A 41,859-nucleotide genomic window follows, 5' to 3' on the forward strand; every position below is an offset into this window, starting at 1 on the left:
GCCCTGCAGGGTGGAGGCGAGCCAGCCGGCATAGCTGTCGGGGCCGACGCTCGGGTCCTTGAGGAGATCGGCAAGGAGCGCGAAAGCCCCGGAGCCCGACAGCGGCCGCAGAATGGCCATGGGCAGCACTTCGGCGGGAAGGCCCAGCGGCTCGGTGATCGGGGCGAGCAGGGCGACGAAGAAAGGCAGGGCGCCGCTTGCGCGCAGCAGCGCCGTGGCCGCGAGGATGGCGACTAGATAAGGAATGATGCGCAGCGCCACCTGGAAGCCGTCCTTGGCCCCGTCGACGAAACTCTCATAGACCGCCACGCCGCGCGTGAGGCCATACACGATGAATGCCACGATGAGCGAAGGGACGATCCAGGCCGAGACGATCTGGCCGTAGCGTACGCTGGCGACGATGAGAGCGACGAAGGAGAGCGCCGCCGCCCAGCCTGCCCAGCGCGGCAAGGGGGCGAGCGCTGCCTCTTCGTCCGCTTGCGCCTGCGCAGGCTGGGACATTGGCGCCGGGGCAATGCGTGGCGCGGGAAAGAAGCGGGCGAAGAGCGGTGTGAGGAACACCGCCGCCAGCGTGGCGCAGGTGGTGGCAAAGAGGGTGGTGGGCAGGATGGCGGCTGGGTCGCTGCTACCGGCGGCCGCGCGCAGGGCGATCACGCCGGTGGGAAGCAGCGCCAGGCCGGAGGTGTTGATCGCGAGGAAGCGCACCATGGCGTCGGTGGCCGTTCCGGGATGGGGATTGAGCCGGTCGAGCTCCTGCATGGCGCGGATGCCGAAAGGCGTGGCCGCGTTGCCCAGCCCCAGCAGGTTCGCCGAGAAGTTCATGATCATGGCGCCCATGGCCGGGTGCTGCGGCGGCACTTCGGGGAAGAGCCGGCGCATGAGCGGGGCGATGAGGCGGGCGATGCCGGTGAGCAATCCGCCTTGTTCGGCAATCTTCATCAAGCCAAGGAAGAAGGCCATCACGCCCACCAGCCCCAGGGCGAGCTCGACGGCGGCGCGTGAAGCGTCGATGACGGCCTTGCTCATGGCCATCATCACGCCCGGCGTGCCCGTGAGCTCGCGGCCGGCGCCAGTCGCAAAGGCGATCAGCAGGAAAGCGGCGAAGATGCGGTTCATGCCGAAGAAAGGATCAGGAAGAGGAATCCAGGGTGACGGCAACCTGGCGCCGTTCGGTGCCGCGCAGCACGTCGAGCGTTACGGTGTCGCCGGGCCGGTAGCGCTCGAGCGCGTCGAGGAGCGTGTCGAGATCGGGCGTAGGCGTGCCGTCGATGGCCACGATCAGATCGCCCACCACGACGCTGCCCTCGGTGACCGGAACGAAGGGTTTGAGCCCTGCGCGCGCCGCCGGCCCATCGGGGTCGACGCGCAGGATGGCCACTCCAGGCGGAAGGCCCAGGGCCTTGTTGAAGGCGGGGGAGGCCGCGGCGATGCCGAGCACGGGACGGCGGATGCGTCCCTCGCGGATGAGCCGCGGCACGATGCGGTTGACCTCGTCGACGGGGATGGCGAAGCCGATGCCGGCAGAAGCGCCGCTGGGGCTGTAGATGGCGGTATTGACGCCGATGAGCCGACCGGCGCTATCGAGAAGCGGCCCGCCGGAGTTGCCAGGATTGATGGCCGCATCGGTCTGGATCACGCCGCGGATGGTGCGGCCGGTGACGGATTCGATCTCCCGATTGAGGGCGCTCACCACGCCGGTGGTAAGGCTCTGGTCCAGCCCGAAGGGGTTGCCGATCGCCAGCACTTTCTGCCCCACTTTGAGCCCCTTGCTCTCGCCGATGGGGATGGGGCGCAGGCGTTCGGGCGGGGCGTCGATGCGCAGCACCGCGAGGTCGCGGTCGGGATAGACACCGACGAGCTTGGCGCGCCAGGTGCTCTGGTCGGCCAGGGTGACGCGGGCCGCGTCCGCTCCCTGGATGACGTGGAAATTGGTGACGACATGCCCGGCTTCGTCCCAGACGAAGCCGCTGCCGGTCCCCTGGGGGATTTCGAGCACGTTGAGGGTGAAGAGGTTGAGCGCTTGGCGGGCGGTGGTGATATGGACCACCGAGGGCGAGGTGAGGGCGAAGATCTCGACGGTATTGCGCTCGTCGGCGGTGAGCTCGCCGCGCGGGGCGATGGCGCGCGGCTGGGCCGGGGTCGTTCCGGCGGTCTTCGCGAGCAGCGTGCCCAGCGAGGCGGCGAGCACGATGAAAAGGATGAAAAGGAGCGAGAGCAGCGTGAAGCGATGGGCGGAGCGCATGCGGCGGATTCCTGACGGTGCGAAGCGCTCATTGTACGGGAAAGGGCGAAGGCAGGGGGGATGGGGCGGGCAAAAACGGCGGCCACGCAGGCCGCCGTCGGACAGGGATGAAGAGAAGGTCAACCTTGAACGGCGATGCGCCGGGTTTTTGCGGTCTCGGCCTTGGGCAGCGTGATTTTGAGCACGCCGTCGCGATATTCCGCCTTGGCCTCTTCGGCCTTGACCGGCACGGGGAGCGCGATGGCGCGCTGGAAGCGGCCGTAGGCGCATTGCATGAGACGGTATTGCCCCTGTTTTTCCTCGCGCTCGAGGCGTTTCTCACCGCGAATCACGAGCTGGCCGTCGAGCACCTCGACTTCGAGATCCTCTCGGTCGAGCCCGGGGATCTCGACGCGGACTTCGAGCGCCTCGTCGGTCTCGTAGATGTCGGCGCCGAGCACCGCCCAGCGAACTCCACCGGCCGGTGCCGGTACGTTACCCGATGGGCTTTTTTCGTCGTTGCGCTCGCGGGGCTGGAAGCGGGTGAGCGCGCCGGCGGCCCGTTCCCATAGCTGACGCCAGCCCTCCATCAGATGCTCCCAGCTTTGGCCGAGGCCGGATTTCCATTGCTCCAGTACCGAACTCATACTTCGTCCTCCTCTTCGTCAGACGAAGGCCGCCCCGGGGTGGGCGGCCAAAAAGGCCATTTCCGTTCCGGAAATGAAGGAATCAGCCAGCCTGCACCGTGATGCGCTTGGGTTGAGCCTGCTGATGTTTCGGAATGCGCAGCTCGAGCACGCCCTGGTTGAGCTTGGCCTGGATGCCGGCGGTGTCGAGGTCGCGCGACAGGGTGAAGCTGCGGGCATAGCGCGGGGCGCGGATCTCGGCGTAGATCGGCTCCATGCCTTCGCTCACGGGAAGCGACACGTTGCCTTCGATGGTAAGGGTGTCGCCCTCCACCTTGATCTCCAGCGAATCGCGGCTCACACCGGGCAGGTCGGCCCACAGGGTGATGCTGGTCTGATCCTCGATGATGTCGACGCGCGGCACCGCGGTCGGGACGCGCTGGGCTTCCTGGGCGGTGACGTTGGTGCCGGGGCGGGTGGTGACGTTGGTTTCAGCCATGGTCGTTCCTCCTTTCGCGATCATTTGATTTCGATGCGGCGCGGTTGCAGATGGGCTTTGCGCGCGATGCGCAGCCGCAGCACGCCGTCGCGGTAGGTCGCCTCGACCTTGTCGGGGTCGAGATCCTCGGACAGGCTGATGGTGCGGCGGAACTTGCCGGCGAAGCGCTCGTTGGCATAGACCGTGACCTGGTCGTTCTCCGGAATCGGCGAGGAGCGCTCGCCGGCGATCGTCAGCACGCCTTGCTCGAGCGTGACTTCGAGCTTGGCCGGGTCCACACCGGGCACGAAGGCATACACTTCCACCGCTTCGGGTGTGCGGCCGATGTTGATGGCCGGATAGACGGTGTCGAGCGCTACTTCACGAATGGCCGCAGGCCAGCCGCTCCACAGGCGGTCGAGTTCGCGCTGCAGCCGGTCGAACTCCTCGAACAGGTTGGTGGGAAAGAGTGTCGTGACCATCGTGCTGCCTCCTTGAATGTTGGCCGGGCGGAGTCGCCCGGTACCGGGACCAACGATGAACGCGTGCGTTGCGTTTATCGATATAGGGTGTCCCGCCGAGAATTTCAAGGGTTGCATCACGTGTGCGGTACTGGTACTTCATCGCGCCTGCTGCCGCAGGGCGGGTCGGCCCCGAGCCTGGTTGCATCACGTGTGCGGTACTGGTACTTCATCGCGCTGCGCTTGTAATTTCCCTCGCCGCCAGCAATAATGGAGAGGCCCGGGCAGCGAGAAACCGTCGCCGCCCGGAGCGCACTCATCGGCTGTTCGGAGGCGGTACGGAATGAAGTTTCGCGACTACTACGAGATTCTCGGCGTGCCGCGCACGGCCACGGCGGAGGAAATCAAGAAGGCGTGGCGCAAGCTCGCGCGCAAGTACCATCCGGACGTGAGCAAGGAGCCCGACGCGGCCGAGCGCATGAAGGAGGTCAACGAGGCCTACGAGGTGCTCTCCGATCCGGAGAAACGCGCCGCGTACGATCGCCTTGGGGAGCACTGGCGCCAGGGCGAGGACTTCTCGCCGCCGCCGGGCTGGGATGCCGGCTTCGAATTCCGCGGCGCACCGGGCGGCGGTCCTTTCGAGGGGATGGATTTCTCCGATTTCTTCGAGTCGCTCTTCGGGCGCATGCACCGCGGCGCGGCCGGTGCGCGCCAGCGCCGCAGCGGGGGTTTTGCCCTGCGCGGGGAAGACCATCACGCCAAGATCCTCATCGATCTCGAAGACAGCCTGCATGGCGCCACGCGTTCGATCACCCTGCGCGTGCCCGAGCTCGACGCTTCCGGCCACGTGGTGCTGCGCGAGCGCACCCTCAACGTGCGCATCCCCAAGGGCATCCGGCCGGGACAGAAGATCCGGCTCGCCGGTCAGGGAGGGCCGGGGGTGAACGGCGGCCCGCCGGGCGATCTCTACCTGGAAGTGGAATTTCGCCCCCATCCGCTCTATCGCGTCGAGGACAAGGATCTCTACTTGACGGTGCCGGTGGCGCCGTGGGAGGCAGTCCTCGGCGCCAAGATCCAGATCCCGACGCCATACGGACCGGTGACGCTCACCATTGCGCCGGATTCGCAACACGGTCGCAAGCTGCGCCTGCGCGGCAAGGGACTGCCCAGCGATCCCCCGGGTGATCTCTACGCGGTGCTCGAGGTGGTCTTGCCCCCGTCGAGCGATCCGAAAGTGCGGGAACATTTCGCGGCGATGGCGCGCGAAGTGCTGTTCGATCCCCGCGCGCGCTGGGGCCGGTGAGGAGGGGCAGCGATGAAGACGGCGATCGTGGTGCATTGCGAATGGCTGGGCGGCGAGCGTTGGCTCACGCTCGATGAGTTGGCGCAGGCGGCAGGCGCCTCGCCTTCCTTCGTGCGCGCCCTGTGGCAGGAGGGCTTGATCGAGGCCGGGCAGGTCGAGGCCGGGGCGCCGCGCTTCGAAGGGGTGGCCCTGGAGCGGGTGCGCCGTATGCGCCGCCTGATGCGCGATTTCGAAGCGAGTTTCACCGCGGCGGCGATGATGATGGAGCTCATCGACGAGATCGAGCGGCTGCGGCGGCTACTCGAACGCGCCGGTATTCCCTGGCGCGACGAACCCTGAAGGGGAAGGGCATGAACGAAGAGCAATTGCGCAAGTGGAACGTCGGCTACTGGCTCATTGCCATCGCCCTGCTGCTTTTTTTGCAGAGCCAGTGGCAGGCGGCCAATACCGTAGAGACGGTGTCCTACCCGGAATTCGAGCAGGCGCTCGCCGAGGGGCGCGTGGCCGAGGTGATCATCGGCGACCGGGTGATCACCGGCCGCCTCAAGACGCCGGACGGCAGGAAGGTCGCCATCGCCACGGCGCGGGTCGAGCCGGATCTGGCCGCGCGGCTCGACCGCTACAACGTTCCCTATACCCGCGTCATCGAAAACACGTTCTTCCGCGATCTCCTCTCGTGGGTGGTCCCGGTGCTCGTCTTTTTCGCGCTGTGGTACTACGTGTTCCGGCGCGTGATCGAGAAGCAGGGCATGGGCGGGTTCATGTCGATCGGCAAGAGCCGCGCCAAGGTCTATGTCGAGCAGGATACCGGGGTCACGTTCGACGACGTGGCCGGCGTCGATGAGGCCAAAGCCGAACTCAAGGAGGTGGTGGAATTCCTGAAAGATCCGGCGCGCTACGGCCGGCTCGGGGCCCGCATGCCCAAGGGCGTGCTGCTCGTAGGACCTCCGGGCACCGGCAAGACGATGCTCGCCAAGGCGGTGGCAGGGGAGGCGAAAGTGCCGTTCTTCTCCATCACCGGTTCGGAATTCGTGGAGATGTTCGTCGGCGTGGGCGCGGCGCGGGTGCGCGACTTGTTCGAGCAGGCACGGAAGCACGCCCCGTGCATCATCTTCATCGACGAGATCGACGCGCTGGGGCGCGCCCGCGGGGCCTATCCGGGCTTCGGTGGGCACGACGAGAAAGAGCAGACGCTCAACCAGCTGCTCGCCGAGATGGACGGGTTCGATTCCTCGACCGGCATCGTGGTGCTGGCGGCCACCAACCGCCCAGAGATCCTCGATCCGGCGCTGCTGAGGCCCGGGCGCTTCGACCGGCAGATCCTGGTCGATCGGCCCGACAAGAACGGGCGGTTGCAGATCCTGAAGGTGCACGTCAAGAAGATTCGCCTGGCGCCGGAAGTCGACCTCGAGCAGATCGCAGCCATGACCACCGGTTTCAGCGGGGCGGATCTGGCCAACCTCGTCAATGAAGCGGCCATCGTCGCCACCCGCCGCGGAGCCGACGCCGTGGCCCAGTCCGATTTCACCGCCGCCTTCGAGCGCATCGTCGCCGGCCTGGAGAAGAAGACCCGGGTGCTGAGCGAGCGCGAGCGCCGGGTGGTGGCCTATCACGAGATCGGGCACGCGCTGGTGGCGCGCGCGCTGCCGGGAGCCGATCCGGTGCACAAGATCTCCATCGTGCCGCGGGGCATCGGTGCGCTCGGCTACACCCTGCAGCGTCCCTCCGAGGATCGCTACCTCATGACCCGCGAGGAGCTGCGCCACAAGATCATGGTGCTGCTCGGCGGGCGCGCCGCCGAGGTGCTCGTCTTCAATCGCCTTTCCACCGGCGCGGCCGACGATCTGATGCGGGCGACCCAGATCGCGCGCGACATGGTGACGCGCTACGGCATGGATGACGAGCTGGGCTTCGTGGTATTCGAGCAGAGCCGTCCGCGCTTCCTCGACGCGCAGGTTCCCATGCCGGGCGAGACCTTGGGGGTGTCGGAATCGCTGCACGAGCGCATCGATGCGGCGGTGCAGCGCATCGTCATGGAAGCCTTCGAATGCACCCTCGCCGTGCTCCGCGAGAACCGCGACCAGCTCGAGGCGGCGGCCCGGGAGTTGCTCGCCAAGGAAACCCTGGAGGAAGAGGACGTGGCGCGTCTGCTCTCCGGCTTGCGCCGACCGCCCTGCGTCGGGGAGATCGACGTCGGCGACGCCGCTGCGGCGGCAGGAGAATCCTCGACTTCGGCGGCCGCCTTGGCAGGCGGTCGACAGGGCGAAGAGGGCACGGTCGGAACCTCCCCGACGGGAGCTCCGCGAGATGGCTGAGGCCTTGTGGTACGACGCGCTCGGGGTGCCGCATCGCCGCGTCACGGGCACGCCGCGCATCGTCTCGCTGGTGCCTTCGCTCACCGAGACGCTCTTCGCTTTCAGTTTGGGCGAGGCGGTGGTGGGGCGCACCGGTTTTTGCGTCCATCCCGCCGAGGTGAAGGGGGTGCCGAAGGTGGGAGGGACCAAGGACGTGCGGCTCGAGCGCCTCTTCGCCCTCGAGCCGACGCACGTCATCGCCAACGTCGACGAGAACCGGCGCGAACAGGTCGAGGCGATCGCCGCGGCCGGCATCGAGGTGATCGTCACCCACCCCTGCCGCCTGGAAGACAACGTCGCGCTCTTTCGCCTGCTCGGCGGGGTGTTCGACCGCGAGGAGGCGGCGGACTACGCCGTGCAGGCCTTCGAATCGGTGCTGGAACTCGCGCGCACGATCGCCGCCTCCCTGCCGCCGGAGCGCGTGCTCTATCCGATCTGGCGCGGGCCGTGGATGACGGTGGCCCGCAGTACCTGGATCTCCGCCATGCTGGAAGCCGTCGGCTGGCAGACCTGGCCCGCGATCGAGGAACCCCGTTATCCCGTGATCGACGAAGAATCCGTCCACCGGGCGGGCATTGCACGGGTGCTGCTGCCTTCCGAACCCTATCGCTTCGGCGAGGAGCACGCCGAGGAGGCACGTCGCCTGCTCGGTGCGGACGTGCCGGTGACGCTCGTCGACGGCGAAATGGTGTCGTGGTACGGCACCCGCGCCATCTCGGGTCTGTGCTACCTCGCCGCCCTGCGTCGGGATCTGGCCGAAGCGCTTTCTGCCTGATGCCTTTGCCGGAAAGGGTATCCCGGGGGCGAGACCCTGTCGGGCTCAGAAGCGATGGTTCAGGCCGAGGTAGAAGAGGCTGGTATCGTCCACCTCGCCGTCGGCTTTGTGGCCATTGTCGTCCTGGCCGAGGGCGGTGGCCTGATCCCAGCGCAGATCGTCGTGGTCGACCTAGGTGTAGGCGGCGTAGACGGTGGTTCGCTTGGAGAGCGGATGCAGATACGCCGCGCCCAGCGACTTGGGCTTGACGCTGCCGCCCTCGCCCATGATGGCGTTGCCTCCGTCGAGCTTGGCCTGGCCATAGGCGAGGTTGAACGTGTCTTCGCCCACGACGGGGATGATGAGGCCGATCTGCCAGAGATCGACGTCGAACCCGCTGGCACCGAGCACGTCACGACCCTGCTGCCAGGAGCCGGCCAGGGTGGCAAAGCCGAAGTCGTAGGCTGCGCCCAGCATCCAGTCTTTCTGCGTCTCGTCTTCGCCGGAAGAGGCCTCGAGCCAGCCGCCGTCGTAGTGCGCCTTGTATTTGACGGCCTGGTAGATGGCCCCGATTTTCAAGGGGCCGTTCTCGTAGCGCAGGCCGAGGCCGTATTTGTCGTCGTCGGTGCGCGAGGCGCCGTGCGCCTGGTCCGTCTCGAGGTTGCCGGCCGAGTAGATGGCGCTCACGCCGACGGTCGCGAATTCGCCGGTGTAACCGACGGAGTTGTTCCAGCGCGCCGGGGCGTTGGGGGTGATCGTGAGGTTGGCCAGCTGCGAGAGCCAGTTCTGCGGGCTCGGGGTCATGCCTTGCAGGGCGTCGTAGGGGTCGGTGAAATACCCGGGGCATATTGGCGCCCCAGGGCGAGCTGGCCGAAGGCGCCTTTGAGGCCGACGTAGGCTTGCTGGGTGAAGGTTTCGCTGCCGGAGTTGGACGAGGAATCTTCCTCGCTCATGCAGCAGGATTTGCCGCTGTCGATGCTGAAGCCTTCCTCGAGGACGAAGACGGCTTTCAGGCCGGCTCCGAGTTCCTCTTCGCCGCGAAGACCGAAGAAGCTGTTGCCGATACCCCCGTCGTCGATGCCGGAGGTGCTGTCACCCATCACCTTGCCGTATTTGAAGAAGGCGTCGGCCGAGCCGTAGAGTTGCACGCCCGATTGGGCAAGCGCCGGCAGGCAGAAGAGACTGGTGAGCGAGAAGGCGAGCGTTTTTTTGTACATCGTTTTTTCTCAGGGCTGAAGGATGGAAAACCGGGTCGTGTGTCGCTCACGACCCGGACAGGGGTCAATCGCGGAAAGGAGCGAGCTCGCCGGGGCGGCGCAACATCTTGTTGACTTCGTCGAAGTGCATTTCTTCCTCGACGATCATCTCCCGGGCGAATTCTTCGAGCAGAACGGATTTCCCTTGGGTGATTTTCAACAGATCATGATAACCCTGGAGCGCCAGGCGTTCATGCTCGAGGCTTTCCCGCAGGATTTCCTCGATGTCATGACGTTGTGTTTCTAGGAGGGTGCCGATCTTGAGCGAGGGGTGCCCGCCAAGCAGCGTGATCAGCTCTCCGACCCGTTGCGCGTGATCGAGCCCGTCTTTGGCGTTGTCTTTGAGCCAAGAGACGATAGGGATGCGATTATACCCGTAGACCATGAGCGAATAATGCGTGTAGCGCACGACGCCGGCGAGCTCGACCTCGAGCACACGGTTGAGGGCTTCGATGGCGGCCCGGCGGTCAGCTTCGGATAGGGTATCTATCATGATTTCGTCCTTGATGGATGGATGAGAAATGTCGATTCAATGAGGATTCGCGTCTTCCGTGGCGTTTTTTGCGGCTTCGTTCTCCTCGAGTCGGGGGAAGAGGGTGCGGGCAAGCGCAGAGACGCTGGGGTTGTCGACGAAGACGCAGCGTTTCCCTGTGCGTTTGCAGTGGTCCTTGACCCGCCAGTAGGCTTTGTGGCTGATGCATCCCGTCTGGCAAATGACGAGATCGGCTGCGGCGAGGTTGGCATCGAGCTGTCCGAGGTTGTCTTCCAGACCGCCATCGTGATGAACGAAGCGCCCGCCTATGCGTTCGATGATGCTGCGATAATCGGTGACGTTTCCGCTGCGTCCGCCTACGCAGAGGATGGTCTTGTCCTGTAGCTGCGGCTCGGCGGCGACGTGGGGCGAGGGTTGCCCGGCAGACGGACACGCTTCTGCACAGGTCGGCGCTTTGCTCCTGTGCTGCCGTGATGCGGCGAGTTCGGCCTGGGCCCGGCTGAGTTCTTGGCGCAGTGCGGCCAGTTGCTGCTCGAGCGCCTTGGTATGGGCTTTTTCCGCGTTGAGCTTGCGCTTGAGTTGCAGCCGGGGTTCGAGCTCGGGCAGCGTTTCGCGCACTTCCGCCAAGTCGCTGCGCAGGCACGCGATGGTGGTGTCGCGGCACAGCAGGGCGGCGCGCGCTTGCATCAGCTCTTGTCGGAGTCGTTCGAGTTCCTGGGTCTTCTCCGTCACGAGACGGGTACACCGTTCTTGCACTTTGCCGAGTTCGCGCAGCAGGGCGGCATTTTCCTGCATGAGCGCTTCGAAGCGGCTTCGCTCGACGCGGGTGGTGGCGCCGGCCTGGTGTTGCAGCATGTGCATCTCGCGACACAAGGCGAGTTCGAGCACGGGGGTGCAGCGCGGATGGGTGAGGGTGGCCCAGAAGGGACCGGCCACGTCTCCCTCGTCGACTGCTTCCTGCCACAGGGATTCGAGTGCTTCGCTCGTCTTGGCTGCCTTGTAGCGGCGGATCACGGTGGCGTAACGCCGATCGAGTTCTTGTTGCAGCAGCTCGGAGAGCCGGTTGCGACGGGTGCAGGCATTGACGGCGCCGACGTGCAGATCGTAATCCCCCAGCGGGGCTGTCTGGCTGAGCGCCTTGCCGACCAGTTTGCGCAGAAGCGGCAGCGGCAGGCAGACGCCGATCACGGGGCAGTGGCTTTCCCGCGACAATTCCCATAGCCGGCGCCGACGGGACCCGAGGCGGGAGAAGAGCGAGGGAGGTGGGGGCTCGAGGGTGAGCGCAGGCGTAGTCGTGGCGAAGGCGGTCTCGCACATGGCTTCATTCTCCTTGCGGCTGAAAACGGATATCGGATGCTGTTAAACGAATAGATAGTGCTATTGTAAACGATAACCATTTTCATTTGCAAGAACTATCGGGACTCCGCAGCCAAGAATTTGCTCCAGAGGAGCCGCGATTCAGCGCCCAAAAATCTGGGTGCTCCGCTTCTTACGGGGATTTGAGGGAAGAACTTCGGGGTTCAGGAGATACTACCAGAGGGTTCGATCCACTCGTAGATCTGCAGGCGTTTCGGGTCGCAGGCGCAGCAGCTCTTGCCGCAGGAGGAGCCGGCGGGAAGGCGCCGCACGCGGCCCTTGCGCTCGAGCGTGGCGAGCATGGCTTCGAGCGCCTCGGGGGCGGCCTGCAGTGCCGTGGCCAGATCGTCGAGGCTGGCGCGCCGCTGCTGGCGCAGGGTGTCGCTGAGGCGGGAGAGGATCATGCGGAACCCCCTTGGCGGACTGTCTTGGTGCCTCCGGCTGCCGCCGGGGAGAGGAATGCGCCGCCGCTGCGGCGCATGAGGAGATAGGCGAGGGCGAAGAACGCGGCGATGCCTGCGATCCACGCGGTCGAGGCGAGCGGCGCGCGGCTGAAGGTGGCCGCCTGATAGAAAAGCGTCGCTGTGGCCCAGGCGATGCCCGTCGTCCAGGCGACGACGAAGAGCGTCCAGCGCCGGCCGGATTCCTGGTAAACCGCAGCAGTGGCGGCGGCGCAGGGGGTGTAGAGCAGGATGAAGAGCAGGTAGGCAAGCGCTCCGACCGCGCCGTCGAAGCGCGCGGCCATGGCGCCGAAGGCGGCCTGCGAGACTTCCTCGTTTCCTTCTTCGGCCTGCCGCAGCCCCAACGGATCGGCCCAGGCGCCGAGCGCATCGGCGAGATTCTGCGGAATGGTGGCGAACGCCGCCGCGACCGCTTCGCCTAGAGAAAACGCGGCTTCCTCTTCTTGCGCCGCGCCGGCGTCTTCGGCGGCGAGCGCCGTATAGGTGGCGTTCAAGGTACCGATCACGGCTTCCTTGGCGAGCACGCCGGTGAAGATGCCCACCGTGGCGGGCCAGTTCTCTTCGGTGAGTCCCATGGGGGCGAAGACGGGGGAGAGGGTGCGGCCGACGGCGGCGAGCACGGACTTGTCGCTGTGCTCGTTGCCGTAGCTGCCGTCGGTGCCGATCGCGTTGAGGAAGTTGATGACCACGACCATGGGGACGATGAGCCGGCCGGCGCGCACGATGAAGGTCTTGAGGCGCTCCCAGGTGTGCAGCAGCACGCCGCGCGCGGTGGGCAGGTGGTAGGGCGGCAGCTCCATGATGAAAGGCGTGGCCTCGCCCTTGAGCAGGGTGTTTTTGAGGATGAGCCCGGTGAGCACCGCCACGGCGATGCCGATGAGGTAGAGGGCGAAGATGACGTTCTCGCCGCCCGTGGGGAAGAAGGCGGCGGCGAAGAGTGCATAGACGGGCAGGCGCGCGCCGCAGGACATGAAGGGGGCCATGGCGATCGTCATGAGGCGGTCGCGGCGGTGCTCCAGGGTGCGCGTGGCCATGATGGCCGGGACGTTGCAGCCGAAGCCGACGATGAGCGGCACGAAGCTCTTGCCCGGCAGCCCTACCCAGCGCATGAATCGGTCCATGACGAAGGCGGCGCGCGCCATGTAGCCCGAATCTTCGAGCATTGAGAGGAAAAGGTAGAGGAAGCCGATCACCGGGATGAAGGTGGCCACCGTCTGGATGCCACCGCCCACGCCGTGGGCGAGCAGCCCGGTGAGCCAGTCGGGCGAGCCGATGGCGTTGAGCGCCTCGGCGAAGCCATCGACGAAGATCGCCCCGGCGAGCTGGTCGAAGAAATCGATGAAGGCCCCGCCCACCCGGATCGTGAAGAGGAACATCAGGTACATCGCCACAAGGAAGATGGGGATTCCCAGGGCGCGGTTGAGCACGACGCGGTCGATCCGCTCGGTGAGGTCGGCCGGGGCTTGGCCGGCAACGTGCACGGCGTGATGCACGATGTCGTTGGCGAGGCTATAGCGGGCGTCTGCCACGAGGATGTCGAGTTCGCCGCCGAAACGCTCGGCAAGGGCTTGGGCGCGCCGGGCGAGGGGTTCGTCTACGCTCGCGCGCGCGAGCGCGTCGCCCTCGAGCAGCCGCACGGCGAGCCAGCGCGGGGACCAGCCTTTCTGCGCGGCGATCGGTTCGAGCTCGGGCACGAGTTCGGCGAGCGCCGTTTCCACTTCCTCCCCATAGGGAACGGCGCGCGGCTGGGGGGCGGTGACGATGGCTTGCCGGATCGCCGCCTTGAGCTCGGCGATGCCCCGGTTCTCGCTGGCGACGATCGGGACTACGGGGCAGCCGAGCCGCTCACTAAGCGCCGCCACGTCGATCTTCATGCCTTTCTTCTCGGCGACGTCGACCATGTTGAGCGCGACGAGCAGCGGCACCTGCATCTCCGCCAGCTGCAGCGTGAGGTAGAGATTGCGCTCGAGGTTGGCGGCGTCGACGACGTTGACCACGAGGTCGGCCTCGCCCGAGAGGACGTAATCGCGGGCGATGCGCTCGTCGAGCGAGATGTCTTCGCCCACGACGTCGAGCGAATAGGTGCCGGGCAGGTCGACCACCTCGACTTCATCGCCTTCGAAACGGTACTCGCCGGTCTTTTTCTCGACGGTGACGCCGGGCCAGTTGCCCACGCGCTGCTTGGCGCCGGTGAGCGCGTTGAAGAGCGTGGTCTTGCCGCAGTTGGGGTTGCCGACGAGGGCGATGGTGTAGGCGTTTTTCATTGGATTTTTTCCACCTCCACGGCGGCGGCTTCGCCCTTGCGCAGCGACAGGGAAAAGCCGCGGGTGCGGATCTCGAGCGGATCGCCCATGGGGGCAATGCGGGTGACGACGAGCTCGGCCCCGGGCGTGAGGCCCATCGCGAGCAGCTTGCGGCGGTAGGATTCGCCGCCGGGCGCATAGCCGGTGACGCGGGCGCGCTCGCCCACGGCGAGGTCACGCAGCAGCATGGGCATCGCGTTCCGCCACGAGGGATTCATGCACCAGGATCTTGTGCGCCATGCCGCCGCCGAGTGCGAAGCGCGTCTCGCCGCGCTTGACGACGAATTTTCCGCCCTCGCGTTGCTGCAAGGTGATCTCGCAGCCGACGTTCAAGCCGAGTTCGGTGAGACGGCGCGTGAATTCGGCGCCGCCGTGGAGCGCGGCGATGCGCAGGCGGCAACCGAGCGGGGCCACGGGAAGGGGAAAGGCTTTGGCGGCGGACTCAGGAACCATGGCAAGACTCCGGGTAGCGATGGGCAAATTCGATCGGTTGGATAGGCCTGATTGATTATAGTTCTCATTTACTGGCGTAGCAAGGGCTTTTTTTAAAATTTTGCACCGGATTTTTCTTTTTGCTGCAGTGGACTTGGCGGCTCGTTCCGGGTTCAGAGCATACCGAGTTGCGCGAGCGAGACGACGTTACCTGCCGTGACGATGAAATGGTCGAGCAGGCGTACGTCGATGAGCGCCAGCGCCTCGCGCAGCGTGCGGGTAAGTGCGGCATCGGCGCGGCTCGGCTCGGCGGCGCCGCTGGGGTGGTTGTGCGCGACGATGACGGCGCTTGCGTTGGCGTGGAGCGCCAGCTTGACGAGTTCGCGCGGGTGGACGGCCGTCTGGTCGACGGTGCCGCGAAAGAGTTCGTGGGCGGCGAGCAGGCGGTGGCGGTTGTCGAGCAGCAGGGCGTAAAAGACTTCGTGCTCCAGCCCGGCGAGCCGCAGGCGCAGCCAATCCTTGACGCTCTCGGGATCGGAGAGAAGGTCGGCTTCGCGGGCGGTTTCGGCCAGCGCCCGGCGGGCGAGCTCGAAGGCGGCCTGGAGCTGCGCGTATTTGGCCAGGCCCACGCCATGCACGGCGGCGAAGGCTTTGGGCTGGGCGGAGACGAGCGCGCGCACGCCACCGAAGTGTGTGAGTAGGTCGCGCGCGAGATCGACGGCGCTCTTGCCTCGCACGCCGACCCGGAGGAAAATCGCCAGGAGCTCGGCGTCCGAGAGGGCTGAGGCGCCGCGTTCGAGCAGTTTCTCGCGAGGGCGTTCCTGTTCCGGCCAGTCGGTGATGGGCATGGGGCGCCTGCGCAGCGAACGAGACGAGATGCATTTTCCATGAAGTGCGCCCAGGGCGCAACGGGGAAGAGGAGAGACGATGGAGCGCAATGAAAGCGGGGCGCCGCCCTTTCTGTTCGGTCGGCGGATCGTGCTGGGCGTGACGGGGGGTGTGGCGGCCTACAAGGCGGCCGAACTCGTGCGCCGGCTCGTCAAGGCCGGGGCGCAGGTCGACGTGGTGCTCACGCCGGGCGGGGCGCACTTCGTCACGCCCACCACCTTCCAAGCGCTCTCGGGGCGGCCGGTGTGGTGCGACCCTTGGGACGAGCGGCGCGCCAACGCCATGGCGCACATCGATCTCACGCGCGGGGCGGATCTGCTGCTGGTGGCGCCCTGCACGGCCGATGCCATGGCGCGCTTCGCCCAGGGGCAGGCCGACGATCTGTTGGCGACGCTCGCGCTGGCGCGCGCCTGCCCGATGGCCGTGGCGCCGGCGATGAACCGCCAGATGTGGCTGCATCCGGCCACGCAGCGCAACCGGGAACGGCTCGTCGCCGACGGCGTGCTCGTCTGGGGGCCCGCCGAGGGCGAACAGGCCTGCGGCGAGACTGGCCCCGGGCGCATGATCGAGCCCGAGGAGATCCTGGCGCGGCTGGAAGCGTTTTTCGCGCCGAAGTGGTTCTCCGGGCATGCGGTGCTGGTCACGGCCGGGCCGACCTACGAGCCGCTCGACCCGGTGCGCGTGCTCACCAACCTCAGTTCCGGCAAGATGGGCTATGCGCTGGCGCAGGCGTTCGCGCAGGCCGGCGCCGCGGTGACGCTCGTCTCCGGCCCCGTGAGCCTGCCCACGCCCTTGGGCGTGACGCGGGTGGACGTGACCACCGCCGAGCAGATGCGCGCGGCGGTGCTGGAGCGCGTCCCGGGGCATCGCATCTTCGCCTCGGTGGCGGCGGTGGCCGACTATCGGCCGGCGCGCGTCTCGCCGCAAAAGATCAAGAAGGGGGCGGAACGGCTCACGCTGGAGCTGGTGCGCAATCCCGACATCCTCGCCGAGGTGGCGGCGCTGCCCGAGCCGCCCTGGTGCATCGGGTTCGCCGCCGAGAGCGAGAATCTGGACGAATACGCCGAGCGCAAGCGCCGGGAAAAAGGGCTGCAGCTGGTGGTCGGGAACCTCGTGCAGGAGGCGATGGGGCGCGACGAGAACACCGTCGTGCTCTACGACGAGAACGGCCGCATTCCCTTGCCGACTGCGGACAAGGTCCAGGTTGCCTGGGGCATCGTGCGGCACGTGGCGCAGCGCCTTGGCTTGATCGACACGGCCGTGGAACGGGGGGATCTATGAGCGCTCCGACGCAGGGTAATGACGAAGTGACGGTGCAGGTGCGCTTTCTCGACGAGCGCATCGCGGCCCGCCCGCCGCAGTACGCCACGCCGGGTGCCGCGGGAATGGACCTGCGCGCGGCGATCGCGGCTCCGTTCGAGCTCGAGCCCGGTGCCACGGCGCTCGTGCCCACCGGCATCGCGCTCCATCTGGCCGATCCGGGCCTTGCGGCCCTCATCCTGCCGCGCTCGGGGTTGGGACACAAGCACGGCATCGTGCTGGGCAACCTCGTCGGGCTCATCGATTCGGACTATCAGGGAGAGATCCTCGTGTCGCTGTGGAATCGCGGCGATGAGGCGTTCGTGGTCGAGCCGCTCGCGCGTATCGCCCAGCTGGTGATCGTGCCGGTGATCCATGCGCGTCTCGTCGCGGTGGAGTCGTTCGACCCGAGCGAGCGGGGCGCGGGCGGATTCGGCAGCACGGGGCACGCTTGAGCGCCACGCCAGTGCGGTTCGCCATCCCCACCGCGGTGCAGGTACGGCTCTTCGACGAGCAGGGCCGGGTGCTTTTCCTGCGCCGCGCCGGTACGGGCTTTTTCGACGGGTTCTGGAGCCTGCCGGGCGGGCACGTGGAAAACGGCGAGAGCCTGCGGCAGGCCGCGGTGCGCGAGCTCGCCGAGGAGCTGGGCATCGAGGTGGCGCAGGAGGCGCTCACGCCGGTGGCGGTGGTGCATCGCGCATCCGACACCAACCGCATCGAGTTCCTCTTCGAGGCACGTCGCTGGCAGGGGGAAGCGCGCATCGCCGAGCCGCACCGCTGCGACGGATTGTGTTGGGCCGATCCGGCGCGGCCGCCCCAGCCCTTCGCGCCCTACCTCGCGGTGGTGTGGTCGCGGTTGGGGCAGACGTGGTTGCTCGAGGTAGGATGGGACTGACGCCCGGTGAGAGGCGGTTTCTGGCGTGCCGCGCATCCCTTTTCCTCTTTTGCCGCAAGCTGCGGCGGGGGCTTTCGATGGCGCCGCGGCCTGCAGTGCTGCTGGCGCCGCGCCGCGTTAGCCCGTAAAATGGCGCCTTTGCGCCGCCATCGAGCCTCCGGACGGACCATGAGCGAAGAAAAACCCACGTTTCAGGACCTCATCCTGCGCCTGCAGCGCTACTGGGCCGAGCTGGGCTGCGTGCTGCTGCAGCCCTACGACCTCGAAGTGGGCGCGGGAACCTCGCATACCGCCACTTTCCTGCGGGCCATCGGCCCCGAGCCGTGGAATGCCGCCTACGTGCAGCCCTCGCGTCGGCCCAAGGACGGGCGCTATGGGGAGAACCCCAACCGGCTGCAGCACTACTACCAGTTCCAGGTGGTGCTGAAACCCTCGCCGCTCGACATCCAGGATCGTTACCTCGCCAGCCTCGTGGCGCTGGGGATCGACCCGCGCGAGCACGACGTGCGTTTCGTCGAGGACGACTGGGAGAACCCCACGCTCGGCGCCTGGGGTCTGGGCTGGGAGGTGTGGCTCGACGGCATGGAAGTGACGCAATTCACCTACTTCCAGCAGGTGGGCGGGCTGGACTGCCGGCCGGTGCTGGGCGAGATCACCTACGGGCTCGAGCGCCTGGCGATGTACCTGCAGGGCGTGGAGAACGTCTACGACCTCGTCTGGACGCGCACGGGCGATGGCCGGGTGGTCACTTACGGTGACGTCTTCCACCAGAACGAGGTGGAGCAGTCGAAGTACAACTTCGAGTATTCCAACGTGCCGCTGCTCTTCGAACTTTTCGGGCATTTCGAGCTTGAAGCCAAGCGCCTGATCGAGGCGGCGCTGGTGCTGCCCGCCTATGAGATGGTGCTCAAGGCTGCGCACACCTTCAACCTGCTCGATGCGCGCGGGGCGATCTCCGTGACCGAGCGCGCCGCCTACATCGGGCGCATCCGGGCGCTCGCCCGCGCGGTGGCGCAGGCTTATCTCGCCAGCCGCGAGGCGCTGGGCTTTCCCATGCTCGCCGCGGCCGCAAAGAAAGGAGCCTGAGTCATGAGTGAACGGGAAACCCTGCTGGTCGAACTCGTCACCGAGGAACTGCCGCCCAAGGCGCTGCCGCGGCTGGGCGAAGCCTTCGGGCGCGGTGTGCTCGAGCGCCTGCAGGCGCGGCGCCTGGTCGATGCCGACGCGCCCTGGCGCTGGTTCGCCAGCCCCCGGCGGCTGGCGGTGCAGGTGGGCGGCGTGCGCGAGCGTGCGCCCGATCAGGCCAAAGAAGAACGCCTCATGCCCGTGGCGGTGGCGTTCGATGCCGCCGGCAAGCCCACGGCGGCGCTGGAAAAGCGCCTCGCCGCCAAGGGGCTCACGCTGCAGAACGCCAAGCTCGAGCGCCGCATCGAGGGCAAGCAGGAAATGCTCTACCTGCACACGGTGGAAGCAGGGGCGCGGCTCGACGAGGCGCTCGCCGTGCTCGTGGCCGAGGCGATCCGCGCCTTGCCCATCCCCAAGCTCATGCGCTGGGGCTCGGGCGAGGCGCAGTTCGTGCGCCCGGTGCATCGCCTGGTGCTGCTGCACGGCGCACGGGTGGTGCCGGGGCGAGTGCTCGACCTGGACTCGGGCCGCGAGACCCTGGGGCATCGCTTCATGAGCCGCGGTGCGATCGAGCTCGCCCATGCCGAGGCCTATGAGCCGACGCTGCGCGCCGAGGGCAAGGTCATCGCCGACTTCGCCGAGCGGCGCGCCGAGATCGAACGCCAGCTGCAGGAAAAGGCCGCCGCCGAAGGGGACGTTCTGGGCGAGCATGCGGCGCTGCTCGACGAAGTAACCGCCCTCGTCGAGCATCCCACCGTCTATGTCGGGCGCTTCGAGGAGGAATTCCTCGCCGTGCCGCCCGAGTGCCTCATCCTGACGATGCAGGCGAACCAGAAGTATTTTCCCTTGTTCGATGCGCAGGGGCGGCTGACGAACCGCTTCCTCATCGTTTCGAACATGCACCTGCCCGAGCCCAAGAGCCGCAACATCGTCGAGGGCAACCAGCGGGTGGTGCGCCCGCGCCTGGCCGATGCGCGCTTCTTCTACGAGCAGGACCGCAAGGAACGGCTGGAATCGCGCCTGCCGCGGCTGGACGCCATCGTCTATCACAACCGCATCGGCACCCTGGGCGAGCGCGTGGCGCGGCTGGAATCGCTCTCAGGCTGGCTCGCCGAGCGGCTGGCCGCCGACGTGGCGCTCGCGCGGCGTGCGGCAAGGTTGGCGAAGTGCGACCTCGTCACCCAGATGGTGGGTGAGTTCCCCGAGCTGCAGGGTGTGATGGGGCGCTACTATGCGCTCGCCGACGGGGAGCCGGAAGCGGTGGCCGAGGCGATCGAGGATCACTACAAGCCGCGCTTTGCCGGCGACACGCTGCCGCGCCGGCTCACGGGGAAAATCGTGGCGCTCGCCGAGCGGCTCGACGCGCTCGCCGGGCTCTTTGCCATCGGCGAGATCCCCACCGGCGAGAAAGATCCCTATGGTCTGCGCCGCGCCGCGCTGGGGGTGCTGCGCATCGCCGTCGAGACGCCGCTGCCACTCGAGCTCGACGCGGCGATCGAGCGCGCGCTCGCCGAGCAGCCCCCTGCGGTGCGCGCCCAGGCTCCGGCCGATACCGTCGAGAAACTGCGCCGCTTCTTCGACGAGCGTCTGCGCCATTGGCTGCGCGAGGCGGGGCATGCGCTCGATGCGATCGATGCAGTGCTCGCGCTGCGCCCGGGCCGCATCGACACGGTGCCGGCGCGGCTCGAGGCGGTGGCCTCTTTCCTCGAGGCGCCGGAAGCGCCCACGCTCGCCGCGGCGAACAAACGCATCGCCAACCTGCTCAGGAAAGCGGGCGAAGAGGGCGCGGCGCACGTCGACGTGGCCCTCTTTGCCGAACCCGAGGAGAAGGCGCTCTTCGAGAAGATGCACGCCGTGGCCCCTTACGTCGCCTCGCATCTGGAAAACGAGGCCTACGCCCAGGCGCTCGGCACGCTGGTGGCGCTCGCCGCGCCGGTGGATGCCTTCTTCGATCGCGTGATGGTGCTGTGCGACGAGCCGCTCTTGCGCGCCAACCGTCTGGCGCTGCTGCGCGAGCTGTGGCGGCTCATGAACCAGGTGGCCGACCTGTCGGTACTCGCGCGCGAGGCCGGCGCCTGAGGGGGGCAGCGATGAAACTCATCGTGCTGGATCGCGACGGGGTGATCAACGAGCATTCCGAGCAGTTCGTCAAGAGTCCGGAGGAATGGATCCCCATTCCCGGTTCGCTCGAGGCGATCGCCCAGCTCACCCAGTGGGGCTGGCGCGTGGTGATCGCCACCAACCAGTCGGCGATCGGTCGCGGCCTCATCGGCATGGATACCCTCAACGCGATCCACGAGACCATGCTGCGGCGCCTGGCCGAAGTGGGCGGGCGCATCCACGCCATCTTCTTCTGCCCGCACGCCGAAGTGGAGAACTGCGCCTGCCGCAAACCCAAGCCGGGGATGCTGCTCGAGATCGGGCAGCGCTTCGGCGTGGATCTGTCGCAGGTGCCGGCGGTGGGCGACGGCATCCGCGACATCCAGGCGGCGGTTGCCGCCGGCTGCCGCCCGTGGCTGGTGCTCACCGGCAAAGGGCGGCAGACGTTGGCAAGCGGTCTGCTGCCGGAGAACGTGACCATCGCCGAAGATCTGGCCGAAGTCGCCCGCCGGCTCACGGAGTCGCCATGAGCCCCCGCCGCGCCCCGCTCTCGGCCTGGATCCGCTCGATCCTCTTCGTCGTGCTCATGACGCTCGTGACGGTGCCCTATTCGCTGGTGACGGTCGCCGTGCGTCCCTTGCCGCCGCTGCCGCGCCATCGCATCGTCAGTTTCTGGGCGAAGATCACCGCCTTCCTCATCTGGCACGTGCTCGGCATCCGCTGGCGGGTGGAGGGGAGGGAGAATATCCCGGCGCGGCCCTGCGTCTTTCTCGCCAAGCACCAGTCGGCCTGGGAGACGCTGGTGCTGGAGGCGATCCTGCCGCGGCTCGTCTTCGTGCTGAAAAAGGAGCTGCTGCGCATCCCCTTCATCGGCTGGGGACTGGCGAGCTGCTCGATGATCGCCATCGACCGCAACGACCGGCGCGGCGCGCTGCAGCAGGTGATCGAGCAGGGCAAGGAGCGGCTCGCGCAGGGCTTCTCGGTGCTCATCTTCCCCGAAGGCACCCGGGTGGCGCCGGGGCACACGAGGCGCTATCTCGCTGGCGGCGCGGCGCTTGCCGTGTCGGCGGGCGTGCCGGTGGTGCCGATCGCGCACAACGCCGGTGAATTCTGGCCCAAGGGGGCCTTCGTCAAGATCCCGGGTGAAGTGCTGGTGTCGATCGGACCGCCGATCGATCCCCAGGGAAAGAGCGTCGACGAGGTCAATCGCCTGGCGGCACAGTGGATCGAGGCCGAGATGCGGCGCCGCTTCCCTTGGCATTATGGCGACGGCGACGTGACGGCGGGGGTGCGAGCGTGAGCGAGAAAAAGGAAAGGAAACCCCCGCGTCCGGTCTGCGGTGCCGAGACGCGGGAGAAAATCCTCGATGCGGCCGAGGCGCTCTTTGCCGAGCACGGCTTCGAAGGCGCTTCCATGCGCATGATCACTGCCCGCGCCGGGGTCAACCTCGCGGCGGTCAATTATCACTTCGGATCCAAAGAGAACCTGCTGCGCGAGATCTTCCGCCGGCGTCTGGCCGAGATCACGGAGGAGCGACGACGCCGCCTGGCGCAGCTTCAGCGCGACGCCGAGGCGCTGGGAAAGGCGGTGCGACCCAGTCGCATCGTCGAAGCCTTCTTCGCCCCATTGCTGGAACTGGCCCGCACGGAAGGAGGGCGGCGCTTTCTCCAGCTCCTGGGCCGGACGATGACCGATCCGAGCGCCTTCGTGCGGCACGTGCTCGCCAAGGAGTACGGCGACGTCACCGACGAATACCTCGAGGCGCTCTACCGCTCCCTGCCGGGCGTGCCGCACGCGGAGATCTTCTGGCGTTTCCACTTCATGCTGGGCGCCGTCTCCTACGCCATCGCCGGCGCCGGGGGGCTGCAGCAGCTTGCCGGAGAATCCTTCGACGATCACGATCCGGCCAAGCTCGAAGCGCGGCTCATGAGTTTCCTTTTGGGGGGATTGCGCGCACCGTTGCCGGATTTTGCGGCACAAGCGCACGCCGGCTGAGCTTGGCGTATCATGAACGGGCCGTGATCCATTCCCCGGAGGAGACCCGAACATGGACCAATCCCAGACGACCGCCGCCGAGCCCCTGGTGCACACCAAGCTCGAAGACGGCGTGCTCACCCTCACCCTGAACCGGCCGCAGCAGTACAACGCGCTCTCCTGGGCGATGCTGGAAGCCTTGCGCGAGGCGCTGAGCTCGGCGCAGGATCCGGCCGTGCGCGTGGTCGTGCTCGCCGGCGCCGGCAAAGCCTTCTGCGCCGGGCACGACCTCAAGGAGATGCGGGCCAACTGCACGCTGGATTTCCAGCGCCGGCTCTTCGCATTGTGCTCCGAGGTGATGCTCTCCCTCATCAGATTACCGGTGCCGGTGATCGCGCGCGTGCATGGCATTGCCACGGCCGCCGGTTGCCAGCTCGTGGGCATGTGCGACCTTGCCGTGGCGAGTAGTCAGGCGCGCTTCGCCGTCTCCGGCATCAACGTCGGGCTGTTCTGTTCGACTCCCTCCGTGGCCCTGTCCCGCAACATGGGGCGCAAGGAAGCGTTCGAAATGTTGGTCACGGGGGAATTCATCGATGCCGAAGAAGCCTATCGTCGCGGCCTCGTCAATCGCGTCGTCGATCCGGAGGCGCTCGACGAGGAAGTGGAACGGCTCGCCGCCGCGATCAAGGCGAAATCTCCGGTGGCGGTACGCATGGGCAAGGAGCTTTTCTACCGTCAGCTGGAGATGGGGATCGAGGCGGCCTACCAGCTCGCCGGCGAGGTGATGGCCTGCAACATGATGGCCGAGGACGCCGCCGAAGGGATAGACGCCTTCATCGAGAAACGTCCGCCGCAGTGGCGCGGATGCTGATCGACACCCACCTGCACTGGGACGCCGAAGAATACGACGCCGATCGCGAGGATCTGCTCGCGGCAGCGCGCGCGGCCGGTATCGGCCTTTTCGTCGTGCCCGGCGTGGTGCCCGGGCTTTTCGCCCGGCAGGCGGAAAAATGCCGGGACGTGCCCGAAGCGCGGCTCGCCTGGGGCGTGCACCCGCTCTACGTACACGAGGTGCAGCGCCACGCCGAGGCGCTTGCCGGAGCCAAGCCGGATGGGCCGGGCGCCTGCGCCGCGGCGATGGCGCAGCTGGAATCCTGGATCGCGGCGCACCCGACGGTGGCGATCGGCGAGATCGGGCTCGACCGCTTCGTCGCTTCCCCTTCGCTCGAAGCGCAGCGGCCCTGGTTCGAGGCCCAGCTGCGGCTGGCACAGCAACTCGGTCTGCCGGTGATCCTGCACGTGCGCCGAGCCGTCGAGGACGTGCTCCAGAGCCTGGCGAAGCACCGCGTGGCTGGCGGCATCCTGCACGCTTTCAATGGCTCCTTCGCCCAGGCGGAACGGGCGCTGCGCCTGGGATTTGCTTTGGGATTCGGCGGCACGATGAGCTACGAAGGGTCGCGCCACGTCCGCCGGCTCGCCGCCGAGCTTCCCTGGGAGGCGATCGTGCTCGAGACCGACGGGCCGGACATCCCGCCCGTCTGGGCGCAGGACCGGCGCACCGTGCCGGCGGATCTGGCGCGCTACGCCGAGATCCTCGCGGAGCTGCGCGGCTGCACGGTTGCTGAAGTGATCGAGCGCACGGGCGAGAACGCGCGCCGCGTGCTTCGGCTGTGACATGCTCCGGTCGTCTTGTTCCGTCGTCGCTCGCGACGGTTGGACGCGGCGCCCTTCATTCGGCGTGCAGGCGCTCGCTGCTGCCCTCGTCGTCGCCCGCAGCGGGTCCGGTGATCCAGCCGGCGATGCGCGTCTTCAGACGCTCGATTTCCTGCGGCATGCGCTCGACGTGCATGAGCGAGAAGCCGAAGACGTAGGCGTAGAGGAGCGTGGCCCGCGCCGTGGCCTCTTCTTCCGAAAGCCCCAGCGCGAGGAAGAGGTCGCGGGCGCAGGCGAGCCGGATCGCATCGACTTCCGCCACCACTTCGGCCACTTCCGGGTCGCGTTGCGCCCATTCGCGGATGGCGAGTTCGATGAGGATGCCCTTGCGGTTGCGGCTCGCGCTATAGACGTCGATCACGTGGCGCAACTGCTCGGCCTCGTGCCCTGGTCGGGCACGGGTCTGTTTGTGGATGTCGCGGATGCGCCCCTCGCGCCAGTGCTCGAGCAGCGCCCGCTGCAGCGCCCGGCGGTCGCGGAAATGCCAGTAGAAGCTGCCCTTGGTGACGCGCAGCTTGCGCGCCAGCGTCTCGATGCGCAGGCCGGCGATTCCTTCCGTGGCGATGAGATCGATCGCCGCCTCGATCCAGGCGGCGCGATCGAGCGAGGCACGCTCGACGGGGGAGCGGTTTGGGTCGTTCACGGTTGCCATCTTGACGAAATCCTTTCCATACGATACCGTATGGAGCACGATCCCGCAAGGGGTGGCCCGGCCCGGCCGGGCGAGGTCGAGATGGCATACTCAACTCGGGGAGAAAAATGAAGATCCTGGTACCGGTCAAACGCGTGGTGGATTACAACGTCAAGATCCGCGTCAAGCCCGACGGCAGCGGCGTGGATACCGCCAACGTCAAGATGTCCATGAACCCCTTCGACGAGATCGCCGTGGAAGAGGCGATCCGGCTCAAGGAAGCGGGCGTGGCGAGCGAGGTCATCGTGGTCAGCTGTGGCGTGGCCCAGTGCCAGGAGACGCTGCGCGCGGCCATGGCCATGGGGGCCGACCGCGGCATCCTGGTGCAGACCGACGTGGAGCTGCAGCCGCTGGCGGTGGCCAAGCTCCTCAAAGCCGTGGTGGAGAAAGAACAACCGGGGCTGGTGATCGCCGGCAAGCAGGCGATCGACGACGACGCGAACCAGACCGGCCAGATGCTCGCGGCGCTGCTCGGCTGGCCGCAAGCCACCTTCGCTTCCAAGGTGGAGATCGCCGACGGCAGGGCCCGGGTCACGCGCGAAGTCGACGGCGGGCTGGAGACGGTCGAGCTGCCGCTGCCCGCAGTCATCACCACCGACCTGCGTCTGAACGAGCCGCGCTTCGCCACCTTGCCCAACATTATGAAGGCGAAGAAAAAGCCCGTCGACACGCTCACGCCCGAAGCGCTCGGCGTAGATGTCACGCCGCGCCTTGCCACCCTCAAGGTCGAAGAGCCGCCCAAGCGCAAGGCAGGGGTGATGGTGGGCAGCGTCGATGAGCTCATCGAGAAACTGCGCAACGAAGCCAAAGTGATCTGAGCCGGGAGCCAAATACCATGAAGATTCTCGTCATCGCCGAACACGACAACCAGAAACTCGCTCCGGCCACGGCGCATGCCCTGGGCGCCGCCAAGGCGCTGGGCGCGGCAGCCGACGTGCTGGTGGCCGGCCATGGCTGCCGGGCGGTCGCCGAACAGGCGGCCAAGCTCGAGGGCGTGGCCCGCGTGCTGCTGGCCGATTCGTCGGTGCTCGCCGATCTCACCGCCGAGGCGCTCGCCGCCCAGGCGCTCAAAATCGCCAAGGAATACACCCACATCCTAGTGCCGGCCACGGCCTTCGGCAAGAACGTGGCCCCGCGCATCGCGGCGCTGCTCGACGTGGCCCAGATCTCCGACATCGTCAAGGTGATCGACGCCGACACCTTCGTGCGCCCGATCTACGCCGGCAACGCGCTCGCCACCGTGCGCTCGGGCGATCCGATCAAGGTGATCACCGTGCGCGGCACCGCGTTCGACGCCGTGGGGGACGGCGGAAACGCCCCCATCGAGGCGATCGAGGCCATCGCCGAGCCGGGGCCCACCAAGGTGGTCGGCCGGGAAGTGACCAAGTCGGCGCGCCCCGAACTGACGAACGCCCGCATCATCGTCTCCGGTGGGCGCGGTCTGGGCAGTGCGGAGAAATTCCACGAGGTGCTCGAGCCGCTTGCCGACAAGCTCGGCGCGGCCATCGGCGCCTCGCGCGCCGCCGTGGACGCGGGTTATGCCCCCAACGACTATCAGGTCGGCCAGACCGGCAAGATCGTCGCGCCCGAGCTCTACGTCGCCATCGGCATTTCCGGGGCCATCCAGCACCTGGCCGGCATGAAGGATTCCAAGGTGATCGTGGCGATCAACAAGGATCCCGAAGCGCCCATCTTCCAGGTGGCCGATTACGGCCTGGTGGCCGATCTCTTCCAGGCGGTGCCGGAGCTGACGCAGAAACTGTGAGCGACACGGCGCGAGATGAACCTGCCTTCGGCGCTCTTTTCCGCAGAATGGATCGCCGGTTCCTGGGTGCTGGCGGGGCTGTGGCTTTGGCGCAGCGCTCGCCACACCCCTTGGCAAGCGCTCAAGGACGACCGGCGTTTCCATCTCGTCGCGGGCTGGGCGCTGGGGCTGGCGTTGCTGTGGAGCATTCGCGCCGGCATCGAAGCGGGGCTTACGTTTCATGTGCTCGGGGCGATGGCCGCCACGCTCTCGCTGGGGGCGCCGCTCGCCACCCTGGCGCTCGGCTTGGCCCTCGCCGTGGTGTGCGCCAATGGGGCGTTCGATGCACCGGCCTATGCGCTCAATTTTCTCGTGACGGCGGTCTGGCCGGTGATCTTTGCCGATGCCTGGCGCCGCTTCGTCGCGCGATTCTTACCGGCGCATTTTTTCGTGTTCATCTTCGTGGTGGCCTTCTTCGGGTCGGGATTGACGCTGCTCGCCGAAGGGGCGCTCGCCATCCTGGTATTGTGGGGAGCTGGCGCCTATACGCTGGAGCACCTGCTGCAAGATTGGGCACCTTATTTTGTGCTCATGGGCTTTGCCGAATCGTGGCTCAGTGGGGTGGTGATCACGATGTTCGTGGTCTATCGTCCTGACTGGGTGGCGGCTTTCGACGATGCCCGATACCTGAAAAACAAATGAAAAAACGAAGCCGGCATTCGACCGGGGTGGAAAGGGAACAGGTACCGGAGCCCAGGCTCCGGGATTCGAACGACGAAAACCCTGTAGGAGTAATCCATGAGTGAATATCGTGCCCCGCTGAAAGACATGCGTTTCGTGCTCGAAGAGCTGATCGGCCTCGAGCGGATCGCGCGCCTGCCGCAGTGCGAGGAGGCGAGCCCCGACGTGGTGGCGGCCATCCTCGAAGAGGGTGGCAAGTTCGCCGAGGAGGTGCTCGCCCCCTTGAACCGGGTCGGCGACGTGCACGGCGCCGTGTGGCAGGACGGCGAAGTGAAGACGGCGCCCGGCTGGAAAGAGGCCTACACCGCTTTTCGCGAGGCCGGTTGGACGGCGCTTGCCTGCTCGCCCGAGTTCGGCGGGCAAGGATTGCCCAAAGTGGTGGTCACTGCCGTGATGGAGCTGTGGAAAGGCTCGAACCTCGCCTTCTCGCTGTGCCCCATGCTCACCCAGGGGGCGATCGAGGCCCTCATGCTGTGCGGCTCGCCCGAGCAGAAGAAAATGTATCTGCCCAAGATGGTGAGCGGCGAGTGGACCGGAACCATGAACCTCACCGAGCCGCAGGCCGGTTCCGACCTCTCGGCGGTGCGCACCCGCGCCGAGCCGGTGGGCGACGGCACCTACAAGCTCTACGGGCAGAAGATCTTCATCACCTACGGCGAACACGACCTGGCCGAGAACATCGTGCACCTCGTGCTCGCGCGCCTGCCCGGCGCGCCCGAGGGGGTGAAGGGCATCTCCCTCTTCGTCGTGCCGAAATTCCTCGTCAATGCCGACGGCAGCCTCGGGGCGCGCAACGACGTGCGCTGCGTCTCCATCGAGCACAAGCTCGGCATCCACGCCAGCCCCACCTGCGTGCTCTCCTTCGGTGACCACGGCGGCGCGGTCGGCACCCTGGTGGGCGAGCCCAACCGCGGCCTCGAATACATGTTCATCATGATGAACGAGGCGCGCTTCGCCGTCGGCCTCGAAGGGCTGGCGCTGTCCGAGCGCGCCTATCAAAAGGCGCTCTCCTACGCCAAGGAGCGCATCCAGGGGTTCGAGGTCGGTGTCAAGAGCGGGCCGCGCGTGCCCATCATCCGCCACCCCGACGTGCGGCGCATGCTGATGCTGATGAAATCGCAGACCGAGGCCATGCGTGCGCTCGCCTATACGGTGGGGGCGGCGTTCGATCTGGCGCACCACCATCCGGACGAATCGGTGCGCCAGCGCAGCCGCGGCTTCGTCGAGCTCATGACCCCGGTGGTCAAGGGCTGGTGCACCGAGAACTCGGTGACCATCGCCTCGCTCGGCGTCCAGGTGCACGGCGGCATGGGCTTCATCGAGGAGACGGGCGCGGCGCAGCACTACCGCGATGCGCGCATCACCCCCATCTACGAAGGAACCACCGCGATCCAGTCCAACGATCTCATCGGCCGCAAGATCGCCCGCAACGGCGGCGTCATCGCCCGGGGGCTCATCGAAGAGATGCGGCTGGCGGCGGAGAAACTGCGCGCGCAGCCGGGCGAAGAGTTCGGCGTGCTCGCGCGCCGGCTTGGCGCCGGCATCGATGCCCTGGAAAAAGGCGTGGCCTACATCCTCGAGACCTACGGGTCCAACCCAAAAGCGGCCCATGCGGTTTCGGTGCCGCTGCTCGAACTCTTCGGCATCGTCTGCGGTGGCTGGCAGCTCGGTCTGTCGGCGCTGGTGGCGGCCAAGCGCCTGGCCGAAGGCGGGGGAGACGAGGCGTTTTATCGCGCCAAGATCGGCACGGCGCGCTTCTATGCCGACCATGTGCTCGCCCGCGCCCCGGCGCTGGGGATGACGGTCACCGAAGGCGCGGCCGGTGTGCTGGCGCTCGACGAGGAGATGTTCTGAGTCTGGGTAGCAGCGGGGAAATCTCATGGTGAAACGCCTGCTCCTTGGCGTACTCGTGCTCGTTGCCGTCGCCGTGGCTGCGCTAGCGGTGTTCGTGGCCACTTTCGATGCGGTGCGTTACCGCGACGAGATCGACCGCTGGGCGCAGGCCCACCTGGGGCGTTCCCTCGAGGTGCACGGTGGGCTGCAGCTCGCGCTCTGGCCCCGCCTTGCGCTCGAAGCGCAGACGGTGCGCCTGGGCAACCCGCCGGGGTTCACCTCCCCCGCCCTGGCCGAGATCGATCGGCTCGCGCTTGGGGTGGATCTTTTGGCCTTGTTCTCCCGCCGGATCGAGGTGGATACGCTCACGCTGGAAGGCGTGCGCCTGCACCTCGAGCGCCGCTCCGACGGGCGGCAGAACTGGCGGTTCGACCGCCCGACGTCCGTGGTCGCGGCGTCCGGAGCCGAGGCCGAACCCGCGCCTGCGGCCGAGCCGGCGGGGGCGAGGGCGGCCGCCCTGCCGCTTGCTTTGGGCCGCGTGTCGGTGCGCGAGGCGTATGTCCTGTGGTATGGGGCGGGGCGCGAGCAGCCGTTTCGCCTCGGGCCGCTCGCGCTCGAGGCCGGGCCGGTGGTGTCCGAGGCAGCGGTGCCGCTGAAAGCGACCCTGGCGCTGTCTGAGCGCAGCCAGATGAGCCTGGCCGGCCGGCTGGAGCAGTGGCCGCGCGCGCCGCGCTGGGTGGGGCGGCTGGAAGTGCCGGAGTTCGATCTTCGCGCTTGGCTCGAGGCGCAGGGCGTGGCGCTCGATCTGCCGTCGTCGGCTCTGCGTCGGGTGCGCCTGTCTTCCGACGTGCAGGCCGACGCCGCCGCGCTGCACCTGGACGCGCTCGAGCTCAGCGTGGACGAGGTCGCGCTGCAAGGGCGGTTGGGGGCGGATCTGCCGGGCGATCGCGTGGAGACGGCGCTCAGCGGAAGTGCCTACGGCGGGGCCCTGCGCCTTCAGGCAAACCTGGACGATCTCGCCGGGTCGACTCACTGGCAAACGGAGGGGCGGCTCGAGGGGGTCGACGTGGCGCGGCTGCTTACCGCCGTGTACGGCAAATCTTCGCTCACCGGCCAAGGGAGCGTCGATTTCGCCTTGCGCGGACGGGGGCTGACGGCCAACGAGGCGCTGCGCTCGGCCCAGGGCACGCTGCGCGCACGGGTGCGTGACGGAGCCGTGCTGGGGGTGGACGTCGAACGCCTGTTGCGCGACGCTTCGGCCGTGCTGCGCGGCGAGCGGCCGGCCGGCGGCGGAGGGGACCGCACGCCGTTCGAGGAACTCTCCGGCAGCGGGGTACTGGCCGGCGGCGTGCTGCGCAACGACGACCTCTTCGGCCGCACGGCGCTCTTCACCGCCGAGGGGGCCGGTCGCGTGGATCTGATCCGTTCGGAGCTCGATTACCGCCTGCGGGTGCGATTGACCGCCACGCCCGAAGTGCAGCAAGACGGACCGCTCGCCGTCCTGCTCGGGTTGCCGATTCCGCTGGAAGTGACGGGGCCGCTCGCTTCGCCCGCCTACCGGGTGGTGACCGAGGAACTGGCCCGGGATTTCGCCAAGGAGGCGATCCGCCGGCGGCTTGCGCCACCGGAAGAAGGGCAGGTGCAAGAAGAACAGCCGCCGGTGGTGCCGGCGGTGAAGGAGATCTTTCGCGGGCTGATCGGCCGCTGAAGTGGCGCAGGGGGCTTCCTGCAAGGAGCAGGGGCACCCCTTGCTTCTTTCTTATTCCACTTTCGCTTTCGCGACCAGCTCTTCGAGGTGCTTCTGGATCTTCTGCTGCTGCAGCTGCTGCTCGATCTGCGGCCGGATCTGCTCGAGCGGCGGCGGGGTTTGCGGGCGCACGTCGTCGACGCGGATCACGTGGTAGCCGAACTGGGTCTTGACCGGGGTCTTGGAGGTCTCGCCCTTCTGCATCTTGCCCAGCGCCGTGCCGAAGTCGGGCACGAACATGTCGGGCGTCACCCAGCCGAGATCGCCTCCTTTGTCCTTGCTGCCGGTGTCTTTCGACTGCTTGGCCAGCTCATCCCACGAAGTGCCTTTGTTGAGCTTGGCGATGATGTCCTTGGCTTCGTCCTCTTTCTCCACCAGGATGTGGCGCGTGTGGAGTTCGTTGCCCGAGTACATCGTCTTGATCTTCTCGTAGGCGTTCTTGATCTCTTCTTCGCTCACGGGATTCTTGGCGACGAAATCCTTGAGGTAGGCGCGCACGAGCACGCCCTGACGGGCGAGCTCCATCTCGGCCTTCACTTCGGGGCTCTTGTCGAGCCCCGCCTTCTTCGCTTGCTCGGCGATGACGGCGCGGCGGATGAGCTCGTCCTTGACCGCCTGGCGCAGCTGCTCGTTGTCGGGCAGCCCCTGGGCGACCTGTTCCTTGACGATCACGTCCATGTAGATCTGGGGGATGGGCTGGCCATTGACCTTGGCCACGTTCTGCGCCAGGGCGGGCAGGGCAACGAGCCCGAGGCCGAGGACGGCGGCCCGGACGGGAGTGCGGAGTTTGGCGTACATGGGTTTCCTTTCACGGATGACGGTTCCGGCGCGCCGCGATGCGCGCCGCGAATCCGAGTGTAACCGATGACGGCCGAAAGTAATTCATCGACCTGTAGCAAACTGCAAGCGGGCCTCACTCGCCCGGGGCAAGGGCGGTGACGGCGAGCGCGTGAATCCCTTTTTGCATCAGATCGCCCGCAGCGGCGAACACCAGGCGGTGGCGTTGCACCCGGGAAAGCCCTGCGAAGCGGGGCGAGACGAGGCGCACGCGGTAATGCCCGCCGCCGGCCGCTCCGGCGTGGCCGGCGTGCGCGGCGCTGTCGTCGCGAATCTCGAGTTCGAGCGGTTCGAGCGTCTGTAGCCGCCGGCGCAGTTCGGCGATGGGGTCGTATTCAGGCATCGGATCGTTCCTCTTCGAGATGACGGGACAGCCACAGGGATTGGGCGAGCACGAAGAGCAGCATCGCGCCCAGGGTGCCGAAGAGCTTGAAATTCACCCAGACGGTTTCGGAATAATGCCAGGCGACGTAGAGGTTCAGCGCGCCCATCGCCAGGAAGAATCCGCTCCACAGGTCGGAGAGCCGCGCCCAGACGGGATCGGGCAGCCGCAGCTGCGCCTGCATGGCGCTGCGGATCAGGTTGCGGCGCAAAAACCGCGCACCGATGAGCGCCGCGGCGAAACTCCAGTACAGCGCCGTGGGCTTCCACTGGATGAAGGCGGGATCGTGCAGGAAGAGCGTCGCCCCGCCCAGAACCGTGACCAGAACGAAACTCACCCACAGCATGCGATCGACGGGGCGTCCGCGCAGGCGCAACGCCAGGATCTGGGCGACGGTCGCGAGCATCGTCGCGGCAGTGGCGGTGAGGAGGGGCAGGGTCGAAGGGGGCGCTGCCAAGACCGTTCCCAAGGGAGCGACCGCTTCGGGAAAGAGTCCGGCGACTCGATAAGCGAGAAAGAAGACGAGAATGGGAAGGAGGTCGAAAAGCAGTTTCATGGAGCGTCCTGCGAGGAGGAAGGGTTGGGAAGCGGAGGGGGTGCGGGCGGCAGTTCGAGGGTCACGGCAAGCCCGCCGCCGTCGCGGTTGGCGAGCGTGAGGCGCCCGCCGAGCGCCTCGATGGTGCGCTTGACGATGGCTAGCCCCAAGCCCGAGCCCGTCACGCCGCTGCGCATGGCCGATTCGGTACGGGCAAAGGGGGCGAGCACCCGCTCGAGCTGGTCTTCGGGGATGCCGGGACCGCGGTCGGCCACGGTAAGGGTGGGGGCGGCTGCGTCCTCGCCGAGCAGGATCTCGATGGGGTGTTCGGTTCCGGCATATTTCTTCGCGTTGTCGATGAGATTGACCAGCACCCGGCGCAGGGCCGCGCGGTTGGCGCGCACGAAGACGTGGGGCACGTCGCTTTTCCATTCGATGGGGGTACCGCGCAAACGTTCCTTGGCCACGACTTCTTCGACGAGGTCATCGAGCGCGAAGGTCTCGTCGGCAGCGAGCGCGTCGACTTTGGCATAGTCGAGGAATTGGCCGACGATGCGGTCGATGTCGTCGAGATCGGCCTCCAGCGCCTGGGCTTCGCGCTCGTCGATGGGGAGCAGCGCCAGGGCGAGCCGCAGGCGCGTGAGGGGGGTGCGCACGTCGTGCGACACGCCGGCGAGGATGAGCGCCCGTTCGGTCTCGTTGAGCCGCAAGCGTTCGACCATGGTGTTGAAAGCCAGCACCAGCTTGGCGAGCTCGGCCGAGGCAGGCATGGGCAGCAAGGTGGGCTGGCCGCCGGCGGCCACCATCTCGGCGGCGCGGCGCAGCACCCGCAGCGGGCCGCTGATCCAGCGGGCGATGACGAAGGCGCCCAGGAGCGCCAGGGCGAGGATGACGCTGGCGAGCATCAGCCATTGCCGCGGATCGGGGCGAGGAATGCGCTCGGGGGGAAAGCGCAGCCAGTAGCCGCGAGGGTCCTCCGGCGAGAGGCGGAAGTACACCCACAGTCCGGGCTGCTCGCGCCAGCTCTTGCCTACCTGGGTGGAGGGGCCGAGCAGTCGGCGCAGTTCCTCCTGCAGGGCGCGATCGGGATCGTCGTCTGGCAGTGGCTCGACCTCGTCGCCGAAATCGGCCGGATAGACGGCGATGCCCTCGAGCGTGACCCAATCGATCATCAAGTCGCCTTGAAAACGCTGGGGGGTGTGGCGCAGCGCCGAGCGCGTCAGGTTGATCACCGAGGCGATCAGCCGGGCATTGTCCCGGGCGCGCTGTTCCGTCTCGATCTGCCAGGACAGCCACCACCAGCTGGCGGCGGCGGCGAGAAGCAGCGCGGTGATCGAGACGAAGAGCTGCCAGAAGAGGCTCACCCGGCACAGCAGCGCCCGCAGTCCTTTTTCACGCGACCCGCTCATGGCGAGGATTCGGCCTCCCCGGCGGGCGCATCGGGAACGAAGACGTAGCCCACGCCCCAGACGGTCTGGAGGTAGCGCGGTTTGCTCGGATCGGGTTCGACGAGGCGACGCAGGCGGCTGATCTGCACGTCGATGGCGCGATCGAAGGGGCCATGCTCCCGACCGCGGGCGAGCTCCATGAGCTTGTCGCGGGTCATGGGCTGGTTGGGGTGCTCGGCGAGCACGCGCAGCACGGCGAATTCGCCGGTGGTGAGCGGAATTTCCTCGCCGTGGCGCGTCAGGCGCCGCGTGGTGAGGTCGAGCACGTTGTCGCCGAAGACCACCGTTCCGCCCTGGGGCGCCGGGGCGCCGAGCGGTTCGCGCGGGCGGCGGCGCATCACGGCGTGGATGCGCGCCACCAGCTCGCGCGGGTTGAAGGGCTTGGGCAAATAATCGTCCGCGCCCAGCTCCAGCCCCCGGATGCGGTCTTCCTCGTCGCCCTTGGCGGTGAGCATGATGACGCCGAGTGGCGCCTCGCGCTGGCGCAGGCGGCGCAACAGCGTGAGCCCGTCTTCGCCCGGCAGCATCAGGTCGAGAATGACCATGTCGAAATGCTCGCGCTCTAGCGCCCGCTCCATGGCCGCCCCGTCGGCCACGGCCTTGACGGGAAACCCCTGGGTGTGCAGGAAGCGCGTGAGCAACTCGCGCAGGCGGGCGTCGTCATCGACGAGCAGGACGCGGCAGCGGCCGATTTCGTTCATGGTTCGATCCTCCCCGGCTGGAAAAACGTCAACGGCGTTTGGTGGGATTGTCGCAGATCGCACGCGAAAATGCCCCGCCCGGCGGTAAAATGCCCTCATGGATCTGCTCGCGATCGAAACCTCCGGCGAAATCGCCTCCGTGGCGCTGCAGCGCGGCGACACCGTCTGGGAACGCCGGCTGCAGGGCTACGCCCGCCACGCCGAACACGTGCTGCCCGCGGTCCAGGCCGTGCTCGAAGAAGCGGGGCTTGCCGTGGAGCAGCTCTCCGCCATCGCGTTTGGCGCCGGGCCCGGGGCCTTCACCGGGCTGCGGCTTGCCTGCGCCGTGGCGCAAGGGCTCGCCATGCCGTGGTCGCTGCCGCTCGTGCCCGTCGGCTCGCTCGAAGCCCTGGCGGCGCAGGCGGGCGAGGGCACGGTGCTGGCGCTTGCCGATGCCCGCATGGGCCAATGCTATCACGCCTGGTTTCGCTGCTGCGGCGGGCGAATCGAAGCGCTTGCCGCAGCAGGGGTGGACGCGCCCGAAGCGCTTTTCCCGCCCGCTGGGGTCGGCCCATGGCACGTCATCGGCCAAGGGATGGAGCCGCTGTGGCCGCGCCTGCCGGAAGCTATCCGCGCCGGCGCGGTCGAAATCGTGCTCGATGCCACGGTCCAGTCCCGCGACCTGTTGCCGCTCGCGCGGCGCATGCTCGCCGAGGGACGGGCGCTTCCCCCCTGGGAGGCCGCGCCCTACTACGTGCGCGACAAGGTGGCGCTCACGGCCGAAGAGCAGGCCGCCTTGCGCCAGCGCAGGGTGCAGGCGTCGTGAACTGGCTGCGCCTGCGCACCATGCGCGAGGACGATCTTCCTTGGGTGGTCGCGCTCGAACGCGACGCGCAGGAAATCCCCTGGAGCGAAAAGAGCTTTCGCGAGGCGCTCGCGGCGGGTTACGCCTGCTGGGTGGCGGAAGTTCTCTCGGGGGATGATCCGGCCACGGCTTTGGCCGAACCGGTGGGGTTCCTCATCTTGCTGCTCGTCGCCGGTGAGGCCGAAATCCTCAATCTGGCAATCACGCCGACTCATCGCGGCCGCGGGCTGGGGCGCGAGATGTTGGAGGCTGCGCTCGACGAAGCGCGCGAGCGCGGCGCCGCCAGAGTATGGCTGGAAGTGCGCGTCTCCAACCAGGCGGCGATCGCCCTTTATCAGCGCAGCGGTTTTACCATCGTGGCCCGGCGCCGCGGCTATTACGCCACGCGGGAGGGGGCAAGGGAAGACGCGCTGGTGATGCAGCGGGAACTCGTTCGATGAGCGCGCCCCTCGACGAAAAAGAGCGCTTTGCCAAGCTCGAGGAAATGGGCTTGACGCCGCTGTGGCGTCTGCGTACCCGCTTGCAACCGGCCTGCGAGGCGGGTGAGGCCAAGGCCGCGCACCAAGAACTCCCTGCCGTCGCGGCCTCGACCGACCAGACACTGGATACGCCGCCGCAGAAACCCACTACGGCTGCAGTGGCAGCGCCCGCGCCGGCCAGGGAGCGCCCCAGGGTTCGGCCGCTCCATGCTCCTTCCGGACCGGTCGGACCGCCTCTGGCTCCGCCTCCTGTTCCGGCCGCATCCCGCGCCGCTGGCGCTTCGGCGCGGACCGTCGACCCGGATCGCGCCGCACGCATCGCCACGCTCGACTGGGAGGCACTGGAAGCGGAGATCCGCGCCTGCACCGCCTGTGCGCTGCACCGCACGCGCACGCAGGCGGTGCCGGGCGTGGGCAACCGTCAGGCGCGCTGGATGTTCGTGGGCGAGGGGCCGGGGCGGGAGGAAGATCGGCGCGGCGAGCCTTTCGTCGGCCCGGCGGGCAAGCTGCTCGACGCCATGCTCTTCGCGCTGGGACTGGACCGCACCCAGGTCTACATCGCCAATGCGGTGAAGTGCCGTCCGCCGGACAACCGCACGCCCTCGCCCGAGGAGATCGCCGCCTGCGCGCCCTTCCTCTTCCGCCAGATCGAACTCGTACGCCCGAAGGTGCTGGTGGCCCTGGGGCGTCCGGCGGCGTTCGCGCTCCTCGATGAGGATGTCAAGATCGCCCAGGCGCGCGGCCGGATCTTCCGCTACGGCGAGATCCCCGTCGTAGTCACCTACCATCCCGCCTACCTCTTGCGCAACCCCGCCGACAAAGCCAAGGCCTGGGAGGATCTGTGCCGGGCCAGGGCGCTCGTCGAAGGGCAGGGGTAGTGCGCCGAGCGTTTTCGTTACACGGCGTTCATTCCGGGTTAAGCCTTCGTCCTTTCTCGGCGGTTATCCTATGGCGATGCCAATAGGATAAATATTTCTTGTGGAGGTATGTGATGGATCGGATGCGCCATGGGTTGTGGACCCTGCTGCTCGGCTCTGCCCTGTTGTGGCTGGCGGCCGAGCCGACATTCTACGAAGCGGACACGCTCTTCGCCTGGCGCGAGGTGATGACGCAGTTGAGCGGCGTGCTCGCCTTCGGCTGCATGAGCGCGGCCATGGTGCTCGCGCTGCGCCTGCGCCCCGTCGAGCGCCTTTTCGGCGGGTTGGACAAAACCTACCGTCTGCACAAGTGGCTGGGAATCGGCGCGCTCGTCTTCGCCCTCACCCATTGGTTGTGGGTCAAGGGGCCGAAGTGGGCGGTGCAGCTGGGTTGGATCACGCGCCCGCCGCGCGGGCCGCGACCGGAGCCGAGCAATGCGATCGAGGCGGCGTTTCGCGCCGTGCGGGGTCTGGCCGAGACCATGGGGGAATGGGCCTTCTACGCCGCCGTGCCGCTGCTGCTGATCGCGCTGCTGCGCCGCGTGCCGTATCACGTCTTTGCCAAATTGCACCGCATGATCCCGCTGCTTTTCCTCGTCTTCGCCTTCCACGCCCTCGTGCTCGTGAAGTTCTCCTACTGGGGCACGCAGCTGGGAGCGCTGCTCGCGCTGGAGATCGTTGCCGGAGTTTGTGCCGCCGCCGTCTCGCTCGCCGGACGCATCGGTGTTGCGCGGCGCATCCTGGGGCGGCTGGAGGCGGTGGAACCGTTGCCGGGCGCGGGAGCGCTCGCGCTCACCGTGGCTCCGCAACGCTGGCCGGGGCACACAGCCGGACAGTTCGCCTTCCTCACGCTCGACGTGCGGGAAAAGGCTCATCCCTTCACCATCGCCAGCGTCTGGGACGAGCGCTCGCCGCGGCTCTCCTTCGTCGTCAAGGCGCTGGGAGATTTCACCCGCAGTTTGCCGCAGCGGCTGCGCCCGGGGCAAGAGGTACGAATCGAGGGGCCTTATGGCGGTTTCACGTTTGCCGACGAGGCGCCGCGCCAGATCTGGGTGAGCGGCGGCGTGGGGGTGACGCCGTTTCTCGCCGCGCTGCAGCAGAAAGCGCTACGCGGTTCGCCTTCCTGCCCGGTCGATTACTTCCATTCGCTGACGGCGCCGGACGAGGCCGCCGAGGCCTGGCTGCGGGCGCTCGCCGAGGCGGCGGGGGTGGCGCTGCACCTCGTCTGGCCGCAGCGCGACGGGCGGCTCACCGGCGAGCGCATCCGCGCTGCCGTGCCGCAGTGGCGCGAAGCGAGCCTGTGGTTTTGCGGCCCCGAGGGGTTTGGTGAAGCGCTACTGCGCGACTTCTCCGCGCAGGGATTCGACGTGCGCCGGCGCTTCCATCGCGAACTCTTTGCGTTTCGCTGACGGGGCGAAACGCCGCGCCTCAATGCCGCTCGACCATCTCCAGTAGGTGGAGCGAATCGATGCGGCGCTGGTTGGCGCGATGCCATGCCCAGATGGCGACCATGGTACCCGCTACGAAGAGCCCGAAGAGCATGATCACCTGGTGGACCGGCAAGTCATACCGCAAAAGGATCGCGTAGAGGCCGGTCATCACCAGGATGGCGAGGTTTTCGTTGAAGTTTTGCACCGCGATCGAATGCCCCGCCCCCATGAGGACGTGGCCGCGGTGCTGCAGCATCGCGTTCATCGGCACCACGAAAAAGCCGGCGAGCGCCCCGACGGCGATCATCAGGATGATCGCCAGGGCGAGCGAATGCACGAAGATCATGCCGATCGCCGCGAATCCCATGACGATCCCCAGAGGAATCACCCGCGGCGCCTCGCGTAGCGCCACCCATTTGGCCGCCGCGACCGCCCCCGCCGCGATGCCCACGGCCACCACTCCTTGCAGCATCGACGCCTGGGATAGCGGCAAACCGAGATTCACCTCAGCCCATTTGAGCACGATGAACTGCAACGTCGCCCCCGCGCCCCAGAAAAGGGTCGTCACCGCCAGAGAGATCTGCCCCAGCTTGTCGCGCCACAGCAGCAGGAAGTAATGCCCGAACTCGTGCAACAGATAGAAGGGGTTCTTCTTGAGCGGCACGTGCGCCACACCCGTGTCGGGTACGTAGAGGTTGCACACCGCAGCGACGCCATAGACCAGCACCACCACGAGCAGGGACACCCACAGCCCGTTGTGCAGCCAGGGGAACCAGGCGTCGAACCGGGCGACCAGACCCGGGGCCACCAGGGCGCCGCCGAGCAGCGTTCCCAAAATGATCGCCCCGACCGTGAGCCCTTCGATCCAGCCGTTGGCTACCACCAGCAGGCGGTGCGGCAGGTACTCGGTGAGGATGCCGTACTTGGCCGGCGAATAGGCCGCCGCCCCCACGCCGACGATGGCGTAGCCCAGCAGGGGATGCACGCCGAAGACGATGAGAAGGCACCCGACGATCTTGATCGAATTGGTGATGAACATCACACGCCACTTCGGCATGGAATCGGCGAATGCCCCTACGAAGGCGGCGAGCAGCACGTAGGAGAGGGTGAAGAAGAGCTTGAGGAGCGGCTCGTATTCGGGTGGCGCCTCGAGTTGGCGCAGGATTCCCATCGCGACGATCAGCAGGGCATTGTCGGCCAACGCGGAAAAGAATTGCGCGGCCATGATGGAATAGAAACCGCGGGGCATCGGAACGGCGCTCCTCGTGCGACTGCGTAGGATGCGGATACCGCCTAGTGTAACAAGAACCGCGGATCAGAGGCGCGCCCGGCGGGGAAAAAGTCGGACAAGTCCCCCGTCTCTCGTACCGCTCCCAGCGCGTGCGACAGGGGTTGACGTCCGAAAGGCGAGCCCGTATCATTGCGGTCTCTGCACACGACGGGCGGTTAGCTCAGCGGTAGAGCACTGCCTTCACACGGCAGGGGTCAGTGGTTCGATCCCACTACCGCCCACCACCCCAGGTGGGTCATACCGTCGTGCAAGATCATGGGCCGGTAGCTCAGCTGGGAGAGCGTCGCGTTCGCAATGCGAAGGTCGGGAGTTCGATCCTCCTCCGGTCCACCAAGCACTTCCCCCAAGACTCTCATACGACGCTCCATACCGACGACAGCGCCTCGGCCTGCGCCAGCACGGTCTGTACGGCAGAGTCTTGCAGGTCGGGCGGGTAGCCGTATTTGCGCAGGATGCGCTTGACCAGCACCCGCAGCCGGGCGCGCGCCGATTCACGGTGGGCCCAATCCACCGAGACGTTGTCCCGCAGGCTCATCAGCAGTTCGTGGGCGATCACGCGCAGCTTGTCGTCTCCCATCACCTGCACCGCGGATTCGTTCTCCGCCAGGGCGTCGTAGAAGGCGACTTCTTCGTCCGACAGTCCCGATTCCTCGCCCCGCTTCCGGGCGGCGCGGATGTCGCGGGCCAGCTCGATCAGTTCTTGCAGCACCTCGGCGGTGGTGATGGCGTTGGCGTGATAGCGGGCGATCGCCGCTTCCAGACGTTCGGAGAAGGCGCGGGTTTGGACCACGTTGGTGCGGGTGCGTGAGTGGATGCCGTCGCCGATGAGCTTGCGCAGCGCTTCCAGCGCCAGGTTCTTCTTCTCCATCTGCTGCACTTCGGCCAGGAACTCGTCGGAGAGGATGGAGATGTCCGGGCTCTTGAGCCCGGCGGCGCGCAGAATATCCACGATCTCGGTCGAGACCACCGCGCGGCTGACGATCTGCTGGATGGCAAGCGAGCGCTCTTGGGCGGAGGAACCGGAAGCGCTGTCCGATTTGACGAGCGCCGCCCGCACGGCCTGAAAGAAACCCACTTCTTCGCGGATGCGACGTGCTTCGTCCGAGCTGGCCGCCAGCGCAAAGGCTTTCGAAAGGGCGAGCACTGCGTCGGCAAAGCGCCGGTGCGCGGCCTTCTTGCCTTCGGGGGTGGTTTCCTGCTCCGCCCAGTGCTGCTGCTTGGCGAGGATCCATTCGATGGCTTCGGCCAGCATCGCCAGACGCGCTTGCGGTGAGGCATTCAAGGCGGGGCGGTAGTCCAGCCCGAAAAACAGGTCGCGCACGACTTCGTACTTTTCCTGCAGGGCGGCGACGGCCTCGGCTTCGTCGATGCCGGTCTGCTCGCGGTCGCGGGGCGAGTACTGGGCGAGCGCGTTCTTCAGGTTCTGGGCAATGCCGATGTAGTCCACGACCAGCCCGGCCGGCTTGTCGCGAAACACCCGGTTCACGCGGGCGATGGCTTGCATCAGGCCGTGGCCGCGCATGGGTTTGTCGAGGTAGAGGGTGTGCAGGCAGGGTGCGTCGAAGCCGGTGAGCCACATGTCGCGCACGATCACGAGTTTCAGCGAATCGGCCGGGTCCTTGATCCGCTTGGCGAGCAGATCGCGCCGCGCCTTGTTGCCGATGTGCTTCTGCCATTGCGGCGGATCGGCGGCGGAGCCGGTCATCACGATCTTGATGGCGCCTTGGGTGTCGTCGTCGCTGTGCCA

General features: G+C 67.4%; 45 protein-coding genes and 2 tRNA genes (2 of these 47 cut by a window edge). 25 read left to right on the top strand and 22 right to left on the bottom strand.

Features of this window, described 5'->3' with window-relative positions:
• The 5 genes from EPD82_RS03155 to EPD82_RS03175 all read right to left on the bottom strand — a co-directional run.
• Positions 1–1,116, bottom strand: the 5' portion of a protein-coding gene (locus EPD82_RS03155) for a nucleoside recognition domain-containing protein (protein WP_055424356.1). Its footprint begins 156 nt before the window's first position; only the first 1,116 of its 1,272 coding nucleotides appear in the window; its start codon is at positions 1,114–1,116; its stop codon lies beyond the left edge, outside the window.
• Between the two features lie 13 nt (positions 1,117–1,129).
• Positions 1,130–2,242 (bottom strand): S1C family serine protease, encoded by a 1,113-nt coding sequence (locus EPD82_RS03160; RefSeq protein ID WP_055424355.1) that lies wholly within the window; start codon positions 2,240–2,242, stop codon positions 1,130–1,132.
• A gap of 119 nt (positions 2,243–2,361) precedes the next feature.
• The gene (locus EPD82_RS03165) at positions 2,362–2,868 is read right to left on the bottom strand and encodes an Hsp20/alpha crystallin family protein (protein ID WP_141055253.1); all 507 of its coding nucleotides are present in this window, start codon (positions 2,866–2,868) and stop codon (positions 2,362–2,364) included.
• Between the two features lie 82 nt (positions 2,869–2,950).
• Positions 2,951–3,346: an Hsp20/alpha crystallin family protein gene (locus tag EPD82_RS03170; RefSeq protein WP_141055255.1), complete on the bottom strand. Its 396-nt coding sequence runs from the start codon at positions 3,344–3,346 to the stop codon at positions 2,951–2,953.
• A 20-nt stretch (positions 3,347–3,366) separates the two neighbouring features.
• Positions 3,367–3,807 (bottom strand): Hsp20/alpha crystallin family protein, encoded by a 441-nt coding sequence (locus EPD82_RS03175; RefSeq protein ID WP_141055258.1) that lies wholly within the window; start codon positions 3,805–3,807, stop codon positions 3,367–3,369.
• Between the two features lie 322 nt (positions 3,808–4,129).
• Here EPD82_RS03175 and EPD82_RS03180 point away from each other — a divergent pair, with 322 nt between their 5' ends.
• The 4 genes from EPD82_RS03180 to EPD82_RS03195 are packed head-to-tail and all read left to right on the top strand — an operon-like array spanning position 4,130 to position 8,218.
• Positions 4,130–5,089, top strand: coding sequence for a DnaJ C-terminal domain-containing protein (locus EPD82_RS03180; RefSeq protein WP_141055261.1), 960 nt, complete (start codon positions 4,130–4,132; stop codon positions 5,087–5,089).
• Between the two features lie 12 nt (positions 5,090–5,101).
• Positions 5,102–5,428 carry a chaperone modulator CbpM gene (locus tag EPD82_RS03185; RefSeq protein ID WP_141055264.1) on the top strand — a complete coding sequence of 109 codons (327 nt, stop codon included), beginning with the start codon at positions 5,102–5,104 and terminating at the stop codon, positions 5,426–5,428.
• An 11-nt stretch (positions 5,429–5,439) separates the two neighbouring features.
• Complete coding sequence (gene ftsH / locus EPD82_RS03190) at positions 5,440–7,404, top strand: ATP-dependent zinc metalloprotease FtsH (RefSeq protein WP_082438346.1); 1,965 nt, start codon at positions 5,440–5,442, stop codon at positions 7,402–7,404.
• Complete coding sequence (locus EPD82_RS03195; protein ID WP_055422967.1) at positions 7,397–8,218, top strand: helical backbone metal receptor; 822 nt, start codon at positions 7,397–7,399, stop codon at positions 8,216–8,218. Before ftsH ends, EPD82_RS03195 begins: the two co-directional genes overlap by 8 nt.
• Before the next feature lie 171 nt (positions 8,219–8,389).
• Here EPD82_RS03195 and EPD82_RS12240 read toward each other — a convergent pair whose 3' ends face one another.
• The 9 genes from EPD82_RS12240 to radC all read right to left on the bottom strand — a co-directional run bounded on the left by EPD82_RS12240 (position 8,390) and on the right by radC (position 15,346).
• A complete protein-coding gene (locus tag EPD82_RS12240; RefSeq protein WP_141055267.1) occupies positions 8,390–9,001 on the bottom strand; it encodes a porin in 612 nt (203 codons plus the stop codon).
• Positions 8,998–9,414 carry a porin gene (locus EPD82_RS12245; protein ID WP_141055269.1) on the bottom strand — a complete coding sequence of 139 codons (417 nt, stop codon included), beginning with the start codon at positions 9,412–9,414 and terminating at the stop codon, positions 8,998–9,000. Before EPD82_RS12245 ends, EPD82_RS12240 begins: the two co-directional genes overlap by 4 nt.
• A 64-nt stretch (positions 9,415–9,478) precedes the next feature.
• Entirely contained in the window at positions 9,479–9,946 is a 468-nt protein-coding gene (locus EPD82_RS03210; RefSeq protein WP_055422965.1) for a ferritin-like domain-containing protein, read from the bottom strand.
• 36 nt (positions 9,947–9,982) lie between these two features.
• Positions 9,983–11,263, bottom strand: a complete 1,281-nt coding sequence (locus tag EPD82_RS03215; RefSeq protein ID WP_141055272.1) for a DUF2325 domain-containing protein — start codon at positions 11,261–11,263, stop codon at positions 9,983–9,985.
• 203 nt (positions 11,264–11,466) lie between these two features.
• On the bottom strand, positions 11,467–11,706 hold the full coding sequence (locus tag EPD82_RS03220) for a FeoC-like transcriptional regulator (protein WP_055422963.1): 240 nt from the start codon (positions 11,704–11,706) through the stop codon (positions 11,467–11,469).
• Positions 11,703–14,027, bottom strand: coding sequence for a Fe(2+) transporter permease subunit FeoB (feoB, locus tag EPD82_RS03225; RefSeq protein WP_141055275.1), 2,325 nt, complete (start codon positions 14,025–14,027; stop codon positions 11,703–11,705). The genes EPD82_RS03220 and feoB overlap by 4 nt, the downstream gene beginning before the upstream one ends.
• Positions 14,024–14,254 carry a FeoA family protein gene (locus EPD82_RS03230; RefSeq protein ID WP_055422986.1) on the bottom strand — a complete coding sequence of 77 codons (231 nt, stop codon included), beginning with the start codon at positions 14,252–14,254 and terminating at the stop codon, positions 14,024–14,026. Before EPD82_RS03230 ends, feoB begins: the two co-directional genes overlap by 4 nt.
• Positions 14,241–14,519, bottom strand: a complete 279-nt coding sequence (locus tag EPD82_RS03235; protein ID WP_051240675.1) for a FeoA family protein — start codon at positions 14,517–14,519, stop codon at positions 14,241–14,243. Before EPD82_RS03235 ends, EPD82_RS03230 begins: the two co-directional genes overlap by 14 nt.
• Before the next feature lie 152 nt (positions 14,520–14,671).
• Complete coding sequence (gene radC, locus EPD82_RS03240; RefSeq protein WP_028874549.1) at positions 14,672–15,346, bottom strand: RadC family protein; 675 nt, start codon at positions 15,344–15,346, stop codon at positions 14,672–14,674.
• 79 nt (positions 15,347–15,425) lie between these two features.
• Here radC and coaBC point away from each other — a divergent pair, with 79 nt between their 5' ends.
• From coaBC to EPD82_RS03290, 10 genes are all read left to right on the top strand, one after another.
• Positions 15,426–16,667: a bifunctional phosphopantothenoylcysteine decarboxylase/phosphopantothenate--cysteine ligase CoaBC gene (gene coaBC, locus EPD82_RS03245; RefSeq protein WP_141055278.1), complete on the top strand. Its 1,242-nt coding sequence runs from the start codon at positions 15,426–15,428 to the stop codon at positions 16,665–16,667.
• Positions 16,668–16,693: 26 nt separating this feature from the next.
• Positions 16,694–17,140, top strand: coding sequence for a dUTP diphosphatase (dut, locus tag EPD82_RS03250; protein WP_028874547.1), 447 nt, complete (start codon positions 16,694–16,696; stop codon positions 17,138–17,140).
• Positions 17,137–17,580: an NUDIX domain-containing protein gene (locus EPD82_RS03255; RefSeq protein WP_276607284.1), complete on the top strand. Its 444-nt coding sequence runs from the start codon at positions 17,137–17,139 to the stop codon at positions 17,578–17,580. Before dut ends, EPD82_RS03255 begins: the two co-directional genes overlap by 4 nt.
• Positions 17,581–17,748: 168 nt before the next feature.
• Positions 17,749–18,666 carry a glycine--tRNA ligase subunit alpha gene (gene glyQ / locus EPD82_RS03260; protein WP_028874545.1) on the top strand — a complete coding sequence of 306 codons (918 nt, stop codon included), beginning with the start codon at positions 17,749–17,751 and terminating at the stop codon, positions 18,664–18,666.
• Positions 18,667–18,669: 3 nt separating this feature from the next.
• Positions 18,670–20,784: a glycine--tRNA ligase subunit beta gene (glyS, locus tag EPD82_RS03265; RefSeq protein WP_141055281.1), complete on the top strand. Its 2,115-nt coding sequence runs from the start codon at positions 18,670–18,672 to the stop codon at positions 20,782–20,784.
• An 11-nt stretch (positions 20,785–20,795) separates the two neighbouring features.
• Complete coding sequence (gene gmhB / locus EPD82_RS03270) at positions 20,796–21,335, top strand: D-glycero-beta-D-manno-heptose 1,7-bisphosphate 7-phosphatase (protein WP_028874543.1); 540 nt, start codon at positions 20,796–20,798, stop codon at positions 21,333–21,335.
• Positions 21,332–22,105 (top strand): lysophospholipid acyltransferase family protein, encoded by a 774-nt coding sequence (locus EPD82_RS03275; protein ID WP_055422959.1) that lies wholly within the window; start codon positions 21,332–21,334, stop codon positions 22,103–22,105. Before gmhB ends, EPD82_RS03275 begins: the two co-directional genes overlap by 4 nt.
• Positions 22,102–22,800, top strand: a complete 699-nt coding sequence (locus EPD82_RS03280; RefSeq protein WP_055422958.1) for a TetR/AcrR family transcriptional regulator — start codon at positions 22,102–22,104, stop codon at positions 22,798–22,800. Before EPD82_RS03275 ends, EPD82_RS03280 begins: the two co-directional genes overlap by 4 nt.
• 52 nt (positions 22,801–22,852) lie before the next feature.
• Positions 22,853–23,650 (top strand): enoyl-CoA hydratase, encoded by a 798-nt coding sequence (locus EPD82_RS03285; RefSeq protein WP_141055284.1) that lies wholly within the window; start codon positions 22,853–22,855, stop codon positions 23,648–23,650.
• Entirely contained in the window at positions 23,644–24,453 is an 810-nt protein-coding gene (locus tag EPD82_RS03290) for a TatD family hydrolase (protein ID WP_055422956.1), read from the top strand. Before EPD82_RS03285 ends, EPD82_RS03290 begins: the two co-directional genes overlap by 7 nt.
• 55 nt (positions 24,454–24,508) lie before the next feature.
• Here EPD82_RS03290 and EPD82_RS03295 read toward each other — a convergent pair whose 3' ends face one another.
• Positions 24,509–25,144 carry a TetR/AcrR family transcriptional regulator gene (locus EPD82_RS03295; RefSeq protein WP_055422955.1) on the bottom strand — a complete coding sequence of 212 codons (636 nt, stop codon included), beginning with the start codon at positions 25,142–25,144 and terminating at the stop codon, positions 24,509–24,511.
• A 107-nt stretch (positions 25,145–25,251) separates the two neighbouring features.
• On the opposite strand from EPD82_RS03295, the gene EPD82_RS03300 reads away from it, so the two are divergent.
• The 5 genes from EPD82_RS03300 (at position 25,252) to EPD82_RS03320 (ending at position 31,209) form a co-directional block, all read left to right on the top strand.
• Positions 25,252–26,001 (top strand): electron transfer flavoprotein subunit beta/FixA family protein, encoded by a 750-nt coding sequence (locus EPD82_RS03300; RefSeq protein WP_141055287.1) that lies wholly within the window; start codon positions 25,252–25,254, stop codon positions 25,999–26,001.
• Between the two features lie 17 nt (positions 26,002–26,018).
• Positions 26,019–26,948 (top strand): electron transfer flavoprotein subunit alpha/FixB family protein, encoded by a 930-nt coding sequence (locus EPD82_RS03305; protein ID WP_141055290.1) that lies wholly within the window; start codon positions 26,019–26,021, stop codon positions 26,946–26,948.
• 15 nt (positions 26,949–26,963) lie between these two features.
• Entirely contained in the window at positions 26,964–27,629 is a 666-nt protein-coding gene (locus EPD82_RS03310; RefSeq protein WP_141055293.1) for an energy-coupling factor ABC transporter permease, read from the top strand.
• A 96-nt stretch (positions 27,630–27,725) separates the two neighbouring features.
• Complete coding sequence (locus EPD82_RS03315) at positions 27,726–29,522, top strand: acyl-CoA dehydrogenase (RefSeq protein WP_141055296.1); 1,797 nt, start codon at positions 27,726–27,728, stop codon at positions 29,520–29,522.
• A gap of 25 nt (positions 29,523–29,547) precedes the next feature.
• Positions 29,548–31,209 carry an AsmA family protein gene (locus tag EPD82_RS03320; RefSeq protein ID WP_141055299.1) on the top strand — a complete coding sequence of 554 codons (1,662 nt, stop codon included), beginning with the start codon at positions 29,548–29,550 and terminating at the stop codon, positions 31,207–31,209.
• A 51-nt stretch (positions 31,210–31,260) separates the two neighbouring features.
• Here the strand turns inward: EPD82_RS03320 and EPD82_RS03325 are convergent, their stop codons facing one another.
• The 5 genes from EPD82_RS03325 to ompR form a co-directional block, all read right to left on the bottom strand.
• Entirely contained in the window at positions 31,261–32,046 is a 786-nt protein-coding gene (locus EPD82_RS03325; protein WP_055422950.1) for a peptidyl-prolyl cis-trans isomerase, read from the bottom strand.
• A gap of 115 nt (positions 32,047–32,161) precedes the next feature.
• Positions 32,162–32,428 (bottom strand): BolA family protein, encoded by a 267-nt coding sequence (locus EPD82_RS03330; protein WP_141055302.1) that lies wholly within the window; start codon positions 32,426–32,428, stop codon positions 32,162–32,164.
• Positions 32,421–33,023, bottom strand: coding sequence for a septation protein A (locus tag EPD82_RS03335; RefSeq protein WP_141055305.1), 603 nt, complete (start codon positions 33,021–33,023; stop codon positions 32,421–32,423). Before EPD82_RS03335 ends, EPD82_RS03330 begins: the two co-directional genes overlap by 8 nt.
• The gene (locus EPD82_RS03340; RefSeq protein WP_141055308.1) at positions 33,020–34,411 is read right to left on the bottom strand and encodes an ATP-binding protein; all 1,392 of its coding nucleotides are present in this window, start codon (positions 34,409–34,411) and stop codon (positions 33,020–33,022) included. The genes EPD82_RS03335 and EPD82_RS03340 overlap by 4 nt, the downstream gene beginning before the upstream one ends.
• On the bottom strand, positions 34,408–35,151 hold the full coding sequence (gene ompR, locus EPD82_RS03345) for an osmolarity response regulator transcription factor OmpR (protein WP_141055311.1): 744 nt from the start codon (positions 35,149–35,151) through the stop codon (positions 34,408–34,410). Before ompR ends, EPD82_RS03340 begins: the two co-directional genes overlap by 4 nt.
• 97 nt (positions 35,152–35,248) lie before the next feature.
• Here ompR and tsaB point away from each other — a divergent pair, with 97 nt between their 5' ends.
• The 4 genes from tsaB to EPD82_RS03365 all read left to right on the top strand — a co-directional run bounded on the left by tsaB (position 35,249) and on the right by EPD82_RS03365 (position 38,800).
• Positions 35,249–35,956, top strand: a complete 708-nt coding sequence (gene tsaB / locus EPD82_RS03350) for a tRNA (adenosine(37)-N6)-threonylcarbamoyltransferase complex dimerization subunit type 1 TsaB (protein WP_141055314.1) — start codon at positions 35,249–35,251, stop codon at positions 35,954–35,956.
• Positions 35,953–36,435, top strand: a complete 483-nt coding sequence (gene rimI, locus EPD82_RS03355) for a ribosomal protein S18-alanine N-acetyltransferase (protein WP_206202160.1) — start codon at positions 35,953–35,955, stop codon at positions 36,433–36,435. Before tsaB ends, rimI begins: the two co-directional genes overlap by 4 nt.
• Positions 36,432–37,352, top strand: a complete 921-nt coding sequence (locus tag EPD82_RS03360) for a uracil-DNA glycosylase (protein WP_206202161.1) — start codon at positions 36,432–36,434, stop codon at positions 37,350–37,352. Before rimI ends, EPD82_RS03360 begins: the two co-directional genes overlap by 4 nt.
• Before the next feature lie 113 nt (positions 37,353–37,465).
• Positions 37,466–38,800, top strand: a complete 1,335-nt coding sequence (locus EPD82_RS03365) for a ferredoxin reductase family protein (protein ID WP_206202162.1) — start codon at positions 37,466–37,468, stop codon at positions 38,798–38,800.
• A gap of 19 nt (positions 38,801–38,819) precedes the next feature.
• Here the strand turns inward: EPD82_RS03365 and lplT are convergent, their stop codons facing one another.
• Positions 38,820–40,070 carry a lysophospholipid transporter LplT gene (lplT, locus tag EPD82_RS03370; protein ID WP_055422941.1) on the bottom strand — a complete coding sequence of 417 codons (1,251 nt, stop codon included), beginning with the start codon at positions 40,068–40,070 and terminating at the stop codon, positions 38,820–38,822.
• A gap of 191 nt (positions 40,071–40,261) precedes the next feature.
• On the opposite strand from lplT, the gene EPD82_RS03375 reads away from it, so the two are divergent.
• Both EPD82_RS03375 and EPD82_RS03380 read left to right on the top strand, forming a co-directional pair.
• Positions 40,262–40,336 (top strand) — tRNA-Val (locus EPD82_RS03375).
• Positions 40,337–40,369: 33 nt separating this feature from the next.
• Positions 40,370–40,445: transfer RNA gene (locus tag EPD82_RS03380), tRNA-Ala, on the top strand.
• A 19-nt stretch (positions 40,446–40,464) separates the two neighbouring features.
• On the opposite strand, the gene EPD82_RS03385 is transcribed toward EPD82_RS03380, so the two are convergent.
• A protein-coding gene (locus EPD82_RS03385) for a type I restriction endonuclease subunit R (RefSeq protein ID WP_141055317.1) crosses the window boundary here: on the bottom strand, positions 40,465–41,859 show its end. It continues 1,794 nt past the right edge of the window; the window shows 1,395 of its 3,189 coding nt (coding positions 1,795–3,189); the start codon falls outside the window, past its right edge — the gene reads right to left on this strand; the stop codon is at positions 40,465–40,467.

Source organism: Tepidiphilus succinatimandens (genome assembly GCF_006503695.1).
GTDB lineage: Bacteria > Pseudomonadota > Gammaproteobacteria > Burkholderiales > Rhodocyclaceae > Tepidiphilus > Tepidiphilus succinatimandens.

What these genes read in the sequence shown, in the direction of transcription:
- EPD82_RS03160 (WP_055424355.1), bottom strand. Translation starts at nt 2,242, where the DNA reads ATGCGCTCCGCCCATCGCTTCACGCTGCTCTCGCTCCTTTTCATCCTT.
- EPD82_RS03165 (WP_141055253.1), bottom strand. Translation starts at nt 2,868, where the DNA reads ATGAGTTCGGTACTGGAGCAATGGAAATCCGGCCTCGGCCAAAGCTGG.
- EPD82_RS03170 (WP_141055255.1), bottom strand. Translation starts at nt 3,346, where the DNA reads ATGGCTGAAACCAACGTCACCACCCGCCCCGGCACCAACGTCACCGCC.
- EPD82_RS03175 (WP_141055258.1), bottom strand. Translation starts at nt 3,807, where the DNA reads ATGGTCACGACACTCTTTCCCACCAACCTGTTCGAGGAGTTCGACCGG.
- EPD82_RS03180 (WP_141055261.1), top strand. Translation starts at nt 4,130, where the DNA reads ATGAAGTTTCGCGACTACTACGAGATTCTCGGCGTGCCGCGCACGGCC.
- EPD82_RS03185 (WP_141055264.1), top strand. Translation starts at nt 5,102, where the DNA reads ATGAAGACGGCGATCGTGGTGCATTGCGAATGGCTGGGCGGCGAGCGT.
- ftsH (WP_082438346.1), top strand. Translation starts at nt 5,440, where the DNA reads ATGAACGAAGAGCAATTGCGCAAGTGGAACGTCGGCTACTGGCTCATT.
- EPD82_RS03195 (WP_055422967.1), top strand. Translation starts at nt 7,397, where the DNA reads ATGGCTGAGGCCTTGTGGTACGACGCGCTCGGGGTGCCGCATCGCCGC.
- EPD82_RS12240 (WP_141055267.1), bottom strand. Translation starts at nt 9,001, where the DNA reads ATGACCCCGAGCCCGCAGAACTGGCTCTCGCAGCTGGCCAACCTCACG.
- EPD82_RS12245 (WP_141055269.1), bottom strand. Translation starts at nt 9,414, where the DNA reads ATGTACAAAAAAACGCTCGCCTTCTCGCTCACCAGTCTCTTCTGCCTG.
- EPD82_RS03210 (WP_055422965.1), bottom strand. Translation starts at nt 9,946, where the DNA reads ATGATAGATACCCTATCCGAAGCTGACCGCCGGGCCGCCATCGAAGCC.
- EPD82_RS03215 (WP_141055272.1), bottom strand. Translation starts at nt 11,263, where the DNA reads ATGTGCGAGACCGCCTTCGCCACGACTACGCCTGCGCTCACCCTCGAG.
- EPD82_RS03220 (WP_055422963.1), bottom strand. Translation starts at nt 11,706, where the DNA reads ATGATCCTCTCCCGCCTCAGCGACACCCTGCGCCAGCAGCGGCGCGCC.
- feoB (WP_141055275.1), bottom strand. Translation starts at nt 14,027, where the DNA reads ATGAAAAACGCCTACACCATCGCCCTCGTCGGCAACCCCAACTGCGGC.
- EPD82_RS03230 (WP_055422986.1), bottom strand. Translation starts at nt 14,254, where the DNA reads ATGCTGCTGCGTGACCTCGCCGTGGGCGAGCGCGCCCGCGTCACCGGC.
- EPD82_RS03235 (WP_051240675.1), bottom strand. Translation starts at nt 14,519, where the DNA reads ATGGTTCCTGAGTCCGCCGCCAAAGCCTTTCCCCTTCCCGTGGCCCCG.
- radC (WP_028874549.1), bottom strand. Translation starts at nt 15,346, where the DNA reads ATGCCCATCACCGACTGGCCGGAACAGGAACGCCCTCGCGAGAAACTG.
- coaBC (WP_141055278.1), top strand. Translation starts at nt 15,426, where the DNA reads ATGGAGCGCAATGAAAGCGGGGCGCCGCCCTTTCTGTTCGGTCGGCGG.
- glyQ (WP_028874545.1), top strand. Translation starts at nt 17,749, where the DNA reads ATGAGCGAAGAAAAACCCACGTTTCAGGACCTCATCCTGCGCCTGCAG.
- glyS (WP_141055281.1), top strand. Translation starts at nt 18,670, where the DNA reads ATGAGTGAACGGGAAACCCTGCTGGTCGAACTCGTCACCGAGGAACTG.
- gmhB (WP_028874543.1), top strand. Translation starts at nt 20,796, where the DNA reads ATGAAACTCATCGTGCTGGATCGCGACGGGGTGATCAACGAGCATTCC.
- EPD82_RS03275 (WP_055422959.1), top strand. Translation starts at nt 21,332, where the DNA reads ATGAGCCCCCGCCGCGCCCCGCTCTCGGCCTGGATCCGCTCGATCCTC.
- EPD82_RS03285 (WP_141055284.1), top strand. Translation starts at nt 22,853, where the DNA reads ATGGACCAATCCCAGACGACCGCCGCCGAGCCCCTGGTGCACACCAAG.
- EPD82_RS03290 (WP_055422956.1), top strand. Translation starts at nt 23,644, where the DNA reads ATGCTGATCGACACCCACCTGCACTGGGACGCCGAAGAATACGACGCC.
- EPD82_RS03295 (WP_055422955.1), bottom strand. Translation starts at nt 25,144, where the DNA reads ATGGCAACCGTGAACGACCCAAACCGCTCCCCCGTCGAGCGTGCCTCG.
- EPD82_RS03300 (WP_141055287.1), top strand. Translation starts at nt 25,252, where the DNA reads ATGAAGATCCTGGTACCGGTCAAACGCGTGGTGGATTACAACGTCAAG.
- EPD82_RS03305 (WP_141055290.1), top strand. Translation starts at nt 26,019, where the DNA reads ATGAAGATTCTCGTCATCGCCGAACACGACAACCAGAAACTCGCTCCG.
- EPD82_RS03310 (WP_141055293.1), top strand. Translation starts at nt 26,964, where the DNA reads ATGAACCTGCCTTCGGCGCTCTTTTCCGCAGAATGGATCGCCGGTTCC.
- EPD82_RS03315 (WP_141055296.1), top strand. Translation starts at nt 27,726, where the DNA reads ATGAGTGAATATCGTGCCCCGCTGAAAGACATGCGTTTCGTGCTCGAA.
- EPD82_RS03320 (WP_141055299.1), top strand. Translation starts at nt 29,548, where the DNA reads ATGGTGAAACGCCTGCTCCTTGGCGTACTCGTGCTCGTTGCCGTCGCC.
- EPD82_RS03325 (WP_055422950.1), bottom strand. Translation starts at nt 32,046, where the DNA reads ATGTACGCCAAACTCCGCACTCCCGTCCGGGCCGCCGTCCTCGGCCTC.
- EPD82_RS03330 (WP_141055302.1), bottom strand. Translation starts at nt 32,428, where the DNA reads ATGCCTGAATACGACCCCATCGCCGAACTGCGCCGGCGGCTACAGACG.
- EPD82_RS03335 (WP_141055305.1), bottom strand. Translation starts at nt 33,023, where the DNA reads ATGAAACTGCTTTTCGACCTCCTTCCCATTCTCGTCTTCTTTCTCGCT.
- EPD82_RS03340 (WP_141055308.1), bottom strand. Translation starts at nt 34,411, where the DNA reads ATGAGCGGGTCGCGTGAAAAAGGACTGCGGGCGCTGCTGTGCCGGGTG.
- ompR (WP_141055311.1), bottom strand. Translation starts at nt 35,151, where the DNA reads ATGAACGAAATCGGCCGCTGCCGCGTCCTGCTCGTCGATGACGACGCC.
- tsaB (WP_141055314.1), top strand. Translation starts at nt 35,249, where the DNA reads ATGGATCTGCTCGCGATCGAAACCTCCGGCGAAATCGCCTCCGTGGCG.
- EPD82_RS03360 (WP_206202161.1), top strand. Translation starts at nt 36,432, where the DNA reads ATGAGCGCGCCCCTCGACGAAAAAGAGCGCTTTGCCAAGCTCGAGGAA.
- EPD82_RS03365 (WP_206202162.1), top strand. Translation starts at nt 37,466, where the DNA reads ATGGATCGGATGCGCCATGGGTTGTGGACCCTGCTGCTCGGCTCTGCC.
- lplT (WP_055422941.1), bottom strand. Translation starts at nt 40,070, where the DNA reads ATGCCCCGCGGTTTCTATTCCATCATGGCCGCGCAATTCTTTTCCGCG.